Origin of the sequence: Streptomyces sp. NPDC006259 (assembly GCF_042870975.1) — a bacterium.
GTDB lineage: Bacteria > Actinomycetota > Actinomycetes > Streptomycetales > Streptomycetaceae > Streptomyces.
This window is the reverse complement of sequence record NZ_JBIAHY010000004.1, coordinates 60,107-116,630: the sequence shown is the minus strand read 5'-3', so window position 1 is coordinate 116,630 and position 56,524 is coordinate 60,107. Positions and strand designations below refer to the sequence as shown.

The window sequence follows — 56,524 nt, the reverse complement described above, 5'->3', positions numbered from 1 at the left end:
GGTTCGGCTCGGGCGCGAACATGGCGTTCCGCACCGACGTGCTGCGCGCGGTCGGCGGCTTCGACCCGGCGACGGGGGCGGGAACGCTCGCGCGCGGCGGCGACGACCTCTACGGCTTCGTCCGCGTGCTCGCGCAGGGCCACCGCCTGCACTACACCCCGCAGGCCCTGGTCTGGCACCACCACCGCGAGACCTGGCAGGACCTGGAGACCCAGGCGTACGGCTACGGCGCCGGCCTCACCGCCTACCTCACCGCGATCCTGCTCGACCGGCCCGCCCTGCTGCCGGCGTTCCTCGCCCGGCTGCCCCGTGGACTCGCGCACGCCCGCTCGCTGACGGCGGTCCGGGACGCGGACGCGGAACCCCAGGGTCCCCAGGGCGCTCCGGGCGGACACGACGACCGTGGTCATCCGTGGCCACGCCGGTTGTCGCGGCTGCAACGCAAGGGCATGGCGTACGGGCCGGTCGGCTACCTGCGGGCCCGACGTGCGCTGCGGGCCGCCGCACGGGCGTCCGGGCCATCCGGGCCGTCGGGCATGCCCGGGGCGTCGAGCACCCCCGGGGCGTCGGGGAGGCCGCGATGACGGGGGTGGGCGACGACACCGCCATACCGGTCCTCCTCTACCACGCCGTGATGGACGGACCACCGGACTGGATCGCGGAGTTCACCGTCACCCCGCAGCAGTTCGGCACGCATCTCGACGCCGTCGCCGAGAGCGGTCGCACGCCCGTGACGGTGAGTGCGCTCGCCGACCACCTCGCCGGGCGGGCGCCGCTGCCCTCCCGTCCGGTGCTGCTGACCTTCGACGACGGGTTCGCCGACCTGCCGGGGCCGACCGCCGAGGCGCTCGCCGTCCGGGGCCTGGCCGCCACCGCCTATCTCACCACCGGCGCGCTCAGCCCCGGCGGACGCAGTCTCCTGCCGCCCGCGCCGATGATGACCCTGGCCCAGGCCGCCGGGCTGGAACGGTCCGGCATGGAGGTCGGCAGCCACACCGTCACCCACGCCCAGCTCGACACCCTGCCCCAACGTGACCTGGCCCGTGAACTGCGCGACTCGCGCGCCGCGTTGGAGGACGTCCTCGGGCATCCCGTGCGCCACCTCGCCTACCCGCACGGCTACAACAGCGGGCGGGTGCGGCGCATGGCGGCCGCCGCCGGGTACGAGACGGCCACCGCCGTGCGTCACGCGCTGAGTTCCGAGCGTGACGAGGCGTACCGCATCGCCCGGCTCATCGTGCGGCGCTCCCACACCGTCGCCGATGTGGAGAACTGGCTGGCGGGCGGGGGCGCGCGGGTGGCGCCGTACCGGGACGGGCCCAGGACGGTGGGGTGGCGGTGGTACCGGCGGGCCCGCGCGGTGCTGCGCGGGCCCGTGTTCGCGGGCTAACGATCATCGGCCAAACGCGGCCTGGGATCTCACTGATCTCGCGGATCTCGCGAGGCTTGGCGGGCGGGGTCGGCCCGGGCGCGCGGGTCTCGCGGGCTATCCGAACGGCTGGTTGAGGTAGGGGTCGGAGACCGCCTCGCGCAGGCTGGCCCAGGACGCGTCGCCGGCGATCGCGAGGTCACAGTGCGGGCCGGGATCGCGGTAGTTCCACTGGAGCGCGGCCTTGACGCCGGTCAATCCCTTCAGGACCGCCGGCACCCGCGCGTACCACTCGGCCTGCCGTCCCGGCCGGGACGGGTCGTCGGCGGTACCGAACTCGGAGAGCATCAGCGGCTTGTCGTCGGAGATGTTCTCGCGGATCCATGCGTGCGTGGCCCGCTGGGTCTCGGCGAAGGAGAGCCAGTCCGCCTTGTGGCACCGGTAGTAGTTGTACTGGTTGTAGGCCACCCAGTCGACGTAGTCGTCCCCCGGGTACATCCGCCTGATCAGGTCCGCGTGCTCCAGATAGCCGGTGGTGATCCATGTCCACACCACGTTGGTCACGCCCAGCTCCCGGAACCGGTCGTGGATGTGGCGGTGGGCGCGGACGTAGTCCTCGGGGGTGCCGTTGGCCGGGGTACGGGTGTCCATCTCCAGGTCGAAGGAGAGGAAGACCTTCTCCCCGAACTCCTTGACCCGGGCGGCCTGCACGTCGATGACCGACTCGTCCAGGTCACCGTCAGCGATCTGCTTCCAGGTGGGCTGCTGGGCCTGTGTGCCGCCCCACCACTTGCTCTCCCACGACAACAGCAGCAGATGCCCCTCACCGGCGACGCGCTGCTCCTCCGGGGTGATCAACTGCCCTTCCAGCCGCTCCCCCCGGTCCAGCGACATGTCGTGGTACGTGTACACGATGTCGAGCTTGCGGCCGATGCGCCGCTCGTAACCGCGGACCTTCTCCGCGAGGTCGTCCTTGCTGTGCGGCACGAACGCGCCGAACCAGGCCCCGCAGGGCGGTTCGAGCAACGCGGTCGGTGCGCACCTCCCGCCGAGGGCGGCCGGCCGCGACCCACCCGGCCCCGGTCCGGAACCAGAACCGGAACCGGAGTCGCCGAGGCCGAGACCGCCGTGCAGGAGCAGAACGACGGTCAGGACGGCACAGGCGACCGCGGCGACGGTGAGCAGGCGGGGGCGGGGACGCTCGGAGCGGGGGGTGTGAGGGCTGAGAACGAGCGGGTGGGAGGCGCGGGAACCGGGGTCACGCGGGCGCCGGCGGCGCTGTGCGCGGTCGGCGCCGCCGGGGGACGAGTGGTCGTCGTCGACCGGGCGGCCGTCGCGCGGTGCACGGCCGTCACCACGGCCGGACCGGCGGCCGTCGTGCGGAACGCGTCCGTCACCACTTCCGGACCGGCGGCCGTCGCGCGGTGCACGGCCGTCACCACTGCCGGACCGGCGGCCGTCGTGCGGAACGCGTCCGTCGCCGCCGGACGAATGGCCTTCCGGACGCGTGCCGTGGCCGTCACCTTCGCCATCACCGCCACCGCCACCGCCACCGGCACCGGCACCGCGGAATCGGCCGCCGTCTTGCGGGGTGCGGTCATCGTCGTCCCCTGACCGGCCGTCGTCAGGTGGGGCGGCGCACCGGTCTTCAGGCGGCGGGATGCGACCGTCGTTGAGCGGGGTGCGACCGCCGTCGAGCGGGATGCGACCGTCGTTGAGCGGCGTGCGACCGCCGTCAAGCGGGGTGCGCCCGTCGCCGGGGTGGAGCAATCTCACAGAGCAGAACCCTTCGCAGTCCTCGGCGGGGAGGCGCGCAGCCGCGGGCAGAACGCGGCGACCGTGGTGAGCAGCGTGAGCGTCAGCAGGACGCGCTGCGCGCTGAAGGCGTGCGTGGCGATGAACACCGTCCCGGCGAGCAGCACCAGGGCCACGCTCGTGAAGACGGCCAGCATCAGCCGTTCGAGCAGGTCGGAGTGGCGCTCGAAGGCCGGGTCCCGGCGCTCCACGGGCCCCGCGGCGGGGACCACGGCCGGCGCGGGGCCGCAGATCCTCAGCAGGGCGGCGCCCGGCCCGGCCGCCAGGAAGGCGACCATGGCCGCGCCCCGCAGTACGGAGCCGTCCGGCAGCGCGAGCGCGGACAGCGCCAGCCAGCCGCCGAACGGGGGCAGCATCCGTACGACCAGTTCCTGCGGTGTCATCGGCCCGTCTCCTTCAGAACGTAGGCCACCCCGGCGTCGTTCCCCACCACCCGCTCGAACAGGGGCGAGGCGTCCACGGACCGTCGGATGCGGTCCAACTGGCCGGTCATGAGAAGCCCGTTCATCTCGGCGTCGGCGAACTGCCCCCGGCTGAACAGCAGATAGGCCCGGCCCGGCGACACCACCGCGGACATGTCACGGGCGAGGGTGAGCGCCGGGTCGCGCACGATGGCGTCGACGTGCTCGCGGCCGTCGTCGAGGAACCAGTAGTGCTCCACCCTCCAGTAGTCCGCGAAGGCCAACGGGTAGTTGCGGTCGGCCGCGACCAGCAGGGAGTCGTCCGGAGCCTGGTCGACGACCTGCCGCACCAGGTCCACCTCGGCCGGCGGGAAGTAGCTGATGCGGTCCTTGCCGGAGTAGCTGGGCACGAAGGCGAGCGTGCCGGCGAGGAGGGCGAGCAGCGGCACCCACAGGTACCGGCGGGGCTCGGCCCGGCTGCCGGCCCTCTCCCTCGCCGTCAGGGTGCGCACCTGCGGCAGCAGGGCCGCCGCCGCGAAGAAGGCGGCGCCGGGCAGCGTGAACATCAGCACCCTGAAGATCATCTCGCTGCCGTAGCTGCCCGCTCCGAGCATCGGCAGCGGAGCCGCCGCGATCAACAGCAGCGGCATCGCGCGGTGCCGCAGCACCGGCCGGCGCAGTGCGCCCAGCACCGCGAGCAGGAGCACCGACGCCGACAGCAGCCGGGCCACCCAGGACGTCGTCACCGCGCCGGTGCCGGTCGGGGTGGCGCCGTAGCCGGTGGAGACGTTGCCTCCGATGTCGCCGACCGAGCGGATCATGTCGGGCATCGTGGCCGAGAGGAAGGGCAGAGCGGCCGTGAGGCACCAGGCCAGGAAGATCAGGACGGTCGTGACCAGCGGGACCTTGTCGCGGTAGCGGCGGGTGAGCAAGAGAGCGGCCAGCGAGACGATCAGCATGCCCGGGGTGAGCTGGTGCGAGATGACGACGGCCACGACCAGCAGCGTGAGGAGCACCGTCCACACGGCCTGCCGCTGCTGCGCGGCGGACCCGCCGGGCCGGCCGTAGCGGCGCAGGACGACGGCCAGCACGCCGAGATGCAGGGCGAAGGCCACGGACTGGGGGGAGAAGTAGTCCTGGCCGACCCAGTTGGCGACGCAGAAGATCCAGACGCCGGTCCAGATCAGCCGCCGGTCCTCGGTGAACGTGCGGTACAGCAGCAGCAGCGGGAGCAGCAGCATCAGGCCGCAGACCAGCGGCCACCAGGCCATGAACCGCGCGGCGGAGTCCACTCCCAGCAGCCGGACCAGCGTGGCCTGGGCGGCGAAGAACCCCGGCCACTGGTCGTAGACCGCCATGTCGCCGATCGCGTCCGCGGTCTCGAGCCGGCCCGCCGTCAGCAGGTGGTCGACGACCGCGTCGTGTTTCCACGCCCAGGCGTACAGGGGTGTCGGGTACAGCACCGCCTGGGTGGCGCGCTCCATCACGAGCAGGCCCACCACGTACGCCGGCGCCCAGCCGGGGTGGCGGCGTGGGCCGCGCAGCGTGATCCAGAAGCCGACGGTGAGCAGCGCCAGCCCCGCCCAGAAGGTGGGGTGCACGGCGGTGACGAGACCGAAGTCGTCGAGAGCGGTGACGTCGGTGTGGGTCACCGCCCAGCCCCACAGGGCGAGCGCGACGAGCAGCGCGGGCGCCGGGTGCAGCGCGGCCTGCCACCAGGGGCGTCCGGGCGGAAGGTCGGAGAGATCGCTCACGGGCTCACGGCCCACCTGGTCCCGCGCGTCCGCGACGGTCGCGGGCTCCGGCTCGGATCGCTCCTGTGGAGTGGTTGGCGGACGCACGACGGTTCCCCCCTGGCGGTTCGGCTCTGAGCTTGGTCAGTCGCTGGACGGGTCGCTGGACGAGTCACTGAACGAGTCACTGGACGAGTCGCTGGTTCGGCGGGTGGTGGGGCGGGCGGCGCCGCGGGCGGGGTGCCCGGCTAGGCCCGGCGTGCGCCGGGCCGCGCCGCCGCGTCCGTCGCCCACCCGTGACTTGTGCGGAACCGGCGCGGGCTCCGACGGCGGCTCGGCGCGGCGCAGCGACAGGAGCAGGACGAGCAGGAACAGCAGGCCGAGCATCGGCGGCGCGACGGGCGCGAGGGCCTCTCTCGCCGCCCAGCCCCCCACCGCGGCGAGATAGACGATCCCCCAGCGCGCGGCCCACGGCAGCCGCCCGCCCGGACGGTCGCCGAAGCGCTCACCGACACGGTCGAGCAGCAGCCACAGCAGCACCAGGGACAGCAGCTGGCAGACCGGCGGCGCCCAGCACAGCAGCGGGCCGGGTCCGGGGAGGCCCAGGGTCCGCGCGAGGAAATCCGCCGTTCGCGCGTAGAACGTCCCATCCAGTGCCCGCGGTTCCCGTCCGAGAGCGACCGGTACGGCGTGCAGCGCGAGGGCGACGACTCCCAGCGCCGTACCCGGCAGCCACGCGTCGCGCCGCACGCGCAGCGTCACGGCGGCGACGAACAGCGTCAGCAGCGCTCCGCCGGCCAGGAGCGCCGGGCCGGGCAGCAGCCCCAGCATCCCCCGCCCGCTCAACGGCTCGGCGAGCCCTCCCGTGAGCCGCCCGCCGAGCCACGGCAGGCTCCGCATCGCCATCACGTAGGACACCGTGGCGATGCCGAGGAGGCTCCACAGCCCGGCGCACAGCCATCGTTGTCCGCGCGCGGACCAGAGGCCGTCGCCCTGACGGCCGGGCGCCGGTGCGGCCGGCCCCGCGCCGCGCCCGACCGGTGGTGAGCCCTTGTGCGGGCGGACGATCACCGCGAGCGTGTCCGCCTGGAGTGCCTCGCGCTCGTATCCGGGGCGGCCTATGAACAGCGCGACGGTGTCCTCGTCGACGCCTGCCTGCTCGTACGCCGCCCGGCGCGCCCAGCTGGTGCCGTACCCGGCGGTGGCGTTCAGCCGGGTCCCGCGCGCGCGGTCGCGCGGCGGCATGCCGTCGGCAGGGGCGGCCGGGGCGACCCGGTCGCTGGGCGGGGCGGCCGCCACGGTGGCGGGCCGGGCGTCGGCGGGCACCCGGTCGGTCTCGCGGAGCGCCGACTTCAGCCCGACGACCGACACGACGGCGATCAGCGACATGCTCAGCAGCACCGCCCACCCCGCGCCCGCGATCCCGGCCGGGGTGAACAGCACGGCCGCACTGCCCAGGACCAGCGTGCACATAGCGCCCTGGAGCGCCGCGAGCACGCCGGTGCGGCCCTGCACGCGCAACACCCCGATGTACAGCTCCACCACGACGCGCGGCAGCGCCCCGGCGGCCAGCAACCGCAGCACCGTGGTGCCGTGTTCGGCGTAGTCCTCGTGGAACGGCAGCAGGATCTGCGGCGCGAACACGACCAGCACCAGCACCACGGGCACCAGCAGCAGCGTCATACGGCGCAGTGCCCCGCGGACGCCGTCGGCGAGCCGGCGCGGATCGTGCGAGGCGTGCGCGGTGAGGGAGGAGGCCATGTTGATGGCCATGAACTCCATCGTGCCGCCGACGGTGTACGCCACGTAGAAGTAGCCGTTCTCCGCCGCGCTGAAGCGGACGGCGACCATCACCGGCAGCAGGTTGATCATCGCCAGGCTGAACAGCGCCCCTAGCGAGTCCCCGGCCAGGAACCGGCCCATCTCGCGGGCTCCGGGCGGTTCCAGGTCGCGGTCGGCCGCGGCCTGACGCGGAATGAGCCTGCGGAAGATCAACCAGCCCAGCGGCAGCGTCGAGAGGGCGATCGCCGCGGCCCAGGACACGAAGATCCCGAGCGCCGGCAGCGCGGTGGCGAGAACGATCAGCAGGATCAGCTTGCCGGTCGAGAACACCGCGTTGCCGATCGGGACCCATCCGGACCTGCGCAGTCCGGTCAGCACCCCGTCCTGAAGGGTGAGCAGCGCCCAGGCCACGCACGCGACGACGAACCCCGCGCCCGCGGCCGTCGTGCCGAGCGGCGCGTACGACGCCCCCCACAGGTCGAGCGTGAGCAGGAAGACGACGGCGGCGACGGCGACCACCACGGAACTCGCCGCGTAGGCCCGCCACACCAGGGAGCCGGTCGCTCGTCCCGCGCGCGGGACGAAGCGGACGACCGCGCCGATCATCGTCGTCGCCGTGATGCTCGCCAGCAGGCGCATCGCGGCGATGGCAGCGGAGCCCTGTCCGACGGCCTCCTCGGTGTAGTAGCGGGCGGCCACCAGCCAGAAGCCGAGGCCGAGCACGGCGGAGACACCGGTGCTCAGCATCAGGAAATAGGCGTTCCGGAACAGCGAGTCGGCCTCCCGTCCGCCCCCGGGACCACCCGGCGGCGCCTCGGCGTCCTTCCCGCCACCGGGACCACCCGACAGTGCCTCGGCCGGGATCGAGGACCCGGCCACGACCGGTGAGTCGGCCGGCACCGACGCCCCGGCCCGGACCCCGGCGCGCTCCCGGGTTCCCGTTCCGGTTCCGACGGGTGCCCCGCGCCCAGGACCGCCCCCGAGTCCCGTAGCGGCGGGGCCCCCGAGTCCCGTGCCGGCGGGTGCCCCCACTCCGGTTCCGGCCCGCGTTGCGGCCGAGGTGCCGGCGTGGGGTGTGGCAGGTGTTCCGGCCTGGGTGTCAGCCACGGGTCGGCTCCAGCCCTCCCGGCGCCTCGGCCGGCCGCACGCCGGACTCCTCCAGTACGTCGATGACCTGCCGCGCCCGCAACGGATCGACCGGCAGCGCATGCCGGGCGAACCAGCGGGCCCCCGCCGGATCCGGCGAGAGGTCGGTGAAGCCGGCGCCCGCGTAGTCGTCGAGCGGCGGGTCGTAGAGGTACCCGACGACGATGCCGCGCCGTGCGAGAGCCGCGACGGCGGCATCCCGGTCGGCGACGAACAGGGGGACGCGGAAGAGGGGTTGAACGGCGGGAGCGACGACGGGTCGAACGACAGGACGGCCGACGGGTTGGAGGACAGGACGGCCGACGGGTTGGAGGACGGATCGGGCCACGCGTGCAGAAGCCCGTCGAGGGACGGGCGCAGGGCCGGAACGGGGAACCGGCGCGGGGACAGCACGGCGAACGGGCCGGACCACAGCCGTCCGTCCGGGTCCCGCGCCGGGTCCCGCGGCCTCGTCCTCTCCACCACCCGGGACCGGTCGTGCCCACGGTGTGGACAGCAGCTGTGCCGTGCCCGCCCGGCAGGCGGCCAGGACCTCGTCGAGACGGTCGAGCCTGCGGACGACACGGCCCAGGCGCAGGGCGCCGGAACGCAACCGGTAGTCGTGCATGTCGACCCGGACCCAGGAGTCGCTCGCGGTGAGGTCCGGCGCCGCACCGACCGCGCGGGCCAGTTCCTCCGCCCGCAGGGGCATCCGGATCTCCTCGCGCTCCATCAGCCCGAGCATCCGCATCGTGGCCCACGCGGCCCGCCGCAGCCGCAGGCCACGAACGGCCGCCTCCGCGTACGGCCGGACGGTGTACGCCAGTTCGGCCGTGAGCCGGCCGGGCAGCAGCAGGTCCTCACAGGTCTTCTCCAGCGCCTCGCGCAGGCCCTCGTCGGCGCAGGACAGGAAACCGCCCGCCTTGGCGCCGACATGTTTGGACAGGCTGAAGACGGAGGCGTCGCCCCAGGTCCCGACCGGTCGGCCCCCCACCTCGCTGCCGATGGCGTGCGCCCCGTCCTCCAGCAGCGGGATCCCCGACGCGTCGCACTTCGCCCGCAGCCGCGGTGCGTCGTCCGGATTGCCGTACAGGTTCGTGGTGAGCACCGCGGACAGCGAGTCCCACGTCTGGTCCGGCACCGCCTCGACGTCGATCGACGCGTCCAGCGGGTTCAACGGCGCCTGCACGGGTCTGAGTCCGGCCGCGAGCACCACGAAGAAGATCACGTCGTCGTTCACCGGCGACATCAACACCCGTCCGCCCGGCGGGCACCAGTGGCGCAAGGCCACGAACAGCCCGAACCGGCACGACGGCACGTACACGCATTCCCGGCCGAGTCGGCCGCGCATGGTCTCTTCCAGCCGTTTCGGCCGAGAAGCATGCCGCGTCGACCCGAGGCCGGCCTCCCCTGTGGCCATCCGCCCCCCAAATGTGCCAGGGGAACGCCCCCTCCCCGAGGCCTTCCCGCACCCGCCCAGAGTCTCCCCTTTCGCACCGCTCCGTCAAGATTGCGGACCCGCCTGTGGACAACCTCCCGTACACGAACGTAAGCGGAGCGCTCCGAACGAGGCACCTCGTCCCCCACCTCCTGTGTCACTCCCGTGTGGCTCCGGTGTCCCTCCCACGAGGTCGGCCGTAACGTGTGCGGCGGCTCGGCGCACCCGCAGAGCACCCGCGGAGCACCTGCGCACGGCCGGGACCCGGCCCTGGCGAACGCATGTGCAGACCTGGCGAACAGATGGCGAGCACGAAAGTGAGGCAGCACCCGATGCCCCCCTTGGCCCCCTTCGACCTCCCCGAGGGCGACCCCTTCGGTCCGCACAACCTTCCCTACGGCGTCTTCTCTCTCCCCGGCCCCGGCCCGCATGCCCCGTCCGGCCCCGACTCCGGCTCCGGCTCCGGCTCCGGCTCCGGCTCCGGGCAGCGGACCGTCGGCGTCCGGCTCGGCGACCACGTGCTCGACGCCGGTGCGGCAGCACGGACGATCGGCTCCCCGCACGCCACCCTGCTCAGCCGCCCGACCCTCAACCCGCTGCTGGCGGCAGGCCGTACGGTCTGGTCCGAGGTGCGCCGCGCCCTGACCGGATGGGTCACGGACCCCGCCCACCGGCAGACGCTGCTCCCCTTCCTGCACCCCCTCTCGTCGGTGACCCTGCACCTGCCCTTCGAGGTGGCCGACTACGTCGACTTCTACGCCTCCGAGCACCACGCCCGGAACGCGGGCGCCATCTTCCGCCCGGACGCCGCCGACACCCTCCTGCCGAACTGGAAGCACCTGCCGATCGGCTACCACGGCCGGGCCGGCACCGTCGTCGTCTCCGGCACGGACGTCGTCCGCCCGTCGGGCCAGCGCAAGGCCCCCACCGACCCGTCCCCCGTCTTCGGCCCGTCCCGGCGGCTCGACATCGAGGCCGAGGTCGGCTTCGTGGTGGGCACACCGTCGCGACAGGGACACCCGGTCCCGCTGACCGACTTCCGCGAACACGTCTTCGGCCTGTGCCTCCTCAACGACTGGTCGGCCCGCGACATCCAGGCCTGGGAGTACGTCCCCCTCGGCCCCTTCCTCGCCAAGTCCTTCGCCACGTCGGTGTCGGCGTGGATCACCCCGCTGGAGGCGCTGGAGGACGCGCGGCTCTCACCCCCCGAGCGCACCCACCCCCTGCTGCCCTACCTCGACGACTCCGCCACCGATCCCGCCGGTTACGACCTGCGCATCTCGGTCGCCGTCAACGGCCACGTCGTCTCCGAGCCCCCCTTCTCCACCATGTACTGGACGGCGGCCCAGCAGCTCGCACACCTGACGGTCAACGGCGCCTCCCTGCGCACCGGTGACCTCTACGGATCCGGCACGGTGAGCGGCCCGGCCGACAACCAGCGCGGCTCCCTCCTGGAGCTGACCTGGAACGGCCGCGACCCCCTGGAACTCCCCGATGGCAAGCGGACGTACCTGGAGGACGGGGACGTGGTGACCCTGTCGGCGTGGGCCCCGGGCCCGGACGGGCTGCGGGTCGGTCTGGGCGAGGTGAGCGGGCGGGTTCTCGCGGGCTGACTACGGCGGTCCGCGCCGTCATACTGGCGGCGGGAACGGTCCTCGCACCGGGCCCGCCGCACGTACCGTCCCGGAGCACGGCCCCGTCCGGCGCCTCCGACCCGTTCCTCCCCGTCGTTCCCGACCAGGATCCGGAGCCCATGGCAATGACCCTCTGCCTGCTCCTGTTGAGCGTCGTCGCCCTCACCGCCGCCCTGCCGGTCCCGCGTGCGCTGACCCGGGCCGCGTGGCCCGAGCGGGAGCCGGTGGTGGCGCTGTGGGTGTGGCAGTGTCTGGTCGCCACGGTGCTGCTGTGCTGTCTGACGGCGCTGGTGCTCGGGGCCGCCGCCGTCTTCCACACCGTGCGCACCCAGGTCTTCGCACCGGCGCCGCCGGCCGTGACGGAGGCGTACGACCTCTCCACCGCCCCGGTGTGGGCGGCGGCCCTCACCCTGCTGCTGGCCTGCGGTGCCGCCTGGACCACCGCCATGCTGGGCCGCGAGCTGTTCGAGGCCCGCCGGCGCCGCGGCCGGACCCGCGCCCATCTGCGCGAGCGCGCCCCCGACCTGCCCGCGGGACTGCCGTCCGCCCGCGGGCCACTGCTCGTCCTGGAGGACGAGTACCCGGACGCCTGGTGGATGCCCGGCAACCCGCCCCAGCTGATCGTGACCACCGGCGCCCTGCACCGCCTCACCTCCCACCAGATCGACGCGGTCCTCACCCATGAACGGGGTCACGCCCGCGCCCACCACGACTGGCTGCTGCACCTGTCGACGGCCCTGGCGACCGGCTTCCCGCGCATCCCGCTGTTCGCCCACTTCTGCGACCAGACCCACCGCCTCGTCGAACTCTCCGCCGACGACACGGCGTCCCGCCGCTGCGGTCACCTGACGACGGCCCTCGCGCTGATCGAGCTGAACCAGCACCGGGGCGTCCTGTCCTGCGCGTCCTCCCGCCGCCTGCTGGGCGAACGCGTGGACCGCCTCCTCCAGCCACCGCCGCGGCTGCTGCGCAGACACCGGGCCCTGACGACCACCCTGGCGGCGCTGGTCCCCCTGCTCCCGCTGCTGATCACCTTCGCGCCGGGGCTGACCGCACTGAGCTGAACACCGACCGGGGACGGCTCGAAGACGCCGCCCCGGTCCCTCGTGGCCGGTCGCCTATCTCCAGTCGTCCGGCTCCGGCTCCTCGTCCATCTCGGGCCAGTGGTCTTCGGGTCCGTCCGCGAAGGCCACCGGCGCCCCGTCCGGTGCCGGGGCGGAGAATGAGGCCGCTCCTGAGTCCGCAGCAGTGCCGGATGCCGGGTCCGACGCCCCGCCGGCCGGGGTCAGCGACGCCAGCACGCCGACCACCCCCTCCCCGTACGTCGCCAGCTTCTTCTCGCCGACTCCGCTGATCCCGCCCAGCTCGCGCACGGACGTCGGCCACGCCGTGGCGATCTCCCGCAGCGTGGCGTCATGGAAGATGACGTAGGCCGGAACGCCCTGCTCACGGGCCTGTTCGGCGCGCCAGGCGCGCAGCGCCTCGAAGGCGGGGAGGAGTGCCTCGGGCAGTTCGACCGCGGCGGCCTTCGCCTTGCCCCTGCCGGAGGACGAAGCCGCCGTCTTCGCCGTCGTCGGCTTCTTCGGCTCCTTGCGCAGCGGCACGTCCCGCTCGCGCCGCAGCACCTCACCGCTGGACTCGGTGAGCACCAGCGTGCCGTAGTCGCCCTCGACGGCCAGCAGGCCCTGCGCCAGCAACTGCCTCACGACGCCCCGCCATTCGCCCTCGGACAGCTCCTCGCCGATGCCGAACACCGACAGCTGGTCGTGGTCGAACTGGATCACCTTGGCCGAGCGCTTGCCCATGAGGATGTCGACGATCTGCACCGCGCCGAACTTCTGGCCGCGCTCCCGCTGCAACCGCACCACCGTCGACAGCACCTTCTGCGCCGCGACCGTGCCGTCCCAGGTCTCGGGCGGTGCGAGACAGGTGTCGCAGTTGCCGCAGCCCTTGGGGTCCGGTTCCTGGCCGAAGTAGGCCAGGAGCTGTCCGCGGCGGCACCGCGCCGTCTCGCACAGCGCCAGCATCGACTCGAGGTGGGCGGCGGCGCGGCGCCGGAACGCCTCGTCTCCCTCGCTCGACTGGATCATCTTGCGCTGCTGGATGACGTCGTTCAGGCCGTAGGCCATCCAGGCCGTCGAGGGCAGTCCGTCACGGCCCGCACGGCCCGTCTCCTGGTAGTAGCCCTCGATCGACTTGGGCAGGTCGAGGTGGGCGACGAACCGCACGTCCGGCTTGTCGATTCCCATGCCGAAGGCGATGGTCGCGCACACGACCAGGCCTTCCTCCCGCAGGAACCGCGACTGGTGCGCCGCGCGCGTGCCCGAGTCCAGGCCCGCGTGGTAGGGCACGGCCTCGATGCCGTTGCGGGAGAGGAACTCGGCGGTCTTCTCCACCGAGTTGCGCGAGAGGCAGTAGACGATGCCGGCGTCGCCCGCGTGCTCCTCGCGCAGGAAGCCCAGCAGCTGCTTCTTGGGGTCGGCCTTCGGCACGATGCGGTACTGGATGTTGGGCCGGTCGAAGCTCGCCACGAAGTGCCGGGCCGTCGGCATGCGCAGCCGCTGCGTGATCTCCTGGTGCGTCGCGTGGGTGGCCGTGGCCGTGAGCGCGATCCGCGGGACGTCGGGCCAGCGCTCTCCCAGCAGGGAGAGGGCGAGGTAGTCGGGGCGGAAGTCGTGCCCCCACTGGGACACGCAGTGGGCCTCGTCGATGGCGAAGACGGCGATCTTGCCGCGCGACAGCAGGTTGAGCGTGCTGTCCAGGCGCAGCCGCTCCGGTGCGAGGTACAGCAGGTCCAGCTCGCCGGCGAGGAACTCGGCCTCGACGGTGCGCCGCTCGTCGAAGTCCTGCGTGGAGTTCATGAACCCGGCACGCACCCCCAGGGCCCGCAGCGCGTCCACCTGGTCCTGCATCAGCGCGATCAGCGGGGAGACGACGACGCCCGTACCCGGTCGGACCAGGGAGGGGATCTGGTAGCACAGCGATTTGCCGCCGCCGGTCGGCATGAGGACGACCGCGTCCCCGCCGGCCACGACGTGTTCGATGACCTCGCCCTGCTCGCCCCGGAAGGCCTCGTACCCGAAGACCCGGTGGAGCGTGGCCAGCGCCTCGCTCTCCGTCCCCGGCATCTCGGTGGTTGCTGGCATCTCGCTGATCCCGCCCGTCCCTCGCATCGTCCCGTCCCCCGTACGTCGTCCTCGACCACTGCGTCCACGATAGGGGTCCGGACCGACACCGTCGGAGTTGTCCACAGGCTCGCGGTGATCCGTCGGCCCCACCGTGGAGCGGCCGGCCGGATCCGGCCCGGTGGCGAGCACCCGCCCCGGACGCCCGTCGCACCCTTCCGCCCACCGTGCCGGACCCGGCACGGCACGGCACGGACGACGGCCCCGGCTCCCTCCGCGGGAACCGGGGCCGTCGCACGGACTCCGCGGGTCAGCGCACGAACACTCCCGCCTGGCTCGCCAGGTCCAGGAAGTACTGCGGTGCCACGCCGAGCACCAGGGTGACCGCCACGCCCACCCCGATCGTCGTCATCGTCAGGGGCGACGGCACGGCGACGGTGGGGCCATCGGGCCGCGGCTCGCTGAAGAACATCAGGACGATGACGCGGATGTAGAAGAACGCGGCGATCGCCGACGAGATCACACCGACCACGACCAGCGGTGCCGCACCGCCCTCCGCCGCCGCCTTGAACACGGCGAACTTCCCGGCGAACCCGGAGGTCAGCGGGATACCGGCGAACGCCAGCAGGAAGACCGCGAACACCGCGGCGACCAGCGGCGACCGTCGGCCCAGCCCGGCCCACTTGGACAGGTGCGTCGCCTCCCCGCCGGCGTCCCGCACCAGCGTCACCACGGCGAACGCGCCGATCGTCACGAAGGAGTACGCGGCCAGGTAGAAGAGGACGGACGAGACGCCGTCCGGCGTGGTCGCGATGACACCCGCGAGGATGAATCCCGCATGCGCGATCGAGGAGTACGCCAGCAGCCGCTTGATGTCGGTCTGGGTGATGGCGACGATCGCGCCGCCCAGCATCGTGACGACCGCGACGCCCCACATGACCGGCCGCCAGTCCCAGCGCAGGCCCGGCAGCACGACGTACAGGATGCGCAGCAGGGCGCCGAAGGCGGCCACCTTGGTCGCGGCGGCCATGAAGCCGGTGACGGGGGTCGGCGCGCCCTGGTAGACGTCCGGTGTCCACATGTGGAACGGCACGGCGCCGACCTTGAACAGCAGACCCATGACGAGCATCGCGGCGCCGATGAGCAGCAGCACGTCGTTGCCCATGGTGTCGGCGAGGGCCGGGCTGACGTCGGTGACCGTGCCGTCGACGACCTGCGCGATCGTCGCGTAGGACACCGAGCCGGCGTATCCGTAGAGCAGCGCGATGCCGAACAGGGTGAACGCGGAGGCGAAGGAGCCGAGCAGGAAGTACTTGACCGCCGCCTCCTGCGACAGGAGCCGCTTGCGGCGAGCCAGCGCGCACAGCAGGTAGAGCGGCAGCGAGAAGACTTCCAGGGCGATGAAGAGGGTCAGCAGGTCGTTGGCCGCCGGGAAGACCAGCATGCCCGCGACGGCGAACAGCAGCAGCGGGAAGACCTCGGTGGTGGTGAATCCGGCCTTGACCGCGGCCTTCTCGCTGTCGCTGCCGGGCACGGAGGCGGCCTGGGCGGCGAAGGAGTCGACCCGGTTGCCGTGGGTCTCGGGGTCGAGCCGCCGTTCGGCGAAGGTGAACAGGCCCACGAGGGCGGACAGCAGGATCGTGCCCTGGAGGAACAGGGCCGGTCCGTCGACCGCGATCGCGCCCATCGCCGCGATGTGTGCCTTGGTGGTGCCGTATCCGTCCGCCGCCAGCGCGACCACCGCGGCGAACGCGGCGACCAACGCGACGACGGACACGAACAGTTGGGCGTGGTAGCGGGCTCTGCGCGGCACGAATGCCTCGACCAGGATCCCGACGACGGCCGCGCCCACGACGATCAGGGTGGGCGACAGCTGTGCGTATTCGATCTTCGGCGCGTCGATCTTCGAGATCGGGTCGGCCGCGGTTGTCCACAGGTTGTGGACGACTGCTGTGCTCACTTGGCCGCCTCCACCTCGGGCTGGGGGTCCTTCTTGTGTACGTCGGACAGGGTCTGCTTGACCGCCGGGTCGACGATGTCCGTGACGGGCTTCGGGTAGACGCCCAGGAAGATCAGCAGAACGATCAACGGGGCGACGACCATCAGCTCACGCGCGCGGAGGTCCGGCATCGCGGCGACCTCGGGTTTGACGGGACCGGTCATCGTCCTCTGGTAGAGGACGAGGGTGTAGAGCGCGGCGAGGACGATGCCGAACGTGGCGACGATGCCGATCGCCGGATAGCGCGAGAACGTCCCCACCAGGACCAGGAACTCGCTCACGAACGGCGCCAGTCCCGGCAGCGACAGGGTCGCGAGACCGCCGATCAGGAAGGTGCCGGCGAGCACGGGGGCGACCTTCTGGACACCGCCGTAGTCGGCGATGAGCCGCGAGCCGCGCCGCGAGATGAGGAAGCCGGCGACCAGCATCAGGGCGGCCGTCGAGATGCCGTGGTTGACCATGTAGAGCGTCGCGCCGGACTGGCCCTGGCTGGTCATCGCGAAGATGCCCATGATGATGAAGCCGAAGTGGGAGATCGACGCGTACGCCACCAGCCGCTTGATGTCCCGCTGCCCGACGGCGAGCAGCGCGCCGTAGATGATGCTGATCACGGCGAGGACGAGGATGACGGGCGTGGCCCACTTGCTGGCCTCCGGGAAGAGCTGGAGGCAGAAGCGGAGCATCGCGAAGGTGCCGACCTTGTCGACGACCGCCGTGATGAGGACGGCGACCGGGGTAGTGGCCTCCCCCATGGCGTTGGGCAGCCAGGTGTGGAGCGGCCACAGGGGCGCCTTCACGGCGAAGGCGAAGAAGAAGCCCAGGAACAACCAGCGTTCGGTGTTCGTCGCCATGTCGAGCGAGCCGTTGGCGCGGGCCTCGGCGATCTGCGTCAGCGAGAAGTTCCCGGCGACCACGTACAGCCCGATCACCGCGGCCAGCATGATCAGTCCGCCGGCCAGGTTGTAGAGCAGGAACTTCACGGCCGCGTACGACCGTTGGGTGGAAGCCGTCTCCTCGCCGTGCTCGTGGGCCCGGTCCCCGAAGCCGCCGATGAGGAAGTACATCGGGATCAGCATGGCTTCGAAGAAGATGTAGAAGAGGAAGACGTCGGTGGCCTCGAAGGAGATGATCACCATCGCCTCGACCGCGAGGATCAGGGCGAAGAAGCCCTGCGTCGGCCGCCACCGTTTGTTGCCGGTCTCCAGCGGGTCGGCGTCGTGCCAGCCCGCGAGGACGATGAACGGGATCAGCAGCGCCGTGAGCGCGATGAGCGCCACCGCGATGCCGTCCACGCCGAGTTCGTACCGGACGCCGAACTCGGCGATCCAGGAGTGGGACTCGGTGAGCTGGTACCGGTCGCCGTCCGGGTCGAAGCGGACCAGGACGACGATCGCCAGGACGAGCGTGGCGAGCGAGAACAGCAGCGCCAGCGCTTTGGCGGCGTTGCGCCGCGCGGCCGGGACGGCGGCCGTGGCGACCGCCCCGATCGCGGGGAGCGCCGCCGTCGCTGTCAGCAGGGGAAAGGACATCGGTATCAGACCGCCCTCATCAGCAGGGTCGCGGCGATGAGGACCGCCGCACCGCCGAACATCGAGACCGCGTACGACCGCGCGAAGCCGTTCTGGAGCTTGCGCATGCGCCCGGAGAGGCCGCCGACCGAGGCCGCCGTGCCGTTGACGACGCCGTCGACCAGGGTGTGGTCGACGTACACCAGGGACCGGGTGAGGTGCTCGCCGCCGCGGACCAGGACGACGTGGTTGAAGTCGTCCTGGAGGAGGTCGCGGCGGGCGGCCCTGGTGAGGAGGGACCCGCGCGGGGCGACGACCGGGACGGGGCGGCGGCCGTACTGGACGTAGGCCAGGGCGACGCCGATCAGCAGGACCACCATGGTGGCTAGGGTGACCGTCAGCGCGCTGATCGGGGCGTCGCCGTGGCTGTGTCCCGTGACGGGCTCCAGCCAGTGCACGAAGCGGTCGCCGATGCTGAAGAAGGCGCCGGCGAAGACCGATCCGAAGGCCAGCACGATCATGGGGATCGTCATGGACTTCGGGGACTCGTGCGGGTGCGGCTCCGCCGTCGCGGCGGCGCCGTGGCCGGCCGCGGCCTCGCCGCCCTGTGCGGCGGCGGGCTCGGCGCTCGGCGCCTGCGGGGAGCGGGTGGGCTGGTTCCTCCACCGCTCCTCGCCGAAGAACGTCATCAGCATCACGCGCGTCATGTAGTACGCCGTGATGGCCGCGCCCAGCAGCGCGCAGCCGCCGAGGATCCAGCCCTCGGTGCCGCCCTTGGCGAAGGCAGCCTCGATGATCTTGTCCTTGGAGAAGAAGCCGGACAGGCCGGGGAAGCCGATGATGGCGAGGTATCCGAGGCCGAAGGTGATGAAGGTGACCGGCATGTACCTGCGCAGGCCGCCGTACTTGCGCATGTCGACCTCGTCGTTCATGCCGTGCATGACCGAGCCGGCGCCGAGGAACAGGCCGGCCTTGAAGAAGCCGTGCGTCACGAGGTGCATGATCGCGAAGACGTAGCCGATGGGTCCGAGGCCGGCGGCCAGCACCATGTAGCCGATCTGCGACATCGTCGAGCCGGCCAGGGCCTTCTTGATGTCGTCCTTGGCGCAACCGACGATCGCACCGAACAGGAGCGTGACGGCACCCACGACGGTGACGACGAGCTGTGCGTCGGGCGCCAGGTTGAAGATCGCCGCGGAGCGGACGATCAGATAGACGCCCGCGGTCACCATCGTGGCCGCGTGGATGAGGGCCGAGACGGGGGTCGGGCCCTCCATGGCGTCACCGAGCCAGGACTGCAACGGCACCTGGGCGGACTTGCCGCAGGCCGCCAGCAGCAGCATCAGGGCGATGCCGGTGAGCGTGGCCTCGGAGGCCCCTCCGACGAGTCCCGGCTCCTCGTGCGTGCCGAGCAGGGGGCCGAAGGCGAAGGTGCCGAAGGTGGTGAACATCAGCATGATGGCGATCGACAGGCCCATGTCACCGACGCGGTTGACCAGGAAGGCCTTCTTGGCGGCGGTGGCGGCGCTGGGCTTGTGCTGCCAGAAGCCGATCAGCAGGTAGGAGGCGAGGCCGACGCCCTCCCAGCCGACGTACAGCAGCAGGTAGTTGTCGGCGAGGACCAGCAGGAGCATCGCCGCCAGGAACAGGTTCAGATAGCCGAAGAAGCGCCGTCGGCGTTCGTCGTGCTCCATGTACCCGATGGAGTACAGGTGGATCAGCGAGCCGACGCCCGTGATCAGCAGGACGAAGGTCATCGACAACTGGTCGACCCGGAAGGCGACGTCCGCCTGGAAGCCCTCGACCGGGATCCAGCTGAACAGGTGCTGCGTGAGTGTCCGGGCGTCGGCGTCCTTGCCGAGCAGGTCGGCGAAGAGGACGAGGCCGATCCCGAAGGAGACGGCCGCGAGCAGTGTGCCGAGCCAGTGGCCGACGGCGTCGAGCCGCCGGCCGCCGACCAGGAGGACGGCCGCTCCGAGCAGGGGCGCCGCGATCAGCAGCGCAATCAGGTTCTCCACGATTCTTCCGACCCCTTACAGCTTCATCAGGCTGGCGTCGTCGACCGAGGCCGAGTGGCGGGAGCGGAACAGCGACACGATGATCGCGAGTCCCACCACGACCTCCGCTGCGGCGACGACCATCGTGAAGAAGGCGATGATCTGGCCGTCGAGATTGCCGTGCATGCGGGAGAAGGCGACGAACGCGAGGTTGCAGGCGTTGAGCATCAGCTCGATGCACATGAACACGACGATCGCGTTGCGCCTGATCAGGACGCCCGTCGCGCCGATCGTGAACAACAGGGCGGCGAGGTAGAGGTAGTTGACGGGGTTCACTTCGACGCCTCCTCGGACCGCTTGAAGGTCGGCGGCTCGATGGGGGTGCGGTCCAGGCGTTCCCCGGCGCGCTGCTCGAGCGCCCTGAGGTCGTTGAGCGCCTCGGTGGACACGTCCCGGATCTGGCCGCGCTCCCGCAGCGTCTTGCTGACGGTGAGTTCCGACGGGGTGCCGTCGGGCAGCAGACCGGCGATGTCCACGGCGTTGTGCCGCGCGTACACGCCGGGTGCGGGCAGCGGCGGCAGGTGGACGCCCTCGCGGACGCGCTGCTCGGACATCTCACGCTGCGTCATCGCCCGTTCGGTGCGCTCGCGGTGGGTGAGCACCATGGCGCCGACGGCCGCCGTGATGAGCAGGGCGCCGGTGATCTCGAAGGCGAAGACGTACTTGGTGAAGATGAGGGCCGCGAGGCCCTCGACGTTGCCGCCCGCGTTGGCCTCGGTGAGGCCGCCGAACTCGGTCAGGGAGGCGTTGCCGATACCGGCGACCAGCAGGATGCCGAAGCCGAGGCCGCTGACGAGGGCCAGCCAGCGCTGGCCCTTGATGGTCTCCTTCAGGGAGTCCGCGGCGGTGACGCCGACCAGCATCACCACGAACAGGAACAGCATCATGATGGCGCCGGTGTAGACGACGATCTGTACGACGCCCAGGAAGTAGGCGCCGTTGGCGAGGTAGAACACCGCCAGGATGATCATGGTTCCGGCGAGGCAGAGGGCGCTGTGCACGGCCCTCCGCATGAAGACGGTGCACAGGGCGCCGACCACCGCCACGGTGCCCAGGACCCAGAACTGGAACGCCTCGCCGGTGGAGGTGGAGTAGGCGGCGAGTTGGGCGCTCATCGGCCGATCACCTCCTCGGAGGCGGGCTCGCCCTCGCCGAACGTGGACGCCGCCTCCTGCGGGACCTCGCCCTTGGAGAGGGCGACCTGCCGCTCGGTTCCGGGCGCGACCTCCGTCACCAGGCCCCGGTAGTAGTCCTGCTCGTCCATGCCGGGGTAGATGGCGTGCGGGCTGTCGACCATGCCCTCGTCGAGGCCGGCCAGCAGCTGCTCCTTGGTGTAGATCAGGTTGGCGCGGCTGCTGTCGGCCAGCTCGAACTCGTTGGTCATCGTCAGCGCGCGCGTGGGACACGCCTCGATGCACAGGCCGCACAGGATGCAGCGGGCGTAGTTGATCTGGTAGACGCGCCCGTACCGCTCGCCCGGCGAGTAGCGCTCCTCCTCGGTGTTGTCCGCCCCCTCGACGTAGATGGCGTCGGCGGGGCAGGCCCAGGCGCACAGCTCGCAGCCGACGCACTTCTCCAGGCCGTCCGGATGGCGGTTGAGCTGGTGCCGTCCGTGGAACCGCGGAGCGGTGGTCTTCTGCTCCTCGGGATACTGCTCGGTGAGCCGCTTCTTGAACATGGCCTTGAAGGTCACGCCGAAGCCGGCTACCGGGTTCTGGAAACCGGGCTTGGTCTCCTTGGGCTCCTCAGCCATCGGACGCCTCCTTTCCATCCAGAGATCCGTCACTGTGAGTATCGGGCCCACCACTGACAATCAGCTCCCGCTCCTGGCGCGAGCGGCGCCTGGGCACCGGCGGCAGCTCCTGCCCCGGCAACGGCGGCACGGGGAACCCGCCCGCCATCGGGTCGAAGCCGACGGTCTCGGCGGGGGCCGGCTCGTCCTTGCCCCGGTCGCGGAACATGTCTGCGAGGAAGGAGAGCAGCAGCAGGGCGAGGACGCCGCCGCCCACGTAGAGCGCGATGTCGGCGAAGTCGTAGTTCTCGTTGCGCAGGGTCCGCACGGTCGCGACGAGCATCAGCCAGACCACCGAGACCGGGATGAGGACCTTCCAGCCGAGCTTCATCAGCTGGTCGTAGCGGACCCGGGGCAGCGTGCCGCGCAGCCAGATGAAGAAGAACAGCAGCAACTGCACCTTGACGACGAACCAGAGCATCGGCCACCAGCCGTGGTTCGCGCCCTCCCAGAAGGTGCTGACCGGCCAGGGGGCCCGCCAGCCGCCGAGGAAGAGGGTGGTCGCCACGGCCGAGACCGTCACCATGTTCACGTACTCGGCGAGCATGAACATCGCGAACTTGATCGACGAGTACTCGGTGTTGAAGCCGCCGACCAGGTCGCCCTCGGACTCCGGCATGTCGAAGGGGGCGCGGTTCGTCTCGCCGACCATCGTGACGATGTAGAGGATGAAGGAGACCGGCAGCAGGAGGATGTACCAGCGGTCCTGCTGCTGCTCGACGATCGTCGACGTCGACATCGACCCCGAGTAGAGGAACACCGAGGCGAAGGCGGCACCCATGGCGATCTCGTACGAGATCATCTGGGCGCAGGAACGCAGGCCGCCCAGGAGCGGATAGGTGGATCCGGAACTCCAGCCCGCCAGCACGATCCCGTAGATGCCGATCGAGGCGACCGCGAGGATGTAGAGCATCGCGATCGGCAGGTCGGTGAGCTGCATCGTGGTGCGCTGGCCGAAGATCGAGACCTCGTTGCCGGCCGGGCCGAAGGGGATCACCGCGATCGCCATGAAGGCCGGGATGGCCGCGACGACCGGTGCGATGACGTACACCACCTTGTCGGCGCGTTTGACGACGAGGTCTTCCTTGAGCATCAGCTTGATGCCGTCCGCGAGCGACTGGAGCATGCCCCAGGGGCCGTGCCGGTTGGGGCCGATGCGCAGCTGCATCCAGGCGACGACCTTGCGCTCCCAGACGATGGAGAACAGCACGGTCACCATCAGGAAGGCGAAGCAGAACACCGCCTTGACCACGACCAGCCACCAGGGGTCGCGGCCGAACATCGAGAGGTCTTCTGCGGCGAGGTACGGGCTCATGCCTCCACCTCCTTGGGGGCTTCCGCGGCGAGCGCCGCCGGGCCGATGCGGACGAGGGAGCCGGGCCGGGCCCCGGTGTCGGAGGCGACGCCCCCGCCGGTGGAGTTCAGCGGGAGCCACACCACCCGGTCGGGCATCTCCGTGATCTCGACGGGCAGCTCCACCGTGCCGGCGGTGCCGGTCACGGCGAGTGCGTCGCCGTCCTCGACGCCGGCCTCGGCGGCCGTGGCGGCGGACACGCGCGCGCGGGCGGCGTGCCGGGTCGCGGCGAGCGCCTCGTCGCCCTGCTGGAGGAGGCCCCGGTCGAGCAGCAGGCGGTGCCCGGCGAGCACGGCCTCACCGGCGGCGGGCCGCGGCAGGACGCCCGCGGTGTCCACCGGCGCGGTGGCCCGCGGACCGTCCCAGGCGCCGAGCCGGTCCAGCTCCGCGCGGGCGGTGCGCAGGTCCGGCAGGCCCAGATGGACGTCCATGGCGTCGGCGAGCATCTGCAGCACCCGCGCGTCGGTGGGTGCCAGGCGGCGCGTCATCTGGTCGGGCTTGAGAGCGGCCTCGAAGAAACGCACCCGGCCCTCCCAGTTGAGGAAGGCCCCCGCCTTCTCGGCGACCGCGGCGACGGGCAGTACGACGTCGGCGTGGGCGGTGACCTCGCCGGGCCGCAGTTCCAGCGACACCACGAAGCCGGCCTCGGCGAGTGCCGCACGTGCGCGTGCCGGGTCGGGCAGGTCGGCGACCTCCACCCCGGCGACGAGCAGCGCCTGCAACTCACCGGAGGCGGCGGCCTCGATGATCTGTCCGGCGTCGCGGCCGTAGCGTGCCGGGAGTTCGGCGACACCCCAGGCGGCCGCGACCTCCTCCCGCGCGCGCGGGTCGGTGGCCGGGCGTCCGCCCGGCAGCAGCGACGGCAGCGCGCCCACCTCGATGGCGCCCCGCTCCCCCGCCCGACGCGGAATCCACACCAGGTCCGCCCCCGTGGCGGTGGCCGCCCGTACGACGGCGGTGAGGCCGCCGGCGACGGCGGCGAGCCGCTCACCGACGACGATCACCGCTCCCCCGGCGCGCAGCGCCTCGGCGGCCCTGCTGCCGGGTTCGTCCTCCAGGCCGACACCGCTGGTCAGCGCGTCCAGCCACTCGGTCTCGGTGCCCGGAGCGGCCGGCAGCAGCGTGCCGCCGGCCTTCTCCAGGCCGCGGGTGGCGTGGGTGGCCAGGGAGAACACCTTCTGCCCGTGCTTGCGCCAGGCCTTGCGCAGCCTCAGGAAGACGCCGGGCGCCTCCTCCTCGGACTCGAAGCCGACGAGCAGGACGGCGGGCGCCTCCTCCAGCGTCGTGTACGTGATCCCGCTGCCGTCGAGGTCCCGGCCCCGGCCCGCCACCCTGGACGCCAGGAAGTCGGCCTCCTCGCCGCTGTGCACGCGGGCGCGGAAGTCGATGTCGTTGGTGTCGAGCGCCACGCGTGCGAACTTGCTGTACGCGTAGGCGTCCTCGATGGTCAGACGGCCGCCGGTCAGGACACCGGTCCTGCCGCGCGAGGCGAGCAGTCCCTGGGCGGCGATCTGCAACGCCTCCGGCCAGGAGGCCGGTTCCAGGTCGCCCTCGGCGTTGCGCACGAGCGGGGTGTCGAGCCGGTCCCGCTGCTGCGCGTACCGGAACGCGAACCGCCCCTTGTCGCAGATCCACTCCTCGTTGACCTCGGGGTCCTCGGCGGCGAGCCGCCGCATGACCTTGCCGCGCCGGTGGTCGGTGCGCGTCGCGCAGCCGCCCGAGCAGTGCTCGCAGACGGACGGCGTGGAGATCAGGTCGAAGGGCCGCGAACGGAACCGGTACGCCGCCGAGGTGAGCGCGCCCACCGGACAGATCTGGATGGTGTTGCCGGAGAAGTACGACTCGAAGGGGTCGCCCTCGCCGATGCCGACCTGCTGGAGCGCGCCCCGCTCGATCAGCTCGATCATCGGGTCGCCGGCCACCTGGTTGGAGAACCGGGTGCAGCGGGCGCACAGCACGCACCGTTCGCGGTCGAGCAGTACCTGTGCCGAGATCGGGACGGGCTTCTCGTAGGTCCGCTTGCGGCCCTCGAAGCGGGACTCGGCGTTGCCGTGCGACATGGCCTGGTTCTGCAGGGGGCACTCGCCGCCCTTGTCGCAGACCGGGCAGTCCAGCGGGTGGTTGATAAGGAGCAGCTCCATCACACCGTGCTGCGCCTTCTCGGCCACCGGTGAGGTGAGCTGGGTCTTCACCACCATTCCGTCCGTGCACGTGATCGTGCAGGACGCCATCGGCTTGCGCTGGCCCTCGACCTCGACGATGCACTGGCGGCAGGCGCCGGCCGGGTCGAGGAGGGGGTGGTCGCAGAAGCGCGGGATCTCGACGCCGAGCTGTTCGGCGGCCCGGATGACCAGGGTGCCCTTGGGCACGCTGATCTCGGCGCCGTCGATGGTCAGCGTCACGAGGTCCTCCGGCGGGGGAGCCGCCTCTCCGCCCCCGGAGGGAGCGCTGGTGGTCACCGTCATGCGTTCACCTCCGTGCGGTCGGCCCAGGCCGTCGACTTGGCCGGGTCGAAGGGGCAGCCGCGGCCCGTGATGTGCTGCTCGTACTCCTCGCGGAAGTGCTTGAGCGAGGAGAAGATCGGCGAGGCGGCACCGTCGCCGAGGGCGCAGAAGGACTTGCCGTTGATGTTGTCGGCGATGTCGTTGAGCTTGTCGAGGTCGGACATGGCGCCCTTGCCTGCCTCGATGTCCCGCAGCAACTGCACCAGCCAGTAGGTGCCCTCACGGCAGGGTGTGCACTTGCCGCAGGACTCGTGGGCGTAGAACTCGGTCCAGCGGGTGACGGCGCGCACGACGCAGGTCGTCTCGTCGAAGCACTGGAGCGCTTTGGTGCCGAGCATGGAACCCGCGGCACCCACTCCCTCGTAGTCGAGGGGGACGTCGAGGTGCTCGTCGGTGAACATCGGGGTCGAGGAGCCGCCCGGCGTCCAGAACTTGAGGCGGTGGCCCGGTCGCATGCCGCCGCTCATCTCCAGGAGCTGGCGGAGGGTGATGCCGAGGGGGGCCTCGTACTGGCCGGGGCTGGCGACGTGCCCGCTGAGCGAGTAGAGCGTGAAGCCCGGGGACTTCTCGCTCCCCATCGACCTGAACCATTCCTTGCCGTTGTGCAGAATGGCGGGAACCGACGCGATCGACTCGACGTTGTTCACCACAGTCGGGCACGCGTAGAGGCCCGCGACGGCAGGGAAGGGGGGACGCAGCCGCGGTTGTCCACGGCGGCCTTCGAGCGAGTCGAGCAGCGCGGTCTCCTCACCGCAGATGTACGCGCCGGCGCCGGCGTGCACGGTGAGTTCGAGGTCGAGTCCGCTGCCCAGGACGTTCTCGCCGAGGTAGCCCGCCGCGTAGGCCTCGCGCACGGCCTCGTGCAACCGTCGCAGAACAGGGACGACCTCACCACGCAGATAGATGAAGGCATGAGACGACCTGATGGCGTAACACGCGATCACGATGCCCTCGATGAGGCTGTGTGGGTTCGCGAAGAGGAGCGGGATGTCCTTGCAGGTTCCCGGTTCCGACTCGTCGGCGTTGACAACCAGATAGTGCGGTTTTCCATCCCCCTGGGGAATGAACTGCCATTTCATTCCGGTGGGGAATCCCGCGCCACCACGGCCGCGCAGACCGGAATCCTTCACGTAGGCGATCAGGTCGTCCGGCGACATGGCGAGCGCCTTGCGGAGCCCCTCGTACCCCTCGTGCCTTCGGTAGACGTCCAGCGTCCAGGACCTGTCCTCGTCCCAGAAGGCCGACAGCACGGGTGCGAGCAGCTTCTCGGGGCCGGTGTCCTTCAGTTCGGGTGCCAAGGTCATCACTCCCCCTCCTCGGCGGTAGGCCCTGCCGGGTGGGCCGGGTCGGAGGCCGACGTGTCCTGCGGCGCGTCGTGCGAGCTGAGGTGCCGCGTCGGCGACGGCTCGTGCACGGCCCCGTCCTGCGGTGCGTCGTGCGGTCCGCCGTCGCGCGGATGGACCACGCGCGCGGGTGCGGTCTCTCCCCTTGCCAGGCGAAGACCCACCAGCGACGCCGGGCCCGCGCTGCCGCTCGCGTCGACGGCGCCCTCGCGCTCGTCGGGGAAGCCCGCCAGGATCCGGGCGGTCTCCTTGAAGGTGCACAGCGGCGCCCCGCGCGTGGGCGAGACGGTACGGCCGATGCGCAGGTCGTCCACCAGGCGCTTCGCGCTCTGCACGGTCTGGTTGTCGAAGAACTCCCAGTTGACCATCACGACCGGCGCGTAGTCGCAGGCCGCGTTGCACTCGATGTGCTCCAGGGTGACCTTGCCGTCGTCGGTGGTCTCGCCGTTGCCGACGCCGAGGTGGTCCTGGAGCGCCTCGAAGATGGCGTCCCCGCCCATCACCGCGCACAGCGTGTTGGTGCAGACGCCCACCTGGTAGTCACCGCTCGGCCGGCGCCGGTACATGGTGTAGAAGGTCGCGACCGCGGTGACCTCGGCGGTGGTCAGGTCCAGTACGTCCGCGCAGAACCGCATCCCGGTGCGCGTGACGTGTCCCTCCTCCGCCTGCACGAGGTGCAGCAACGGCAGGAGCGCCGAACGGGAGTCGGGATAGCGCGAGATGATCTCCCGCGCGTCGGTCTCCAGCCGGGCTCGGACGTCGTCCGGGTAGCCGGGCGCGGGCAGCTCGGGCATGCCCAGGCTGACGCCCCGCTCCGAAGAAGAGGTGGTCACCGGTCGACGCCTCCCATCACGGGGTCGATGGACGCCACGGCGACGATCACGTCGGCGACCTGGCCGCCTTCGCACATCGCCGCCATGGCCTGAAGATTGGTGAAGGACGGGTCGCGGAAGTGGACCCGGTAGGGGCGGGTGCCGCCGTCGGACACGGCGTGCACCCCGAGTTCGCCCTTGGGCGATTCGACGGCCGCGTACGCCTGGCCCGGCGGGACGCGGAAGCCCTCGGTGACCAGCTTGAAGTGGTGGATCAGGGCCTCCATGGAGGTGCCCATGATCTTCTTGATGTGGTCGAGGGAGTTGCCGAGGCCGTCCGGGCCCAGGGCGAGCTGGGCGGGCCAGGCGATCTTCTTGTCGGCCACCATGACCGGGCCGGGCTGGAGCCGGTCCAGGCACTGCTCCACGATCCTGACCGACTGGCGCATCTCCTCCAGGCGGATCAGGAAGCGCCCGTAGGCGTCGCAGGAGTCGGCGGTCGGTACGTCGAAGTCGTAGGTCTCGTAGTCGCAGTAGGGCTGGCTCTTGCGCAGGTCGTGCGGCAGGCCGGTGGCGCGCAGGATCGGGCCGGTGGCTCCGAGGGCCATGCAGCCGGCCAGGTCGAGGTAGCCGATGTCCTGCATGCGGGCCTTGAAGATGGGGTTCCCGGTGGCGAGCTTGTCGTACTCCGGGAGGTTCTTCTTCATCTTCTTCACGAACTCGCGGATCTGGTCCACCGCGCCGGGCGGGAGGTCCTGGGCGAGTCCGCCGGGGCGGATGTACGCGTGGTTCATCCGCAGGCCGGTGATGAGTTCGTAGATGTCGAGAATCAGTTCACGATCACGGAATCCGTAGATCATGATCGTGGTGGCGCCGAGTTCCATGCCGCCGGTGGCGATGCACACCAGGTGGGAGGACATCCGGTTCAGCTCCATCAGGAGGACCCGGATGATCTTGGCTCGCTCGGTGATCTGGTCCTCGATGCCGAGGAGCTTCTCGACGGCGAGGCAGTAACCGGTCTCGTTGAAGAAGGACGTCAGGTAGTCCATGCGCGTCACGAAGGTGGTGCCCTGCGTCCACGTACGGAACTCGAGGTTCTTCTCGATGCCGGTGTGCAGGTAGCCGATGCCGCAGCGGGCCTCGGTGACCGTTTCGCCGTCGATCTCCAGGATCAGGCGGAGCACACCGTGGGTGGAGGGGTGCTGGGGCCCCATGTTGACGACGATGCGTTCGTCGTCGGCGCGGGCCGCGGACTGGACGACCTCGTCCCAGTCGCCGCCGGTGACCGTGTACACGGTGCCTTCGGTGGTCTCCCGGGAAGAACTCTCCGTCCCGGAGGGACCCGATGAGGGGTGCTGCTCGGGCGACGGGCGGGCCGATGCTGACTGAGTGCTCACGAGTACGACCTCCGCTGGTCCGGAGCAGGGATCTGGGCGCCCTTGTACTCGACGGGGATGCCGCCGAGGGGATAGTCCTTGCGCTGCGGGTGGCCCTGCCAGTCGTCCGGCATCATGATCCGCGTCAGGGCCGGGTGACCGTCGAAGACGATCCCGAAGAAGTCGTAGGTCTCGCGCTCGTGCCAGTCGTTGGTCGGATAGACGGAGACCAGGGACGGGATGTGGCGGTCGGAGTCCGGGGCGCTGACCTCCAGCCTGATCAGCCTGTTGTGGGTGATCGAGCGCAGGTGGTAGACGGCGTGCAGTTCGCGGCCCTTGTCGTTCGGGTAGTGGACGCCGCTCACGCCCGTGCAGAGTTCGAAGCGCAGGGCCGGGTCGTCGCGCAGGGTGCGGGCGACGCGGACGAGGTGCTCACGTTCGACGTGGAAGGTGAGTTCGTCGCGGTCGACGACCGTCCGCTCGATCGCGTTCGCGGGGAGGAGGCCCTGCTCCTCCAGCGCGCCCTCGAGTTCGTCGGCGACCTCGTCGAACCAGCCGCCGTAGGGGCGGGCGGTCGCACCGGGCAGGCGCACCGAGCGGACCAGGCCGCCGTAACCGGAGGTGTCGCCGCCGTCGGCGGCGCCGAACATGCCGCGCTGGACGCGGATCTCCTCGCCGCCCTGGCCGCGCTGGCCGGGGAGGTTGGAGGCGGAGAGGTCCTTCTCGGGGTTGGTTCCCTCGGCCCCTGCGCCGGTGCCGTTGGCGTCGCTCACCGCAGCAGCCCCTTCATCTCGATCATGGGCAGGGCCTTGAGCGCCGCTTCCTCCGCCTCGCGGGCCGCTTCCTCGGCGTTCACGCCCAGCTTGGAGTTCTGGATCTTGTGGTGGAGCTTGAGGATCGCGTCCATCAGCATCTCGGGGCGCGGCGGGCAGCCGGGGAGATAGATGTCCACGGGGACGATGTGGTCGACGCCCTGGACGATCGCGTAGTTGTTGAACATGCCGCCCGAGGAGGCGCACACCCCCATGGAGATCACCCACTTCGGGTTCGGCATCTGGTCGTAGACCTGCCGCAGCACCGGTGCCATCTTCTGGCTGACCCGGCCGGCCACGATCATCAGGTCCGCCTGACGGGGCGAGCCGCGGAAGACCTCCATGCCGAAGCGCGCCAGGTCGTAACGGCCGGCGCCGGTGGTCATCATCTCGATGGCGCAGCAGGCGAGGCCGAAGGTGGCGGGGAAGACGGACGACTTGCGTACCCAGCCCGCGGCCTGTTCGACGGTGGTCAGCAGGAAACCGCTCGGCAGTTTTTCTTCGAGTCCCATGGCTTAAGGCCCCTCAGTCCCATTCCAGGCCGCCGCGCCGCCACACGTAGGCGTAGGCGACGAAGACGGTGAGCACGAAGAGCAGCATCTCCACGAGCCCGAAAACCCCCAGGGCGTCGAAGGTGACGGCCCAGGGGTAGAGGAAGACGATCTCGATGTCGAAGACGATGAAGAGCATCGCCGTCAGGTAGTACTTGATGGGGAAGCGCCCGCCGCCGGCCGGCGTGGGGGTCGGCTCGATACCGCACTCGTAGGCCTCGAGCTTGGCGCGGTTGTACCGCTTCGGCCCGATCAACGTGGCCATGACCACGGAGAAGATCGCAAAGCCTGCCCCGAGGGCTCCCAGTACGAGGATGGGCGCATACGCGTTCACCGCTCCTCGCTCCTCTCAGTCGGCACTGACTGCTGGCGATGTCGTGGACTCGCCTCCCCTTCACCGGCCGCCTGGTCTCCGCCGTCCCGACGAAGATCGCGAACATGTGAAGCAGGTCACAAGCCCAACTGCCTCGCATCCTATGCCTGCCGCTCTGTGATCTGCGACACGGGGTATTGCACAAGCTTTGTGATCTCCACCACCTGACGAAGGATCATGAAGTCGTATCAGCGGTGATCTTCGTACGCGAAGCGTCAGAGTGATCACAAGAAGTGACATTTGCGCTCGTCACCGCAGGTCGCGAGGGTCGTCTCTATATCAAGATGGTTCCCGCGCATGCAAATTAGTGCTGGACGAGGGGCCTTGATAGAGGACGCGTTCACACGTCAGGGGGAGCCGCGAGGGCCGATGTGGACGTGTGCACGCGTTCACGAGCGGAACCGGTCGTGCCGCACGCGCAGGACGCGGGCCTTCCGTTAATCGTTCCGTGACCTCCACCACACTCGGGTGGGCCGCCGGAGAGCCGGGCTTGGCCAACGATCTCAACCAGTGGTAGGCGCGGGGCAATCCGGACGTAACTACGAAAGACCATGATCACAGGCATGATCACCTGCGTCCGCAATGTCCGTTACGGCGTCAATAAAGGGTGGTGCGGCAGGTGTTCGGGGTGCCCATTGAGTAATTGTGGCGCAGCACACGTTTCTTGAAGGTATGGAGGAGCCCCTGATACCGCTTGTACCCATGTCCCACACCGCTCACATACGCAGCCACCGGAAACCCCGCCGCAGCGCGTCGACGATCGCGATGCGGGCCGGAGTCGCCAGTGGTGTACTCGGCTCGCTGGCCGTGGCCACCGCGGCCGGATCGGCCAACGCCGCCGAGCCGGTGACGCAGACGCTCGAACTGCCCGTCCTGACGGGCGACGTGGCCGCACAGATCGCCCAGTCCGCGAACGCCACCCAGCAGGCCGCCGCGAACTACCAGCTCGAGGCCGAGCGCGACGCGGCCGCCGAGGCCGCCGCCAAGGAGGCCAAGAAGGATCTCGCCGCCGCCAAGAAGGCCGAGGCGAAGAAGAAGGCCGAGGAGGCACGCAAGGCGGCCGCCGAGGCCGCCGTGTCCCGTTCCTCGGAACGGACCACCCTCTCGACCCCGACGACCGCCTCCGCATCCGTCTCCGCCCCGGCCAGCGGCAGCGTCGCGACGGTCATCTCCTTCCTCAGGGCCCAGGTGGGCGACGCGTACGTCATGGGCGCCACCGGCCCCAACGCCTGGGACTGTTCGAGCCTGGTGCAGGCCGCGTTCCGTGAGGTCGGTGTGGACCTCCCGCGCGTCTCGCAGGACCAGTCGATGGCCGGCACGGACGTGTCGCTCTCCGACATCCAGGTCGGCGACATCCTGTACTGGGGCGGGAAGGGTTCCGCCTACCACGTGGGCGTCTACATCGGGGGCGGCCAGTACCTCGACGCGGCCAACCCGTCCAAGGGCGTGGTGATCCAGGATCTGTCCGGATACCCGGCGTCGGGCGCGGTGCGCGTGCTCTGAGACGTACCGATCCGGACGAACGGATCCACCGGAAGGGCCGCAGCCGCTCGGGGGCTGCGGCCCTCCGGGCTCTCCTGGCATCCTCCCGGACGGCCGGTGGAGTGCCGCCGGCAGTCCGGGAGTTCACGGGGAGCGGGCCTGCCGAGCGCGTGTGTCCGGGACGCCCCGTCGCCTCGCATCCCGGGCTCGCGCCCGAGGCCCGCTCGGCCCGACTCGGCTCCATGCCGCGCGGCGGATCACCGAGGCCGGTGAGGCAGTCGGGGACGAGCCGGTGAGACGGTCGCGCACGAGCCGGCGAGGCAGTCGGGGACGAGCCGGGCCGGACGTCACCGACGTACGGGCCCGATCCGGCGGCGCTCGTCGACGACATGTCCGTCACGCTGTACGCCGCCGAGGAGCGACCTCACGGCGGCGCGCCACGTCCGGCTCTCCCGTCGGGAGCCCAAGCACGCCCCTGCGGCAGGCGGGTCGCGACGAGGAGAGGCCGCACGGTCCGGTACGCCCCCGCACCGGCCGCCGCGCACGGCAGCGCGGTCGGCACGGCCCCGCGGAGCCGCACGGCACACGCGCCACCACAGCCCCGCCAAGCCGCACGGCACGGGGGCAGCACAGCCCCACGGGTCACCACAGCCCCGCCGAGCCGCACGGACGGCACAGCCCCGCCGAGTCCCACCGCACACGCGCCGCCACAGCCCCGCCGAGCCGCACGGTACGGGGGCAGCACAGCCCCGCGGAGCCGCACGGCCGGCACACCCCCCAGCGCCAGCCGCCGCATCCGCCCGTCGGGCCTCCGGCGGCACCTTGCTCGGGCCTTCGGCGGCGTTTTTGCTCAGGCCTTCGGTGCCACCTTGCTCAGGCCGTTGATGATGCGGTCCATCGCGTCGCCGCCGGTGGGGTCGGTGAGGTTGGCGAGCATCTTGAGCGTGAACTTCATCAGCAGCGGGTGCGTCAGGCCGCGCTGGGCCGCGATCTTCATGACCTTCGGGTTGCCGATGAGCTTCACGAAGGCGCGGCCCAGCGTGTAGTAGCCGCCGTAGGTGTCCTTGAGGACGCGGGGGTAGCGCTGGAGGGCGAGTTCGCGGCCGGAGGGGGTCGAGCGGGCGTGCGCCTGGACGATGACGTCGGCGGCGAGCTGGCCGGACTCCATGGCGTAGGCGATGCCCTCGCCGTTGAAGGGGTTCACCAGGCCGCCGGCGTCGCCGACGAGCAGCAGACCGCGCGTGTAGTGCGGCTGGCGGTTGAAGGCCATCGGCAGGGCGGCTCCGCGGATGGGGCCGGTCATGTTGTCCGGCGTGTAGCCCCAGTCCTCCGGCATGGAGGCGCACCAGGCCTTCAGGACCTCGCGCCAGTCCAGTTCCTTGAAGGAGTCGGAGGTGTTGAGGACGCCCAGGCCGACGTTGGAGGTGCCGTCGCCCATGCCGAAGATCCAGCCGTAGCCGGGCAGCAGGCGGTCCTCGCCCGGTCCTCGCCGGTCCCAGAGTTCGAGCCAGGACTCGAGGTAGTCGTCCTCGTGGCGCGGGCTGGTGAAGTAGGTGCGCACCGCGACGCCCATCGGGCGGTCCTCGCGGCGGTGCAGGCCCATCGCCACCGAGAGGCGGGTGGAGTTGCCGTCGGCGGCGACGACGAGCGGGGCGCGGAAGGTGACCTCGCGCTTCTCCTCGCCCAGCTTGGCGTGCACGCCGATGATCCGGCCGGTGCGGTCGTCGACGACGGGCGCGCCAACGTTGCAGCGCTCGTACAGGCGGGCGCCCGCCTTCTGGGCCTGGCGGGCGAGCTGCTCGTCGAAGTCGTCGCGCTTGCGGACGAGGCCGTAGTCCGGGAAGGAGGCGAGGTCCGGCCAGTCCAGCTGGAGGCGGACGCCGCCGCCGATGATGCGCAGCCCCTTGTTGCGCAGCCAGCCGGCCTCCTCGGAGATGTCGATCCCCATGGCGACGAGCTGCTTGACGGCGCGCGGGGTGAGACCGTCGCCGCAGACCTTCTCCCGCGGGAACTCGGTCTTCTCCAGCAGGAGTACGTCGAGGCCGGCCTTGGCGAGGTGGTATGCGGTCGTGGAGCCGGCCGGCCCCGCGCCGACCACGATCACATCGGCGCTGTTTTCGGAGAGGGGCTCGGTCACGGCGGGTTCTCCCCAAGGTTCGGAATCGCGTGCCGACCGGCACTGGACATGGGCAGTCTATTCAGGAGAATTGATCAACCTGCTGAAGGGCTGCCCCCGTGAACCGAGTTCCGCCCGTAGTACGGCTGCGCGTCCCCACGGACGAGGACGCGGTCGCCTGGCACCGGGTCTTCGACCACCCCGAGGTCATGGAGTTCCACGGCGGCCGCTCCGCCGGACTCTCCGTCTACGAGGAACTCACCGCCCGCCAGCGCCGGCACGACGCCGAGCGCGGTTTCTGCCTGTGGACGCTGCTCGACGAGTCGGAGCGTGTCCTCGGCTTCACCGGCGCCCAGCCCTGGGAGCGGGAGTGGGGCCCGACCGGCGAGATCGAGATCGGCTGGCGGCTCGGCCGGGAGCACTGGGGCCAGGGGTACGTCACGGCGGCGGCGCGGATGACGCTGGAGCGGGTGCGGGACGCGGGGGTGCCGAGCGTGGTGGCGATGGTCCTGCCGCGCAACACGCGGTCCATAGCCGTCACCCAGCGGCTCGGCATGCGGCTCGCCGACGTGTACACCGCGCCCGGGTCGGAACAGGAGGCGCACTGCTACCGGCTGGACCTGTAGAGGCCAGAGAGGCCCCACTTCCGCACCTGGAGAGGCGCCCACCTCCATCCCGTGACGGTGAGTAGCGAAATTGTCCACGGAAGGGCACTGAGAGCTACCGGACGGCCCTCCCGGCGGTTACCCTTCCAGTATCGCTGGGGGTGACATCCGTGCTGATTCGGCCGAGAACACCCGAGGTGCGCGTCCCGAGGCTCGTCGGTCTGATGGCCATGGACGCGCGCGAAGCGGCCGCCGCACAAGGAGTGGTGCTGGCCGCGCCCGACCGCCCCGACTTCCACCGCACCGTCGTCGACTACGTCGTGCGGCAGTACCCGCCGCCCGGTGTCGAGGTTGCGCGCGGGGCCGTCGTCACCGTGTGGTTCGACTTCGCCGACGGGGAGGGGGGCGGCGGCGCGGGGGTCCGCGAGCCGCGGCTGCCGACGCCGGGCGGGGGCGGGATGCGACGCGAACTGGACCCGCCGGGCGACCCCTTCGAGACGGTCACGGGCTCACTAGCCGCCGGCCCGACGGAGCTCGGACGGGGGCACCCGCCGGCCTGACGGAGCCCGCCGGGGCCACCCACCGGCCCGACGGAGCCCGCCGGGGCCACCCGGGGCCCGGCGGAGCCCGGACGGCGGGTGGCTCACGCCGCCTTGAAGCCCCGGTGCAGGGTCACGACGCCGCCGGTGAGGTTGCGCCAGGCCACCTCGGACCAGCCGGCCTTGCGCAGGTGCTCGGCGAGGGCGGGCTGGTCGGGCCAGGCGCGGATGGACTCGGCGAGATAGACGTAGGCGTCGGGGTTGGAGGAGACCGCGCGGGCGACCGGGGGCAGCGCACGCATCAGGTACTCGGTGTAGACCTGCCGGAACGGCGCCCAGGTCGGGTGCGAGAACTCGCAGATCACGACGCGTCCGCCGGGCCGCGTGACCCGGTGCATCTCCCGCAGGGCCGCGTCGAAGTCCTGCACGTTGCGCAGCCCGAAGGAGATGGTGACGGCGTCGAAGGTGTCGTCCTTGAACGGCAGCTTCGTCGCGTCGCCCGCGGTGAGCGGCAGCCAGGGGTGGTTCCGCTTGCCCACCTGGAGCATGCCGAGGGAGAAGTCGCAGGGGACGACGTAGGCGCCGGTCCGGGCGAAGGGCAGCGAGGAGGTGGCCGTGCCCGCGGCCAGGTCGAGGACCTTCTGCGCGGGACGGGCGTCCACCGCGCGCGCGACCTCCTTGCGCCATCTGCGGTCCTGGCCGAGCGAGAGGACGTCGTTGGTGAGGTCGTACCGTTCCGCCACGCGGTCGAACATCGAGGCGACTTCGTGGGGCTGCTTGTTCAGGGAAGCACGGGTCACCCGCCCATTGTGGCAGCAGGGGGTCGGCCGTCATGGCAGCAGCCTCGGCTTCTTCCGGGCGGCCACGTCCTCGACCCAGCCGCAGAGCAGCACGAACACCACGATCAGCAGCCAGCCCACGGCGAAGAGGAACCACTGGCTCTCCAGCGGCAGATACGCCTCGAAGGCGGGCACGTCCCAGAACCGGTCGATCAGCGGGACCGCCAGGATCAGGGCGATCTCGTGCCAGAGGTAGATCGTCACCGCCCGCGCGTTGAAGACGGTGACCAGGCGGTTCGTACGCCTCAGCCGGGTGAGCCCGGCGAAGTCGATCCGGAAGTACGCCTTCGCCCACATCAGCAGCATCACGAACCCGGCCGACCAGAAGGCCTGCGCGAGCGGGTTCTCGTCGAGGTCGTAGGTGCCGTACTCGGCCCGGTGGGAGAAGGCGTACCAGCCGCCGTACGCCATGGTGGCGAGCGAGAGGGCGACCAGCACGGCCGGCCTCGCGCGCTGGAGCACGCCGTCGCGGTGGGCGAAGCCGAGCATCCAGCAGAACAGGTACGTCGACAGGTCCCACAGGGCCGTGCCGACGCGGTTGTCCGGGCCCGCCCAGGCGAAGTTCAGGACCAGAACGGGTGCGAGGGACACGATCAGGACGGGGATCGGGGCCAGGCGGAACAGCCGGAGCAGCAGCGGGGAGAGCAGCACGAACCACAGGTAGGTCCGCAGGTACCAGAGGATCTCCCAGGCCTGCTCGCCCCAGGCGTTGCCCGGCGGGTCGCCGAGCGGCACGAGCCAGAAGACGATCCGCCGGTCCGGCATCCAGCCGTGGACCAGCATCGCCACGACCACGAAGGCGCCCCAGAACCAGAAGGGCGGCAGGAGCCGGCGGAGCCGGCCGCGCACCACCGTGAGCGCCGGGCGCTCCAGGGACCTCGCCATGAGGGTGCCGGCCAGGCCGAACATGACGCCCATGGAGGGGAAGACCAGGCCGGCCCAGGCCCAGCCGAAGGTGTGATAGGCCACGACCCGGACGAGGGCGAGGGCACGGAGACTGTCGAAGTAGCGGTCGCGTACGACCGCCCCGGGCCGCGCCACCGGCAACGCGGCCGTACCGGTGCCGGAACGGGGATCGGTGCCGGAACGGGGACCGTCGCCCGAGCGCATACCGGCGCCGGTACGGGGATCGCCGACCGGAGGGCTCTCAGGGCCGAAACCCGTACCGGTACCGAAACCGGTACCGGGTCCTGCGCCTGCGCCTGCGCCGGAAGCTGCGTCCGCGACGGCGGTCCGCCGGACCGGACCCTTGCTGTGCGCCCCCACTCAGCTCACCCCGGCCGGGGTGCCGACCTCGCCGGTCCTCTTCAGCTTCTGCCAGCGCAGGCGGCCGCCGGTGAGGGCCGTGATGCAGGAGTGGATGAGGACGAGGTACATCATCTGGCGGTAGGCGAGCTGCTGGAGCGGCAGCATCAGCAGGTAGCGGTACTTCTCGCGGTCCAGGCGGAAGGCGTACGCGGCGCAGACGAGCTGGACGCAGAGGACCGCGAGCCAGGCCAGCAGGGCCGCCCCGAAGTCGATGAAGATCATCGAGTAGGCGGTGAACACGTCGATCAGCGGGGCGAAGACCGGCGTGACGATCTGGAAGAGGACGACCAGCGGCATGCCGACGCGGCCGAAGCGCCCCGAGGGTCCCTTGTCCGTCAGGGACTTGCGGTGTTTCCAGAGGGCCTGCATGGTGCCGTACGACCAGCGGTAGCGCTGGGACCACAACTGCTTGAGGGAGCCGGGGGCCTCGGTCCAGGCGCGGGCGTGCTCCTGGTAGACGACGTTCCAGCCCGCGCGGTGCATGGCGATGGTGATGTCGGTGTCCTCGGCGAGGGTGTCCTCGCTCATGCCGCCGACCTCCAGCACGGCGTCCCTGCGGAAGGCGCCGATGGCGCCGGGGATGGTCGGCATGCAGCGCAGCAGGTCGTACATGCGGCGGTCGAGGTTGAAGCCCATCACGTACTCGATGTGCTGCCACGCGCCGATGATCGTGTCGCGGTTGCCGACCTTGGCGTTGCCGGCGACCGCGCCCACCTTCGGGTCGGCGAACGGCTGGACCAGTTGCCGTACGGTGTCGGGCTCGAAGACGGTGTCGCCGTCCATCATCACGACGAGGTCGCAACCGGCGTTGCGCACCCCGTTGTTGAGGGCGGCGGGCTTGCCGGCGTTCTCCTGGCGGATGACGCGGACGTTCGCCATGCCGAGCGCCTCGGCGGCCTCGCGGGAGATCTCGGAGGTGCCGTCCGTCGATCCGTCGTCGACGATGATGATCTCGATCGGATGGGTGCTCCGCGCCAGCGATGCGAGGGTGTTGGCGATGCACTCCTTCTCGTTGTACGCCGGGACGATCACGCTGACCGGCCGGGTGACGGTCGGTCCCCAGCTGAAGCGGCGTTTGTTGCGCTTTCTGTAGTGGCGGCGGGCGAGGATCAGCATCATCCCGAAACGGCCCATGACGGCCACGCCGACGACGGCCAGTCCGACGGAGAGCGTCGGCACCGTCCACTCGGCGACGGCGACCGCCGCCACGAGCGCCTTGCCCTCGTACAGGGTCAGGCCGGTGGCCTCACGGTGGGCGGCCTGAAGCCTGTCGGCGTTCCCCCCGGCCCCGCCGGTCCCAGGCGTCCCGCCGACCCCGCCGGTCGCACCGGTTCCCTCGGCCCCGCTGCCCGCGCCGCCCCCGTCGGTCTGCCCGCTGGGCGCCGTGCCGGCGGCCTGCTGCCCGGACGCCTCGCGCGCGGCCGCGGTGTCCTGCTGCATCACGCCGCTGATGGTGGTGAACGTGTAGCCGGCCGCCTTCATCTTCTTGATGTACGTGGGCAGCGCCGCGATCGTCTGGGAGCGCTCGCCGCCCGCGTCGTGGAAGAGGACCGACGCGCCCTCGCCGTCCTTCGGTGTGGCCCACTTGACGATGTTGGAGACGCCCGGCTTCTTCCAGTCGTCGCTGTCGGTGTCGACGAAGACGCTGGTGTAGCCGTCCTCACCGAGCCGCTGGTAGACGGGCCAGCTGTAGTTGTCGATGGCGTCCGTCTCCGAGGAGTACGGCGCGCGGAACAGCGTGGTGGTGATGCCGGCCGCGCCCGCGAGCGCCAGTTGGGTCTGCTCCATCTCGCGTGCCACGCGGGCGTCGCTCTGGTAGGAGAGGTCGACGTGGGTGAAGGTGTGGATGCCCACCTCGTTTCCCTGTTCGACCAGGTCCTTCACGATGTCCGGGTAGCGGGAGACCATCGAGCCGACCAGGAAGAAGGTCGCGGGCACGTCGTACTTCTCGAGGATGTCCAGGACCTGGGGGGTCCAGGTGGGGTTGGGGCCGTCGTCGAAGGTGAGCGCGATCGTCTTGTCGGGCACCGAGACGGTGGTGGCCTGGCCGCCCCGGAAGGTGAGGATCGGGCCGCCGTCGAGGATGTCCTCGGGCACCTTGCTCGCGCTGGCCCCGGTGCGGACGCGCTGGTCGCCGCCGACCTCGGCGCGCAGATAGCCGTCGAGCAGCATCACGCTGGTGAGCGCGAGCAGCAGCAGCCCCGCCAGGATGACGCGGGGTTTCTGGAGGGCCGCGGCCTTGCCCGCCGCCCGTTCGATACGGGTGGGGGCGCGGCGCCGGCCGCGGGAGGGAGTGGTCGTCATGTGGGTGGCTGCGTTCCGGTCAGTTGGCGGCCGCGGAGGCGGAGACGGAGACGGACGGGGAGGGCACCGCGGACGGGGAGGCGGAGACGGACGGGGAAGCGCTGCCGGTGGGCGGGGAAGCGCTGCCGGTGGGCGGTGTGCCGCCCGGCAGGCCGATCTGGTTGCCGAGACCGCCGTCCGGGCGGACACCGCCGGGGCCCTGACCTCCCTGGCCGTTTCCGCCGAACGGCAGGAGTGAGGACGGGGTCAGCGAGGTGCCCCAGCCCATGAAGGCGGCGCCCAGGCCGACCGCGTAGACGAGGCAGCCGACGCCCAGGAGGAGACCGATCCGGCGCAGCAGCTTGGACCGGCGTCCGGAGTTGTCAACGAACACGGGGCCCTCGGCGGCGGACTCGTCGCCGCGTTTGCGACGGCGACCGCGAGCGGCGGCACGGCTTTCGATGGCAGGCTCGGAATGCATTCCCCGGATATTAGGGAGCCTTTATGTGACCTGAACTCCGGTCTTCTTGTGAGAGAGCCATGAAGAACGGCCGAACCTGTCTCCTGCCTGAGAGAAAGGGAAAACAACTGCGCGATCCACCTTCGAAAGAGCCGGACCAATCACCCCTTTTGGGCGCCCTATCGCCCTGTTTTGGCAGCAATTGTCCGTGCAATGTCCTGGTGTTCGCCGCCCCGGCACGGGCCGCCCGAATGTGAGACATTTCGAGTTCGGGAGCGGTCTTTGTTCCCGTTCTGAGACAGAAATCACGAGAGCGGGTGCATGCGCAATGAGGAGTTTCCTGAGGCCGGCGGCCGGGCTCACCTGCCTGTTCGCCCTGGCCGTGGCGGGATGCTCCGCGGGGTCCGGCGGCACGTCGGACGCCGCGCCCGCGACACCGCGAGCGAGCACCGGCGGGGCCAGTGCCAGTGCCGGTTCCGGCACCGCGTCCGGTACGGCGTACGCCCCCTACGTCAACGCGGCGGAGGCGTCCGCCGACGACGCGGCGGGTTCCCCGGCGGCGTACAACCTGGCCTTCGTCATCTCCGACGGGAGCGCTTGCACGCCGGAGTGGAACGGCGCGTACGCGATCGACGACGCGACCGTGGCCGCGCGCGTCTCCGCGCTGACCGGGACGGAGGCATCGGTGCGGGTCTCCTTCGGCGGGGCCTCCGGGAAGGAACTGGCGGCCACCTGCGACAGCGTGGCGGAGCTGGCCGAGGCCTACGGCGCCGCGCTCGACGCGGCCGGCTCCACGCAGGCCGACTTCGACATCGAGGGCGAGGAGCTGACCGACGCCGACTCGGTCGCCCTGCGCTCCCGGGCGATAGCCGCGCTCCAGGAGGAACGCCCGGATCTGGAGGTCTCGTTCACCCTTCCGGTGATGCCGTCGGGGCTGGACGGCGACAGTCTGGCGCTGCTGACCTCGGCGAACAAGTACGACGTCCAGGTGTCCGCCGTCAACCTGATGACGATGAACTACGGGGAGTCGTACGCCGGTGACATGGGCGGGTACGCGATCACCTCGGCCACCGCCGCGCACGCCCAGCTGAAGGGGATCTTCGGCACGGCGGACGCCGACGCCTGGAAGGGCATGGCGCTCACCTCGATGATCGGCGTCAACGACGTCGCCAACGAGACGTTCACGCTCGCGGACGCGGCGCAGGTGCGGGCGTTCGCGGAGGAGAAGGGCATCGCCTGGGTGTCGATGTGGTCGTCGTTCCGGGACCGGCAGTGCGACGAGGGCACCGCCACGGACGACGCGCTGACCAATTGCAGTGGGGTGGAGCAGAGCGCGGGGGCGTTCGCGGAGGCGTTCTCCGGGTAGCCCGTGCCGCCGGCCCGGTCAGCGCCGCCGGTGCACCAGCCGTCCCGCGCACACCGTGGCGACGCACGCGCCGGCCTCGTCGAAGACGGCGAGGTCGGCGCGGCCGTTCTGGATGATCGCGGTGGGCCGGGCCCGCGCCAGCACCACCACGTCGTTGCGCTCGGCGGCGGCCCGGAGTTCGGGTGAGCCGGCGTGCTCGGCGAGGACGGCCACCGCGCCGAGCTTGAGCACCGCGTGGACGCGCTCGCGCGGGCTGGGGGCGTCCGGCAGGGGGGCCTGGTGGATGTGCGCGGGGCCGAGCACACCGGGCCAGCGCCGGACCCGCGCGCCCGGGAACCGCCGCTCCAGCTCCGCGAGGGGTCCCACGCCCGCCACCCGGATGCCCTGGACGGCGACGGCACCGCCCTCGATGGGCTCCGGGTCGCCGTCCCAGACGTGGCGGACCTCGTGGGCCGCGTGGATCGTCAGCACCGGGAGGTCAGTTGGAGGCCAGCAGCTTCAGCTCGGGGTGCGCGGTGCCGCCCTCGATCGCGGTGGACGAGATGTGGGAGACGACCCGCTCGTCGACGGGGTCGTTCGCCGGGTCGTCGTGCACGACGAGGTGCTCGTACGTCGTCGCGCGCTGCGCCGGGACGCGGCCCGCCTTGCGGATCAGGTCGATGATCTCCAGGCGGTTGGAGCGGTGCTTGGCGCCGGCCGAGGAGACGACGTTCTCCTCCAGCATGATCGAGCCGAGGTCGTCCGCGCCGTAGTGCAGCGACAGTTGGCCGACCTCCTTGCCCGTGGTCAGCCAGGAGCCCTGGATGTGACGGACGTTGTCGAGGAAGAGGCGGGCGATCGCGATCATCCGCAGGTACTCGAAGAGGGTCGCCTGGGTGCGGCCCTTGAGGTGGTTGTTCTCGGGCTGGTAGGTGTACGGGATGAAGGCGCGGAAGCCGCCCGTCCGGTCCTGTACGTCGCGGATCATCCGCAGGTGCTCGATGCGTTCGGCGTTGGTCTCGCCGGTGCCCATCAGCATGGTCGACGTGGACTCCACGCCGAGGTTGTGCGCGGTCTCCATGATCTCCAGCCAGCGTTCGCCGGACTCCTTGAGCGGAGCGATCGCCTTGCGCGGGCGGGCGGGGAGCAGTTCGGCGCCGGCCCCGGCGAAGGAGTCGAGACCCGCGGCGTGGATGCGCTGGATCGCCTCCTCGACGGTGACCTTCGAGATCCGCGCCATGTGCTCGACCTCGCTCGCCCCCAGGCTGTGGATGACGAGCTGCGGGTACTCCTTCTTGATGGCGGAGAAGTGCTGCTCGTAGTACTCGACGCCGAAGTCGGGGTGGTGTCCGCCCTGGAACATGATCTGGGTGCCGCCGAGTTCGACGGTCTCCGCGCACCGGCGCAGGATGTCGTCCAGGTCGCGGGTCCAGCCCTTGGCCGTGTCCTTCGGCGCCGCGTAGAAGGCGCAGAACTTGCACGCCGTGACGCACACGTTCGTGTAGTTGATGTTGCGCTCGATGATGTACGTCGCGATGTGCTCGATGCCGGCGTACTGACGGCGGCGTACGGCGTCGGCGGCGGAGCCGAGTGCGTGCAGGGGCGCGTCGCGGTAGAGGTCGAGCGCTTCCTCGGGGGTGATCCGCCCACCCTCGGCGGCACGGTCGAGGACGGACTGAAGGTCGGCCTTCTCGGTCACCGGGGCGTCCCTTTCGTCAAGGGTTGTGGACGGACCCGGCCAGCCTACGCCAGCGCCTCCGACCGGCTCACGTCAGGCCGCGTACGCGCCCATCAGCACACCGGCGTACACGCCGGCGATCAGGAACGGCCCGAAGGGGATCGCCGTCTTGCGTCCGGCCCGGCGCGCGAGCAGCAGCAGGCCGCCGTAGAGCGCGCCGAACAGGAACCCGGCGAAGGTGCCCAGCATGACCGTCGCCCAGCCGTACCAGCCGAGGGCCGCGCCCGCGCCGAGGGCGAGTTTCGCGTCGCCGAAGCCCATGCCGCCCGGGTTGACGAGGTGCAGCACGAGGTAGCCGGCGGCGAGCGCGAGCGAGCCCAGCAGGGCCGTCGTCCAGTCACCGGCGTGCTCGGGCAGCAGCGCGGCCACGCCGAGCAGGGCGAGGGCGGCGGCCGCGAGCGGCAGGGTGAGGGGGTCGGGCAGCCGCTTCACCCGCAGATCGACGGCCGCGAGCAGCACCCCGACGGGCGCGAGCGCCAGCCATACGGCCAGCTCGGGCCGGATCCCGGTGGCGAGCGCCAGGCCGGCGCAGACGAGCGCGGTGACCAGGGCGAAGCGGAGGGCGCCGGGGCCGTACGGCGGGTTCGGGCCGGCGCACCGCGGGCAGCGGGCGGGGCCGAGCCAGCCGCGCAGGGGGTGACCGGCGGGGCAGGTGCGACGCCAGCCGGGCCCCGTCCCCTCTTCCTCGTCCGCCTCCGGCGCCACCGAGAACCGGTACGCCGCCCGTGGCAGCACCGCTCCCGTCGCCGCGCCCCACCCCACGGCGAGGGCGACCGGCAGTACGTCGATCGGTGCGACGGTCAAGGAACCGGCCTCTCTTCGCTGTCTCGCCGGCGCCTCGGCGCCCGCGCCTTCGTGGCCCGAGCCTGCGTGGCCCGCTAGCCGACCCTCGTCATCCGCGCCACCGGATCGCCCTCGGCCGAACTCTCCGACCGGTACGTCAGGTCGTCGCCCGTGCGCGTCAACCGGACGGTGTGCGGCGCCGGGTTGCAGCCGCTGTGGTTGGTCCCGGCGCCGACCGAGGTGGCGGTCAGTTCCTTCGGGGTCGCCTTCTTCAGGGTCAGGACGTCGAGACAGACCCCGCCGAGCACGTCCGTCTGGCGCATCCGCCCCAGTTCCTGGCCTACGGCGGCCTGTCGTACCGTCAGGCGGAAGGTGCCCATCGGCAGCTGACCGCCGAGGCCGCTGCCCTGGCCCTCCCAGGTGCCGACGTAGGCAGCGGGGACCGCTCCGCTGACGGCCGGGGACGCGGTGGCCGCCGGGGGCCGGGAGGACGCGTCGCCACCCGCGGCGCTGTCGTCGTCGGAGCCCGAGCCCGGCAGCAGGTCGAGGACGAACACCGAGCCCACGGTCACCGCCGCGAGCGCGCCCGCGACCGCCAGTGCCAGGGTGCAGCTCAACCGCCGCCCGCGGCCGCCCTCGCCGGGTGTCGCGGCCGCCGCGAGGGAGAGGGACACCTTGCCGGGGCCGTCGGGCCGCTCATCGCCGTCGGCGTCCCGCGGCGCCGGCACCGCCGCCGTCGCACCCGGCATCACCGGCGCCGGCCCGAACTCCCCCACTGTGGCCGCCGGCGGCACCTCGCCCACCGAGGCGCTGCTGAAGCCCACCGGCCCGGACGCCGGGCCCGCCCCGGTCCCCGCCCCCGTCGCCTCCAGGTTCAGCAGGTGTACGGCGCTCCGCCCCACCTGCTCCACCAGCCTCCCCGGCAGCCAGCCGGAGGCGACCAGCCGGGCCGCGCCCTGCGGAGCGAGCCGGTGGGCGACCTGCGCGGGGGTCGGCCGGTCGGCCGGGTCCTTGGCCAGGCAGGCCTCGGCCAGGTCACGCAGGTCGCCTTCCAGTGACCCCAGTTCGGGTTGCTCGTGGACGACCTTGTAGAGCAGGGCGGCCGAGGAGTCGCCGGGGAACGGGGGTTCGCCGGTCGCCGCGTAGGCCAGTACCGCGCCGAGGGAGAAGACGTCGGCCGCGCCGGAGACGCCGCCGCCGAGGATCTGCTCGGGGGCCATGTAGCCGGGGGAGCCGACCGAGACGCCGGTGGCGGTGAGGGACGCGGTGCCGGCCGTCGCGCGGGCGATGCCGAAGTCGATGAGCAGGGGGCCGTCGACGGTGAGCAGGACGTTGGACGGTTTCACGTCCCGGTGCACGAGGCCCAGTCCGTGGACGGCCGCGAGGGCTTCGCCGAGGCCCGCTCCCAGCACCCGTGCGGTGTGCTCGGGCAGGGCGCCGCCGTCCGCCACCGCCACGGCCAGCGAGGGTCCGGCCGCGTAGGCCGTGGCGACCCAGGGGACGTTCGCCGTCGGGTCGGCGTCCAGGACCGGGGCGGTCCAGGCGCCGCCCACGCGCCGGGCGGCGTCGACCTCGCGGCGGAACCGGGCGCGGAACTCCTCGTCGAGCGCGAGGTGGGGGTGCACGATCTTCACGGCGACCGTGCGGCCTCCGGCGCTGCGGCCCAGGTAGACGCGCCCCATCCCGCCGGAGCCGAGCCGGCCGAGCAGCCGGTAGGGCCCCACCTCGGTGGGTTCGTCGGCACCGAGTGGCTGCATGAGGTCCGCCCCTCCCCCGTGGGCCCCCGTGGCCCGGCAGCAGCCTAGGCCCTGTCGTCGCGTTCCCGCCTGCCGCGCGACGCCCGGCCCGCCCGCTCGCCGCATCGGACGCACCCACCGGCGCACGCACCGGAGCTGCCGCCCGGCCCGCTCTCCGGGCGGACGACGGGAAGGGAAAGGGGACGGGGACGGGGACGGGGACGGGAGGGGGAAGGGAAAGGGGACGGGACGACAGGACCCGGTGCCGTCGCTACGGCCGGAGCAGCTCCACGTTCACGTCGGCCGGGAAGCCCGTGGTCGGGCCGACGCGGCGGGCGAACTCGGTGACGGCCGCGAGCTGGGCGGGGCCGAAGCGGAAGTCCAGCGTGGTGAAGTACCGCTCCAGGACCTGCTCGTCGAAGTCCTCCCAACGTGCCGCCTGCTCGGCGACCTTGGCGACCTCTTCGAGGGAGACGTTGCGCGAGGCGAGGAACGCCTCGTGCACCTTGCGGGTGATGACCGGCTCGCGCTCGAGGTAGTCCCGGCGGGCCGCCCACACCGCGAAGACGAACGGCAGGCCGGTCCACTCCTTCCAGAGCGCGCCGAGGTCGTGCACCTGGAGGCCGTACTTCGGGCCGTCCAGCAGGTTCGCCCGCAGGGCCGCGTCCCCGATGAGGACGGCCGCCTCGGCCTCCTGCATCATCAGGCTCAGGTCGGGCGGGCAGGTGTAGTAGTCCGGCCGGACGCCGTAGCGGTCGGAGAGCAGGAGCTGGGCCAGGCGCACGGAGGTGCGTGAGGTGGAGCCCAGGGCGACGCGGGCGCCGTCCAGTTCCTCCAGCGGCACCTGCGAGACGATCACGCAGGACATGACGGGGCCGTCGCAGCCGACGGCGATGTCGGGGAAGGCGACCAGGTCGTCGGCGTTCTTCAGGAACTCGACGAGGGTGATGGGCCCGATGTCGAGGTCCCCCCGCACCAACTGCTCGCTGAGCCGCTCCGGGGTGTCCTTGGTCAGCTCGAAGTCGAGGAGGGTGCCGGTTCTCGCGAGCCCCCAGTACAGGGGCAGGCAGTTGAGGAACTGGATGTGGCCGACGCGCGGCCGGGTGCGAGAATTGTCCACATCGCGACGATAGACCCCGCCCTGCGGCCTCCCGAGTCCGGCCCCTGGCCGCCCCGCGTCAACCCCCTTTCCCGGATCTTCAAACATCCGGGTGACGTGATCTTGACCTCTATTGCTTTCGGGTGCTCGCATGCTAGGCTCGCCGCAAGTTGCAGTTTGGTTTCCCTTGCAGTACAGAGCCTGCGGAGCATGTAACCGCGGGCTCTCGTCGTTTTCAGACGTATGCAGTTGTGCGGCACTTGCTTTCACGCTTGCAGGGTTCTGGAGCAGGGCAACCCTTTGGGCCCAAGGAGGGCTTATGGCTACCGGAACCGTGAAGTGGTTCAACGCCGAAAAGGGCTTTGGCTTCATCGCCCAAGAAGGCGGCGGCCCCGACGTCTTCGTCCACTACTCCGCGATCAACGCGCAGGGTTTTCGTTCGCTCGAGGAGAACCAAGCGGTCTCCTTCGACGTGACCCAGGGCCCGAAGGGCCCGCAGGCGGAGAACGTCACCCCCGTCTGATCGCACCACACCCTGAGATCGCAAGTCTCTGAGAGCAGTACCCAAGGAGCCCCGCGCCGCAAGGCGACGGGGCTCCTGCCTTTGCCCGCCGCACTGTTTTCCGTACGGCCGGGAGCGGGCCGCCGTACGAGCGTGTCGGGCGTCGCGCCCCGGTGCCGGGGGTGATCCTGCGCGGCGGCGGGGACCGAGCCGCCACAATGTGGGTCCTGGGTCCGCCAGGTGAGGAGCGCTCCACGCAACACGACAGGGCGGAACGGGATCGGAAAGCAAAACGGGGGATCACATGACGAAAAGTGACGAAGCAGGCGGCACGGCCGACGGCTCCGAGCAGGCTGCCGCCGTGTCCGTCGGCCTCGCGGCCGGGATCGGGGCCGGTACGGCCGTCGGCATCACGCTCGGACTGACCGTCTTCCACAATCTGGGACTCGGGCTGTCCCTGGGCCTGGCCGTCGGCGCCGGGATCGGTGCGGGCCTCGCGCGCGCGAAGATCGGGGCGACCGGGAAGGCGGGGGAAGCCGGGGAGACCGGGGAAGCCGGGGAGACCGGGGAAGCCGGGGAGACCGGGGAAGCCGGGGAGACCGGGGAAGCCGGGGAAGCCGGGGAAGCCGGGGCATCCCGGGAGTAACCGGATGCCCGACTCCCCCGCGCCGACCTACCGGTGTCAGTGGTACCGGTTACGGTCCCGCGCATGACCGAAGCCTCCGATTTCCTCACGGCCACCCGCACCTTCTACGACGCCGTCGCCGAGGACTACTACGACCAGTTCCGGGACCTGTACACGAAGCTGCCGTGGGACCGGGCCGTGCTCGCGGTGTACGCCGAACTCGTCGGAGCGGGCGCGAAGGTGGCCGACCTGGGGTGCGGGCCGGGCCGGGTCACCGGGCAGCTCGCGGCGCTGGGCCTGTCGGTGTCCGGGCTGGACCTGTCGGAGTCGATGCTGAGGGTGGCCCGGCGGGAGAATCCGGGGATCCGGTTCGAGCAGGGCTCCATGCTGGAGCTGGACCACGACGACGCCTCGCTGGACGGGGTCGTCTCCTGGTACTCCTCCATTCACACGCCTGCGGAGCAACTGCCCCGTCTTCTCGCCGAGTTCCGGCGCGTCCTGAAACCCGGTGGCCACGCCCTCCTCGCCTTCCAGGTCGGCGACGAGCCCAAGCACCACGACCGGCCGTGGGGTCACCCGGTGTCCCTGGACTTCCACCGCCGCAGGCCGGAGGCGATGGCCGAGCTGCTCGCCGAAGCCGGCTTCTCCGTACGCTCCCGGACGGTCCGGGAACCGGAGCCCGACCTCGGCGAGAAGGTGCCGCAGGCCTACGTGGTGGCCCGCGCCTGACCGCCTTCCCCGCGAGGTCCGGGGCGGCGAGGCGACAGGGCGATCTCCGCCCACACCGTCTTGCCCACCTCCCGCTCGTCGACGCCCCACGTCGTCGCGAGTACGGCGACCAGCACCAGGCCCCGGCCGCCCTCCGCGTCGGGGTCCGTCACGATCCGCAGCTTCCGCTCGCCTCTCGCGTCGCTCACCTCGACACGCAGTGTGCCCTCCGGGAGCAGCAGCAGCCGAAGCGCGAAGTCCCGTCCCGGCAACCGGCCGTGCGTCACGGCGTTCGCCGCCAGCTCCGCGACCACGTGCTGCGCGGTGTCGTTGGCATCCCCGCCGTGCGGGTGTCCCCAGGCGTCGAGCTGCTGCGCCGTCATCCGCCGGGCCAGCCGGGCACCCCTCGGCGTGGAGCTGAGGCGGAGGGTCAGTTCCCCGAGGGGGGTCGGGATCTGGGTGGAGATTTCGGAGTTCACGTCACTGAGCGTGGCCTGTTGTCTCTACCCTGACCAGGGGCGACTTCGCGACTCTCCGTAGTTGTACGGCTGCGGCGAGCTGCGCGTACGGGGCGTCGGCGCGACCACGGGCAAGTCCGAGGGCGGTGGGGTGACATGCAGGAAGAACACGAGCGGAGGCCGGAGACACCGGCGGAGTCCGACGGGACGACGGGGTTGTTCACGGCGCTGGGGAAGATGCTGAAGCGACTCCGTGAGCGGAAGGGGCTCACGCAGAAGGAGTTCGGGGTTCTGGTCGGCTACGGCCCGGATGCCATCTCGTCGATGGAGCGGGGGGTACGCCTGATCCGGCCGGAGGTGCTGGAGAAGGCTGACGCTCTGCTGGACGCCGGGGGGATGCTGCTGGACGCGATCCCTGAGGTGCGGGAGGCGATGAGCCGCGTGCGGACGAGGCATCCGGAGTGGTACCGGGGGTACGCCGCTCTGGAAGCGCAGTCCAAGGCGCTTCACGTCTACAGCAATCAGCTCGTTCCGGGGCTGCTCCAGACCGAGGGATACGCCCGCGCGGTCTTCTCTCAGTGGCGCCCACTACTGGGCGAAGAAGCCATCGAGAAGCGTGTGGTCGACCGAATGGCGCGCCAGCAGGTCTTCCAGCCCGGTGGACCGTCGCCGACACTCAGCTTCGTGCTGGATGAGAGCGTGCTGCTGCGACCCATCGGTGGAGCAGAGGTGCACGCAGCACAGTTGCAGAACCTCGTACACATCGGCAGTTTCCGAGCCGTTGAGCTTCAGGTGATGCCGATGGAGCGCGAGGAACAACCCAGTATGGACGGCCCGTTCAACCTACTGACAGTCCGGAAGGGGGAGCAGGTAGCGTACGTGGAGATCCACACGTATCCACGACTCATCACAGACGCGGAAGAAGTTCGCGTTTTGAGCGAGCGCTACGGGCTCCTCAGGGCGCAGGCCCTCAGACCCAGCGAGTCGCTGGACCTGATCGACAAACTGCGGGGAAGTCTATGAGTACCCAGGAACTCAGCTGGTTCAAGAGCAGCTACAGCGACGGCGGCGGCGGCGAATGCCTGGAAGCCGCCTACACCTGGCGCAAGTCGACCCACAGCAGCGGCGGTGGCGGCGAATGCCTCGAACTCGCCGCCTGCCCCCACGCCATCCACATCCGTGACTCCAAGGACCCCGCCGGTCCCACCCTGGCCCTCTCCCCCGCCGCGTGGGCCCACTTCCTCCCCTACGGCAGCGGGTCCTCGCCCCGCACCGGCGGAGCGTCCAGCGCCGCCTCGTAGGCATCGCGGGGGAACTCGTAGGGCCCCATCGGGAGTTCCCCCCACTCCTCCTCGCGGTTCGGCTGGCGGAAGGCCGACCAGGTCACCGTCGTGGGGGTGATGCCGACCTCGGCCATGAGGGGCCAGCAGACCCAGATGCCGCAGGGGCAGCCGAGCAGGGGGACGGTGTTCCCGGCGGTGCGGAAGTGGTGGGCGAACTCGGAGACGCCGAGGCCGTCGTGCTGTACGCGGATCTGCTCGGCGGTCTCCTTCTCCAGTTCGGCCTCGTCGTCGTCGAACTCTCCCGCCAGCTCGGTCCGCCACAGCGGGTAGGTCGCCTCGCCCACGAGTGTCCGCAGGTCCGTCCCGTCGACGCGGATGCCCCACACCAGGTGGTGCGGGCTGTCGGCCCAGGGGTACTGGAAGAACTCGATGGCGTTCACGGGCGGCATCCTCCCGGTCGCCGGCCTGTCCCGCGAACCGTTTACTACGGGTACAGGCCCTCCACCTCGTCGGTGAAGTCCCGCAGGACCGCCTCCCGGCGGAGCTTCATGGACGGGGTGAGGTGGCCCTGCGCCTCGGTGAAGTCGCGGGGCAGGACGGCAAACCGGCGGATCGACTCGGGGCGGGAGACGAGCTTGTTGGCCTCGTCGATCGCGCGCTGGAGGACGTCGTTCAACTCCTCGTCGCCTATGAGGAGTTCGACGGGAACCGGGTGCTTGCCGTTCATCTGGCGCCAGTGGGTGAGGCCGTCGGGATCGAGGGTGAGCAGGGCGGACACGTAGGGGCGGCCGTCGCCGAGGACCATCGCCTGGGAGATCAGGGGGTGTGAGCGCAGCCAGTTCTCCAGCGGGGCGGGCGCGACGCTCTTGCCGCCGGCAGTGATGATCAGCTCCTTCTTGCGGCCGGTGATCGTGAGGTAGCCCTCGTCGTCGAGTTCGCCGATGTCGCCGGTGGCGAGCCAGCCGTCGGGGGCGGCGGGGACGACTCCGCCGGCCGCCGGGTCCCAGTAGCCGCGCAGGACGTGGTCGCCGGCGACGAGTATCTCGCCGTCGGCCGCTATCCGGATCCGGGTGCCGGGCAGCGGCCAGCCGACCGTGCCCAGGCGGGGCTTCATCGGCGGGGTGACGGTGGAGGCACCGGTGGTCTCGGTGAGGCCGTAGCCCTCGTAGATCTCGATGCCCGCGCCGGCGTAGAACGCGGCGAGGCGGCGGCCCAGCGGGGAGCCGCCGCAGATGGCGTGCCGGACCCGGCCGCCCATGGCGTTGCGGATGCGGCGGTAGACCAGTGGGTCGTAGAGCGCGCGGCCCGCCCGGAGGGTGGCGCCGGGGCCGCCTCCGGTGCCGGCGTTGAGGGCCTCGACGGCCTCGCCGTAGCGGATGGCCGTGTTCACCGCCCGGTCGAAGGTGGCCATTTTGCCGCCCGCCTCCGCCTTCGCGCGGGCCGTGTTGAAGATCTTCTCCAACATGTACGGGATGGCGAGCAGGCAGGTGGGTCTGAACGCGGCCAGGTCGGGCAGGAGTTGGTCGGCCTTGAGGCTGGGGGCGTGGCCGAGGCGGACGCGGGCGCGGACGCAGGCGATGGCGACCATCCGGCCGAAGACGTGGGACATGGGGAGGAAGAGGAGCACGGAGAGGTCGTCGGTGGACGACTTGAAGACCGGGTAGAGCAGCTCGATCGCGTTGTCGACCTCGGCGAAGAAGTTGCCGTGGGTGAGCGCGCAGCCCTTGGGCCGGCCGGTGGTGCCCGAGGTGTAGATGAGGGTGGCGAGGGTGTCGGGGACCAGCATGCCGCGCCGGACGTCGACCTCGGCCTCCGGGACGTGCTGCTCGCCGAGTTCGGCGAGGCGGTCCACGTGGCCCTTCTCGATGACCCAGATGTGGTGGAGGTCGGGGAGCCGGTCGCGTTCGGGGCCGACGGCCGCCGCCTGTCCGACCGTCTCGGTGACGAGGGCGACCGCGCCGGAGTCCTGGAGGATCCACCGGGTCTGGAAGACGGAGGAGGTGGGGTAGACGGGGACCGTGACCAGTCCGGCCGCCCAGGCGGCGAAGTCGAGCAGCGTCCACTCGTACGTCGTGCGGGCCATGATGGCGATCCGGTCACCGGGCATCAGCCCCTCCCCGACCAGGCCCTTGGCCACCGCGAGGACCTCGGCGGCGAACTGCCGTGCCGTCACGTCCGTCCACCGGCCCTCCGCGTCCCTGCGGCTGAGGACCACCGCGTCGGGGGCCGCCGCCGCGTTGTCGAACGGCAGCTCGGCGAGCGAGCCGTAGGTCACCGGGCGCGCGAACGCCGGCATCGACACCTCCCGTACGGCGCCGTCCAGCCGGCGGGTCTCGGGTTCCACGAGGGCGGGGGGAGCGTCGTAACCGGCGAAGGCCGGGGTGGAGGAAAGCGGGGTGGACACGGGGCGGCTCCCTGGGCGTGCAGCGACCGGACTGCTTGCTGCATGAGGTACGTGCCTCGTGTGCCGAGGCGTTCAACCGGGACGGAACCGCAGAAAGGGGTTACCCCCGGTCAGGAAGGGGATCGTACGGGGCGGACGTGTGGGGCCTGTGCGGGTTCGGGGGTGTTCGTGGGCCAGGGCTGTGCAACCTCCAAGGGTTGGTGAGTGACCCTCAGGTTCGGTGGCGGTCCGGGGGTTCGCGGGGGTCGTCGAGTGGCTCACGACGGTCCCGCGCGGGCCGCGGGGGTCCTCGATCAGGCTTCCAGGGGTCGGCGGGTGGGCTTGCGGAGGGCCCCGATCGGACTTGCCGGGGAACCTACCGGCGGTAACCTACTCCAGAGTAAGGACTTGGCGGAGGGTGGGCGAGAGGGTGGGACACATGGACATGGCTGACCGGAACGGGCCTCTCGTCGCCAGGGGGCGGACCCGGTGACGACCCCGCCGCTCTCCGCGCCCCCGGCCCTCGGGCCGCTGCTCGCCCGCGGCGCGCTCCTGTCACCCCTCAAGCGGCCCCGGCCCGGTGCCGTCTTCTCGGGCGGCCGACTCGTCCTGCCCGCCCTGCGCGCCGACCTGTCCCGGCTCGCCGCCTACGAGCGGGTGTGCGGCTTCGCCACCGGCGACGACGCCCTGCCGATCACCTATCCACACGTCCTGGGCTTCCCCCTGGCCATGCGCATCATGAGCGGCCGCGCCTTCCCCCTGCCGCTGCTCGGCCTGGTCCACACCTCGATCTCCCTGACCCGGCACCGTCCTCTCCCGGCCACGGGGTCGTACGAACTCGCCGTCCAGGTCGACCGGTTGGTCCCGCACCGGCGCGGCACCGAGGCCGTCGTCGTGACCGAGCTGCGGGAGAGCGGGGAGGTGGTGTGGGAGTCGGAGAGCACCTACCTGGCCCGGCACCGGACGCCGGGGACTGCGGGGACTGAGGGGACTGAGGAAACGGCGGGGACGGCGGCCGACCAGGCCGGGGGGAGCGCGGAGCCGCCGCCTCCCCTGGTCGACGAGTGGCGGCTCGGCGCCGACGTCGGGCGGCGGTACGGGGCCGTCTCCGGGGACCGCAACCCGATCCACCTCTCCCCGCTGACCGCCCGCCTCTTCGGCTTCCCCCGCGCCATCGCCCACGGCATGTGGACCGCGGCCCGCTGCCTCGCCGCCCACGGGACCCCGGCCGCGGCGCACGTCCGGGTCGAGTTCCGGGCACCGGTCCTGCTGCCGGGGACGGTGGCCTTCGCGGCGGACGGGGAGCGCTTCGAACTGCGCGGGACGGGGGCCGAGGGGCGAACGCACGTGAGGGGGCGGGTGGCGCCGGTGGCACCGGCCGGCTGAGGGACGCCGGTTCAGGACTCCGGCGGGGACCAGGAGCGGCCGGTCATCAGGGTGCCGAGACCCGCCCAGGCGAAGTTCATCAGGGTCGCCGCGGCCTGGCGGGGGGTGACCGACTCGGCGGTGTTGGCCCAGGCCGCCAGGGACTCGGCCGCGCCCACCAGCGCCTCGGCCAGGCCCGCCACCTCCCGTTCGGGGAGGTCCGGGTCGCGGTGCGCCTCGCGGGCGGCGACCGCGATCAGCTGGGTCACGAACGCCACGATCTCCGCGCGCATCGCCGTGACCTCGGCGGCGAAGGTCTCGCCGTGGGTGCGGGCCTGGATGTGCAGGACGGACCAGGCGTGCGGATGGCGGCCGGTGTGCGCGAAGAACGCCAGCAGACCGTCCCAGAGCTGGCGGTCCGCCGCCAGACCGGTGTCCACACCCGCGCGCACCGCCTCGACGAGCGCCTTGGCCTCGCGCCGGATGCACGCGGTGAACAGGTCTTCCTTGGAATTCAGGTACAGGTAGACCAGCGGCTTGGACACCCCCGCCAGTTCGGCGATCTCGTCCATCGACGCGGCCATGTACCCGTGCCGTCCGAAGGTCTCCACGGCGGCGTCCAGCATCTGCTGCTCACGGACCGCACGCGGCATCCGCTTGGTCTTCACGGCACCCATGGCCCCAAGCCTAGTTGGGGACGGCGCGGGCGAACTCCCTTACGAGGGCTGTCCCTGCGCCCGGGCGGCGTCGACCGCCTCGTCCTCCTGGGAGCGGTTGGACTCCAGGCCCGCCTTGATGCGGTCCACGCGGCGCACCACCGTCTCCGAGGCCCGGTCGCGCTCCTTGCGCAGCACCACGAAACTGATCGGCGCGGAGAGCAGCAGCGAGAGCAGGACGATCCACATGCCGTTGGAGTCGCCCAGGCCGCGCGGGAAGACACCGAGGCGGACGAGCCCCCAGACGGCGGCGAGGCAGCCTACGAAGACACCGAGGCGCATCAACGTGTAGCGAAGCATCCCAAAATCCACTCTTCCGTCTCTGGTCCCCCCTCTGGGGGAGGTCCGAAGGTCCCGAAGGTCCCAAAGGGGCACCGTCCAGTGAAGCACGCCCGGCCGCGGATCTCGTGGCCGGGGCGCGGACGGCCACCGGGGCGCGTCAGGTCAGCGGGGCGCGTCAGGTCAGCGGGAGGAGCATCGTGACGTCGTCCCGGTCGTCGCCCGGAGCCACCCTGATCGCGTCCGGCACCCGGCCGACCTCCTTGTACCCGCACGCCGCGTAGAAGCGCTCCAGGCCGAGGCCGCCCCGGCAGGTGAGCCGTATCGCGTCGATGCCGTCGAAGGTGCGGGCCGCGTCCGCGGCGGCGGCGAGCAGGGTGCGGCCGTAGCCCTTGCCCTGGTGGCGGGGGTGCACCATCACCGTGTACAGCCACAGCCAGTGGGTCATCAGGCGGTGCGTGTTGAACGTGAGGAACGCGGAGGCGGCCACCTCGCCCCTCTCGTCCCGGCCCAGGAGCAGACGGGTGCGGCCCTCGGCCATCTGCACCAGGTGGCGGACCAGCTCGGGGCGGACGGCCTCGCGGGTCACCGGCGGCACGAAACCCACGGCCCCGCCCGCGTTGGAGACGTCCGTCCACAGGTCCAGGAGGCCGTCCCGCAGGTCGGGGGTCATGGCGGGGTCGAGAGTGAAGGTAAGGGACACACTGGGATTCTAATCCTTACCGTCGTGAGGGTGCTGCTCGCCCTCACGGCAGGTGGGAGCAGGCGTCCGTGCTTGCCGGCAGGGCCCCACCTGGGGAGGTGTGGCGTCGGGCGCGGGCCCGGTGGGGGCTGGGTGCGCAGTTCCCCGCGCCCCTTGGGTGGGTGCAGTCCCCGTGCTTGCCGGCAGGGCCCCACCTGGGGAGGTGTGGCGTCGGGCGCGGGCCCGGTGGGGGCTGGGTGCGCAGTTCCCCGCGCCCCTTGGGTGGG

51 protein-coding genes (1 of these 51 only partly in view) are annotated in these 56,524 nt (G+C 71.4%); 15 read left to right on the top strand and 36 right to left on the bottom strand.

All coding sequences use genetic code 11. The annotated features are described in order from the left end of the window. Positions 1–584, top strand: the final stretch of a protein-coding gene (locus ACFYO5_RS17125) for a glycosyltransferase (protein WP_388709429.1). It extends 847 nt beyond the left edge of the window; the window shows 584 of its 1,431 coding nt (coding positions 848–1,431); its start codon lies off the left edge, out of view; the stop codon is at positions 582–584. Continuing rightward, positions 581–1,390 carry a polysaccharide deacetylase family protein gene (locus ACFYO5_RS17120; protein WP_388709427.1) on the top strand — a complete coding sequence of 270 codons (810 nt, stop codon included), beginning with the start codon at positions 581–583 and terminating at the stop codon, positions 1,388–1,390. The genes ACFYO5_RS17125 and ACFYO5_RS17120 overlap by 4 nt, the downstream gene beginning before the upstream one ends. A gap of 96 nt (positions 1,391–1,486) precedes the next feature. Here ACFYO5_RS17120 and ACFYO5_RS17115 read toward each other — a convergent pair whose 3' ends face one another. Next, the gene (locus ACFYO5_RS17115) at positions 1,487–2,395 is read right to left on the bottom strand and encodes a glycosyl hydrolase (RefSeq protein ID WP_388709425.1); all 909 of its coding nucleotides are present in this window, start codon (positions 2,393–2,395) and stop codon (positions 1,487–1,489) included. 189 nt (positions 2,396–2,584) lie between these two features. Here ACFYO5_RS17115 and ACFYO5_RS17110 point away from each other — a divergent pair, with 189 nt between their 5' ends. Further along, a complete protein-coding gene (locus tag ACFYO5_RS17110; RefSeq protein WP_388709423.1) occupies positions 2,585–2,983 on the top strand; it encodes a hypothetical protein in 399 nt (132 codons plus the stop codon). A gap of 158 nt (positions 2,984–3,141) precedes the next feature. On the opposite strand, the gene ACFYO5_RS17105 is transcribed toward ACFYO5_RS17110, so the two are convergent. The 4 genes from ACFYO5_RS17105 to ACFYO5_RS17090 all read right to left on the bottom strand — a co-directional run bounded on the left by ACFYO5_RS17105 (position 3,142) and on the right by ACFYO5_RS17090 (position 9,576). After that, positions 3,142–3,567 (bottom strand): hypothetical protein, encoded by a 426-nt coding sequence (locus tag ACFYO5_RS17105; RefSeq protein ID WP_388709421.1) that lies wholly within the window; start codon positions 3,565–3,567, stop codon positions 3,142–3,144. Then, positions 3,564–5,339 carry a glycosyltransferase gene (locus tag ACFYO5_RS17100; protein ID WP_388709419.1) on the bottom strand — a complete coding sequence of 592 codons (1,776 nt, stop codon included), beginning with the start codon at positions 5,337–5,339 and terminating at the stop codon, positions 3,564–3,566. Before ACFYO5_RS17100 ends, ACFYO5_RS17105 begins: the two co-directional genes overlap by 4 nt. A 123-nt stretch (positions 5,340–5,462) precedes the next feature. Continuing rightward, a complete protein-coding gene (locus ACFYO5_RS17095) occupies positions 5,463–7,847 on the bottom strand; it encodes a lipopolysaccharide biosynthesis protein (RefSeq protein ID WP_388710376.1) in 2,385 nt (794 codons plus the stop codon). Between the two features lie 352 nt (positions 7,848–8,199). After that, positions 8,200–9,576 carry a DegT/DnrJ/EryC1/StrS family aminotransferase gene (locus ACFYO5_RS17090; protein WP_388709417.1) on the bottom strand — a complete coding sequence of 459 codons (1,377 nt, stop codon included), beginning with the start codon at positions 9,574–9,576 and terminating at the stop codon, positions 8,200–8,202. Positions 9,577–10,004: 428 nt separating this feature from the next. Between ACFYO5_RS17090 and fahA the strand changes: the two genes are divergently transcribed. Together fahA and ACFYO5_RS17080 are read left to right on the top strand one after the other, a co-directional pair. Next, entirely contained in the window at positions 10,005–11,276 is a 1,272-nt protein-coding gene (gene fahA / locus ACFYO5_RS17085; RefSeq protein WP_388710374.1) for a fumarylacetoacetase, read from the top strand. A gap of 146 nt (positions 11,277–11,422) precedes the next feature. Next, positions 11,423–12,361: a M56 family metallopeptidase gene (locus ACFYO5_RS17080; RefSeq protein ID WP_388710372.1), complete on the top strand. Its 939-nt coding sequence runs from the start codon at positions 11,423–11,425 to the stop codon at positions 12,359–12,361. Between the two features lie 54 nt (positions 12,362–12,415). On the opposite strand, the gene recQ is transcribed toward ACFYO5_RS17080, so the two are convergent. The 15 genes from recQ to ACFYO5_RS17005 all read right to left on the bottom strand — a co-directional run bounded on the left by recQ (position 12,416) and on the right by ACFYO5_RS17005 (position 30,864). Continuing rightward, positions 12,416–14,470, bottom strand: a complete 2,055-nt coding sequence (recQ, locus tag ACFYO5_RS17075) for a DNA helicase RecQ (RefSeq protein WP_388709415.1) — start codon at positions 14,468–14,470, stop codon at positions 12,416–12,418. A gap of 262 nt (positions 14,471–14,732) precedes the next feature. Continuing rightward, positions 14,733–16,382 (bottom strand): NADH-quinone oxidoreductase subunit NuoN, encoded by a 1,650-nt coding sequence (nuoN, locus tag ACFYO5_RS17070; protein WP_388709413.1) that lies wholly within the window; start codon positions 16,380–16,382, stop codon positions 14,733–14,735. Continuing rightward, entirely contained in the window at positions 16,379–17,950 is a 1,572-nt protein-coding gene (locus tag ACFYO5_RS17065) for an NADH-quinone oxidoreductase subunit M (protein ID WP_388709411.1), read from the bottom strand. The genes nuoN and ACFYO5_RS17065 overlap by 4 nt, the downstream gene beginning before the upstream one ends. 5 nt (positions 17,951–17,955) lie before the next feature. After that, positions 17,956–19,947, bottom strand: a complete 1,992-nt coding sequence (gene nuoL, locus ACFYO5_RS17060; protein ID WP_388709409.1) for an NADH-quinone oxidoreductase subunit L — start codon at positions 19,945–19,947, stop codon at positions 17,956–17,958. 15 nt (positions 19,948–19,962) lie between these two features. Continuing rightward, positions 19,963–20,262, bottom strand: coding sequence for an NADH-quinone oxidoreductase subunit NuoK (nuoK, locus tag ACFYO5_RS17055; RefSeq protein ID WP_003974374.1), 300 nt, complete (start codon positions 20,260–20,262; stop codon positions 19,963–19,965). Continuing rightward, a complete protein-coding gene (locus ACFYO5_RS17050; protein WP_356560406.1) occupies positions 20,259–21,101 on the bottom strand; it encodes an NADH-quinone oxidoreductase subunit J in 843 nt (280 codons plus the stop codon). The genes nuoK and ACFYO5_RS17050 overlap by 4 nt, the downstream gene beginning before the upstream one ends. Continuing rightward, on the bottom strand, positions 21,098–21,739 hold the full coding sequence (nuoI, locus tag ACFYO5_RS17045; protein WP_356560407.1) for an NADH-quinone oxidoreductase subunit NuoI: 642 nt from the start codon (positions 21,737–21,739) through the stop codon (positions 21,098–21,100). Before nuoI ends, ACFYO5_RS17050 begins: the two co-directional genes overlap by 4 nt. After that, complete coding sequence (gene nuoH, locus ACFYO5_RS17040; protein WP_388709407.1) at positions 21,732–23,093, bottom strand: NADH-quinone oxidoreductase subunit NuoH; 1,362 nt, start codon at positions 23,091–23,093, stop codon at positions 21,732–21,734. Before nuoH ends, nuoI begins: the two co-directional genes overlap by 8 nt. After that, complete coding sequence (locus ACFYO5_RS17035; RefSeq protein WP_388709405.1) at positions 23,090–25,597, bottom strand: NADH-quinone oxidoreductase subunit G; 2,508 nt, start codon at positions 25,595–25,597, stop codon at positions 23,090–23,092. The genes nuoH and ACFYO5_RS17035 overlap by 4 nt, the downstream gene beginning before the upstream one ends. After that, positions 25,594–26,940 carry an NADH-quinone oxidoreductase subunit NuoF gene (gene nuoF, locus ACFYO5_RS17030; protein ID WP_388709403.1) on the bottom strand — a complete coding sequence of 449 codons (1,347 nt, stop codon included), beginning with the start codon at positions 26,938–26,940 and terminating at the stop codon, positions 25,594–25,596. The genes ACFYO5_RS17035 and nuoF overlap by 4 nt, the downstream gene beginning before the upstream one ends. Then, positions 26,940–27,812 carry an NADH-quinone oxidoreductase subunit NuoE gene (gene nuoE / locus ACFYO5_RS17025; RefSeq protein WP_388709401.1) on the bottom strand — a complete coding sequence of 291 codons (873 nt, stop codon included), beginning with the start codon at positions 27,810–27,812 and terminating at the stop codon, positions 26,940–26,942. The genes nuoF and nuoE overlap by 1 nt, the downstream gene beginning before the upstream one ends. Further along, positions 27,809–29,086: an NADH-quinone oxidoreductase subunit D gene (locus ACFYO5_RS17020; protein ID WP_356560412.1), complete on the bottom strand. Its 1,278-nt coding sequence runs from the start codon at positions 29,084–29,086 to the stop codon at positions 27,809–27,811. Before ACFYO5_RS17020 ends, nuoE begins: the two co-directional genes overlap by 4 nt. Positions 29,087–29,184: 98 nt before the next feature. Further along, positions 29,185–29,940 carry an NADH-quinone oxidoreductase subunit C gene (locus ACFYO5_RS17015; protein ID WP_356560413.1) on the bottom strand — a complete coding sequence of 252 codons (756 nt, stop codon included), beginning with the start codon at positions 29,938–29,940 and terminating at the stop codon, positions 29,185–29,187. Next, positions 29,937–30,491, bottom strand: a complete 555-nt coding sequence (locus tag ACFYO5_RS17010) for an NADH-quinone oxidoreductase subunit B family protein (protein WP_356560414.1) — start codon at positions 30,489–30,491, stop codon at positions 29,937–29,939. Before ACFYO5_RS17010 ends, ACFYO5_RS17015 begins: the two co-directional genes overlap by 4 nt. 13 nt (positions 30,492–30,504) lie before the next feature. Continuing rightward, entirely contained in the window at positions 30,505–30,864 is a 360-nt protein-coding gene (locus ACFYO5_RS17005; protein WP_007383963.1) for an NADH-quinone oxidoreductase subunit A, read from the bottom strand. Positions 30,865–31,575: 711 nt separating this feature from the next. Here ACFYO5_RS17005 and ACFYO5_RS17000 point away from each other — a divergent pair. Then, a complete protein-coding gene (locus ACFYO5_RS17000) occupies positions 31,576–32,406 on the top strand; it encodes a C40 family peptidase (RefSeq protein WP_356560415.1) in 831 nt (276 codons plus the stop codon). A gap of 829 nt (positions 32,407–33,235) precedes the next feature. Here the strand turns inward: ACFYO5_RS17000 and ACFYO5_RS16995 are convergent. Next, the gene (locus tag ACFYO5_RS16995) at positions 33,236–34,522 is read right to left on the bottom strand and encodes a geranylgeranyl reductase family protein (RefSeq protein ID WP_388709398.1); all 1,287 of its coding nucleotides are present in this window, start codon (positions 34,520–34,522) and stop codon (positions 33,236–33,238) included. A 98-nt stretch (positions 34,523–34,620) separates the two neighbouring features. Between ACFYO5_RS16995 and ACFYO5_RS16990 the strand changes: the two genes are divergently transcribed. Together ACFYO5_RS16990 and ACFYO5_RS16985 are read left to right on the top strand one after the other, a co-directional pair. Then, positions 34,621–35,127 (top strand): GNAT family N-acetyltransferase, encoded by a 507-nt coding sequence (locus ACFYO5_RS16990; RefSeq protein WP_388709396.1) that lies wholly within the window; start codon positions 34,621–34,623, stop codon positions 35,125–35,127. Between the two features lie 149 nt (positions 35,128–35,276). Next, entirely contained in the window at positions 35,277–35,666 is a 390-nt protein-coding gene (locus ACFYO5_RS16985; RefSeq protein WP_388709394.1) for a PASTA domain-containing protein, read from the top strand. Positions 35,667–35,749: 83 nt separating this feature from the next. Here ACFYO5_RS16985 and ACFYO5_RS16980 read toward each other — a convergent pair whose 3' ends face one another. The 4 genes from ACFYO5_RS16980 to ACFYO5_RS16965 form a co-directional block, all read right to left on the bottom strand. Further along, a complete protein-coding gene (locus tag ACFYO5_RS16980) occupies positions 35,750–36,445 on the bottom strand; it encodes a demethylmenaquinone methyltransferase (RefSeq protein WP_356560419.1) in 696 nt (231 codons plus the stop codon). A 30-nt stretch (positions 36,446–36,475) separates the two neighbouring features. Continuing rightward, positions 36,476–37,594, bottom strand: a complete 1,119-nt coding sequence (locus tag ACFYO5_RS16975) for an acyltransferase (protein ID WP_388709392.1) — start codon at positions 37,592–37,594, stop codon at positions 36,476–36,478. Positions 37,595–37,750: 156 nt separating this feature from the next. Further along, the gene (locus ACFYO5_RS16970; protein WP_388709390.1) at positions 37,751–40,096 is read right to left on the bottom strand and encodes a bifunctional polysaccharide deacetylase/glycosyltransferase family 2 protein; all 2,346 of its coding nucleotides are present in this window, start codon (positions 40,094–40,096) and stop codon (positions 37,751–37,753) included. 19 nt (positions 40,097–40,115) lie between these two features. Beyond that, entirely contained in the window at positions 40,116–40,556 is a 441-nt protein-coding gene (locus tag ACFYO5_RS16965; RefSeq protein WP_388709388.1) for a hypothetical protein, read from the bottom strand. Between the two features lie 307 nt (positions 40,557–40,863). Here ACFYO5_RS16965 and ACFYO5_RS16960 point away from each other — a divergent pair, with 307 nt between their 5' ends. After that, positions 40,864–41,901 (top strand): chitinase, encoded by a 1,038-nt coding sequence (locus tag ACFYO5_RS16960; RefSeq protein ID WP_388709386.1) that lies wholly within the window; start codon positions 40,864–40,866, stop codon positions 41,899–41,901. Between the two features lie 18 nt (positions 41,902–41,919). Here the strand turns inward: ACFYO5_RS16960 and ACFYO5_RS16955 are convergent, their stop codons facing one another. The 5 genes from ACFYO5_RS16955 to ACFYO5_RS16935 form a co-directional block, all read right to left on the bottom strand. Beyond that, entirely contained in the window at positions 41,920–42,372 is a 453-nt protein-coding gene (locus tag ACFYO5_RS16955; RefSeq protein WP_388709384.1) for a hypothetical protein, read from the bottom strand. A 7-nt stretch (positions 42,373–42,379) separates the two neighbouring features. Next, complete coding sequence (mqnC, locus tag ACFYO5_RS16950; RefSeq protein ID WP_356560425.1) at positions 42,380–43,579, bottom strand: cyclic dehypoxanthinyl futalosine synthase; 1,200 nt, start codon at positions 43,577–43,579, stop codon at positions 42,380–42,382. A gap of 72 nt (positions 43,580–43,651) precedes the next feature. Further along, positions 43,652–44,422, bottom strand: coding sequence for a prepilin peptidase (locus ACFYO5_RS16945; RefSeq protein WP_388709382.1), 771 nt, complete (start codon positions 44,420–44,422; stop codon positions 43,652–43,654). A 74-nt stretch (positions 44,423–44,496) separates the two neighbouring features. Further along, the gene (locus ACFYO5_RS16940) at positions 44,497–46,158 is read right to left on the bottom strand and encodes a protein kinase (RefSeq protein ID WP_388709380.1); all 1,662 of its coding nucleotides are present in this window, start codon (positions 46,156–46,158) and stop codon (positions 44,497–44,499) included. A 250-nt stretch (positions 46,159–46,408) separates the two neighbouring features. Next, positions 46,409–47,257 carry a menaquinone biosynthesis protein gene (locus ACFYO5_RS16935; protein ID WP_356560428.1) on the bottom strand — a complete coding sequence of 283 codons (849 nt, stop codon included), beginning with the start codon at positions 47,255–47,257 and terminating at the stop codon, positions 46,409–46,411. Between the two features lie 298 nt (positions 47,258–47,555). Between ACFYO5_RS16935 and ACFYO5_RS16930 the strand changes: the two genes are divergently transcribed. The 3 genes from ACFYO5_RS16930 (at position 47,556) to ACFYO5_RS16920 (ending at position 49,092) form a co-directional block, all read left to right on the top strand. Further along, positions 47,556–47,759: a cold-shock protein gene (locus tag ACFYO5_RS16930; protein ID WP_073499902.1), complete on the top strand. Its 204-nt coding sequence runs from the start codon at positions 47,556–47,558 to the stop codon at positions 47,757–47,759. A 283-nt stretch (positions 47,760–48,042) separates the two neighbouring features. Further along, on the top strand, positions 48,043–48,384 hold the full coding sequence (locus tag ACFYO5_RS16925) for a hypothetical protein (RefSeq protein WP_388709377.1): 342 nt from the start codon (positions 48,043–48,045) through the stop codon (positions 48,382–48,384). Positions 48,385–48,447: 63 nt separating this feature from the next. After that, positions 48,448–49,092, top strand: a complete 645-nt coding sequence (locus ACFYO5_RS16920; RefSeq protein ID WP_356560430.1) for a methyltransferase domain-containing protein — start codon at positions 48,448–48,450, stop codon at positions 49,090–49,092. Here the strand turns inward: ACFYO5_RS16920 and ACFYO5_RS16915 are convergent. Continuing rightward, a complete protein-coding gene (locus tag ACFYO5_RS16915) occupies positions 49,071–49,550 on the bottom strand; it encodes an ATP-binding protein (protein WP_388709375.1) in 480 nt (159 codons plus the stop codon). The genes ACFYO5_RS16920 and ACFYO5_RS16915 overlap by 22 nt on opposite strands. 135 nt (positions 49,551–49,685) lie before the next feature. On the opposite strand from ACFYO5_RS16915, the gene ACFYO5_RS16910 reads away from it, so the two are divergent. Continuing rightward, positions 49,686–50,552: a helix-turn-helix domain-containing protein gene (locus ACFYO5_RS16910; RefSeq protein ID WP_388709373.1), complete on the top strand. Its 867-nt coding sequence runs from the start codon at positions 49,686–49,688 to the stop codon at positions 50,550–50,552. Next, entirely contained in the window at positions 50,549–50,830 is a 282-nt protein-coding gene (locus tag ACFYO5_RS16905) for a DUF397 domain-containing protein (protein ID WP_388709371.1), read from the top strand. Before ACFYO5_RS16910 ends, ACFYO5_RS16905 begins: the two co-directional genes overlap by 4 nt. Here ACFYO5_RS16905 and ACFYO5_RS16900 read toward each other — a convergent pair. Next, a complete protein-coding gene (locus tag ACFYO5_RS16900; protein ID WP_388709369.1) occupies positions 50,776–51,252 on the bottom strand; it encodes a hypothetical protein in 477 nt (158 codons plus the stop codon). The two genes, ACFYO5_RS16905 and ACFYO5_RS16900, sit on opposite strands and share 55 nt — an antisense overlap. A gap of 44 nt (positions 51,253–51,296) precedes the next feature. Further along, positions 51,297–53,216 carry an AMP-dependent synthetase/ligase gene (locus tag ACFYO5_RS16895; RefSeq protein WP_388709367.1) on the bottom strand — a complete coding sequence of 640 codons (1,920 nt, stop codon included), beginning with the start codon at positions 53,214–53,216 and terminating at the stop codon, positions 51,297–51,299. Positions 53,217–53,684: 468 nt separating this feature from the next. Between ACFYO5_RS16895 and ACFYO5_RS16890 the strand changes: the two genes are divergently transcribed. Next, the gene (locus tag ACFYO5_RS16890; protein ID WP_388709365.1) at positions 53,685–54,581 is read left to right on the top strand and encodes a MaoC family dehydratase; all 897 of its coding nucleotides are present in this window, start codon (positions 53,685–53,687) and stop codon (positions 54,579–54,581) included. Positions 54,582–54,592: 11 nt separating this feature from the next. Here ACFYO5_RS16890 and ACFYO5_RS16885 read toward each other — a convergent pair whose 3' ends face one another. From ACFYO5_RS16885 to ACFYO5_RS16875, 3 genes are all read right to left on the bottom strand, one after another. Then, positions 54,593–55,237, bottom strand: a complete 645-nt coding sequence (locus ACFYO5_RS16885; RefSeq protein ID WP_388709363.1) for a TetR/AcrR family transcriptional regulator — start codon at positions 55,235–55,237, stop codon at positions 54,593–54,595. Positions 55,238–55,276: 39 nt separating this feature from the next. Beyond that, entirely contained in the window at positions 55,277–55,576 is a 300-nt protein-coding gene (locus ACFYO5_RS16880; RefSeq protein ID WP_388709361.1) for a DUF4229 domain-containing protein, read from the bottom strand. 157 nt (positions 55,577–55,733) lie between these two features. Next, positions 55,734–56,258, bottom strand: coding sequence for a GNAT family N-acetyltransferase (locus tag ACFYO5_RS16875; protein ID WP_388709359.1), 525 nt, complete (start codon positions 56,256–56,258; stop codon positions 55,734–55,736). Positions 56,259–56,524 lie beyond the last annotated feature (266 nt).

What these genes read in the sequence shown, in the direction of transcription:
- ACFYO5_RS16975 (WP_388709392.1), bottom strand. Translation starts at nt 37,594, where the DNA reads ATGCGCTCGGGCGACGGTCCCCGTTCCGGCACCGATCCCCGTTCCGGC.
- ACFYO5_RS17000 (WP_356560415.1), top strand. Translation starts at nt 31,576, where the DNA reads ATGGAGGAGCCCCTGATACCGCTTGTACCCATGTCCCACACCGCTCAC.
- ACFYO5_RS17080 (WP_388710372.1), top strand. Translation starts at nt 11,423, where the DNA reads ATGACCCTCTGCCTGCTCCTGTTGAGCGTCGTCGCCCTCACCGCCGCC.
- ACFYO5_RS17090 (WP_388709417.1), bottom strand. Translation starts at nt 9,576, where the DNA reads ATGCGCGGCCGACTCGGCCGGGAATGCGTGTACGTGCCGTCGTGCCGG.
- nuoF (WP_388709403.1), bottom strand. Translation starts at nt 26,940, where the DNA reads ATGACCTTGGCACCCGAACTGAAGGACACCGGCCCCGAGAAGCTGCTC.
- nuoI (WP_356560407.1), bottom strand. Translation starts at nt 21,739, where the DNA reads ATGGCTGAGGAGCCCAAGGAGACCAAGCCCGGTTTCCAGAACCCGGTA.
- ACFYO5_RS17050 (WP_356560406.1), bottom strand. Translation starts at nt 21,101, where the DNA reads ATGAGCGCCCAACTCGCCGCCTACTCCACCTCCACCGGCGAGGCGTTC.
- ACFYO5_RS16965 (WP_388709388.1), bottom strand. Translation starts at nt 40,556, where the DNA reads ATGCATTCCGAGCCTGCCATCGAAAGCCGTGCCGCCGCTCGCGGTCGC.
- ACFYO5_RS17105 (WP_388709421.1), bottom strand. Translation starts at nt 3,567, where the DNA reads ATGACACCGCAGGAACTGGTCGTACGGATGCTGCCCCCGTTCGGCGGC.
- ACFYO5_RS16940 (WP_388709380.1), bottom strand. Translation starts at nt 46,158, where the DNA reads ATGCAGCCACTCGGTGCCGACGAACCCACCGAGGTGGGGCCCTACCGG.
- ACFYO5_RS16925 (WP_388709377.1), top strand. Translation starts at nt 48,043, where the DNA reads ATGACGAAAAGTGACGAAGCAGGCGGCACGGCCGACGGCTCCGAGCAG.
- ACFYO5_RS16930 (WP_073499902.1), top strand. Translation starts at nt 47,556, where the DNA reads ATGGCTACCGGAACCGTGAAGTGGTTCAACGCCGAAAAGGGCTTTGGC.
- nuoH (WP_388709407.1), bottom strand. Translation starts at nt 23,093, where the DNA reads ATGAGCCCGTACCTCGCCGCAGAAGACCTCTCGATGTTCGGCCGCGAC.
- ACFYO5_RS16905 (WP_388709371.1), top strand. Translation starts at nt 50,549, where the DNA reads ATGAGTACCCAGGAACTCAGCTGGTTCAAGAGCAGCTACAGCGACGGC.
- ACFYO5_RS16910 (WP_388709373.1), top strand. Translation starts at nt 49,686, where the DNA reads ATGCAGGAAGAACACGAGCGGAGGCCGGAGACACCGGCGGAGTCCGAC.
- recQ (WP_388709415.1), bottom strand. Translation starts at nt 14,470, where the DNA reads ATGCGAGGGACGGGCGGGATCAGCGAGATGCCAGCAACCACCGAGATG.
- ACFYO5_RS17010 (WP_356560414.1), bottom strand. Translation starts at nt 30,491, where the DNA reads ATGGGACTCGAAGAAAAACTGCCGAGCGGTTTCCTGCTGACCACCGTC.
- ACFYO5_RS17120 (WP_388709427.1), top strand. Translation starts at nt 581, where the DNA reads ATGACGGGGGTGGGCGACGACACCGCCATACCGGTCCTCCTCTACCAC.
- ACFYO5_RS16970 (WP_388709390.1), bottom strand. Translation starts at nt 40,096, where the DNA reads ATGACGACCACTCCCTCCCGCGGCCGGCGCCGCGCCCCCACCCGTATC.
- ACFYO5_RS16920 (WP_356560430.1), top strand. Translation starts at nt 48,448, where the DNA reads ATGACCGAAGCCTCCGATTTCCTCACGGCCACCCGCACCTTCTACGAC.
- ACFYO5_RS17095 (WP_388710376.1), bottom strand. Translation starts at nt 7,847, where the DNA reads ATGCTGAGCACCGGTGTCTCCGCCGTGCTCGGCCTCGGCTTCTGGCTG.
- ACFYO5_RS17065 (WP_388709411.1), bottom strand. Translation starts at nt 17,950, where the DNA reads ATGTCCTTTCCCCTGCTGACAGCGACGGCGGCGCTCCCCGCGATCGGG.
- ACFYO5_RS16885 (WP_388709363.1), bottom strand. Translation starts at nt 55,237, where the DNA reads ATGGGTGCCGTGAAGACCAAGCGGATGCCGCGTGCGGTCCGTGAGCAG.
- ACFYO5_RS16960 (WP_388709386.1), top strand. Translation starts at nt 40,864, where the DNA reads ATGAGGAGTTTCCTGAGGCCGGCGGCCGGGCTCACCTGCCTGTTCGCC.
- ACFYO5_RS17035 (WP_388709405.1), bottom strand. Translation starts at nt 25,597, where the DNA reads ATGACGGTGACCACCAGCGCTCCCTCCGGGGGCGGAGAGGCGGCTCCC.
- ACFYO5_RS16880 (WP_388709361.1), bottom strand. Translation starts at nt 55,576, where the DNA reads ATGCTTCGCTACACGTTGATGCGCCTCGGTGTCTTCGTAGGCTGCCTC.